This window comes from Pseudomonas sp. B14(2022) (assembly GCF_012030485.1).
In the GTDB taxonomy this organism is placed as follows: Bacteria; Pseudomonadota; Gammaproteobacteria; order Pseudomonadales; family Pseudomonadaceae; genus Aquipseudomonas.
In genome coordinates this window covers 340,961-397,132 of record NZ_JAAUVM010000001.1, presented here as the reverse complement: position 1 = coordinate 397,132, position 56,172 = coordinate 340,961, and the positions used below count along the sequence as shown (strand labels likewise).

The 56,172-nt window shown below is 61.5% G+C and carries 58 protein-coding genes (2 of these 58 only partly in view); 24 read left to right on the top strand and 34 right to left on the bottom strand.

The window, feature by feature from the left end:
* From HCF10_RS01950 to lptF, 9 genes are all read right to left on the bottom strand, one after another.
* Positions 1–155 carry the beginning of a multicopper oxidase family protein gene (locus HCF10_RS01950; RefSeq protein ID WP_145335210.1) on the bottom strand. Its footprint begins 1,222 nt before the window's first position, so only the first 155 of its 1,377 coding nucleotides appear in the window; the start codon lies at positions 153–155; its stop codon lies off the left edge, out of view.
* Between the two features lie 153 nt (positions 156–308).
* Positions 309–1,052: a pyridoxine 5'-phosphate synthase gene (gene pdxJ / locus HCF10_RS01945; protein ID WP_027604659.1), complete on the bottom strand. Its 744-nt coding sequence runs from the start codon at positions 1,050–1,052 to the stop codon at positions 309–311.
* Between the two features lie 52 nt (positions 1,053–1,104).
* A complete protein-coding gene (gene recO, locus HCF10_RS01940; protein WP_167654780.1) occupies positions 1,105–1,794 on the bottom strand; it encodes a DNA repair protein RecO in 690 nt (229 codons plus the stop codon).
* A gap of 142 nt (positions 1,795–1,936) precedes the next feature.
* The gene (gene era, locus HCF10_RS01935) at positions 1,937–2,839 is read right to left on the bottom strand and encodes a GTPase Era (protein ID WP_027604661.1); all 903 of its coding nucleotides are present in this window, start codon (positions 2,837–2,839) and stop codon (positions 1,937–1,939) included.
* Positions 2,832–3,521: a ribonuclease III gene (rnc, locus tag HCF10_RS01930; protein WP_027604662.1), complete on the bottom strand. Its 690-nt coding sequence runs from the start codon at positions 3,519–3,521 to the stop codon at positions 2,832–2,834. Before rnc ends, era begins: the two co-directional genes overlap by 8 nt.
* A gap of 147 nt (positions 3,522–3,668) precedes the next feature.
* Positions 3,669–4,523, bottom strand: a complete 855-nt coding sequence (gene lepB, locus HCF10_RS01925) for a signal peptidase I (protein WP_131698295.1) — start codon at positions 4,521–4,523, stop codon at positions 3,669–3,671.
* Between the two features lie 5 nt (positions 4,524–4,528).
* Positions 4,529–6,328 carry a translation elongation factor 4 gene (gene lepA / locus HCF10_RS01920; protein ID WP_167654779.1) on the bottom strand — a complete coding sequence of 600 codons (1,800 nt, stop codon included), beginning with the start codon at positions 6,326–6,328 and terminating at the stop codon, positions 4,529–4,531.
* Between the two features lie 151 nt (positions 6,329–6,479).
* The gene (lptG, locus tag HCF10_RS01915) at positions 6,480–7,559 is read right to left on the bottom strand and encodes an LPS export ABC transporter permease LptG (RefSeq protein WP_167654778.1); all 1,080 of its coding nucleotides are present in this window, start codon (positions 7,557–7,559) and stop codon (positions 6,480–6,482) included.
* A complete protein-coding gene (gene lptF / locus HCF10_RS01910; RefSeq protein ID WP_131698297.1) occupies positions 7,552–8,670 on the bottom strand; it encodes an LPS export ABC transporter permease LptF in 1,119 nt (372 codons plus the stop codon). Before lptF ends, lptG begins: the two co-directional genes overlap by 8 nt.
* Positions 8,671–8,954: 284 nt before the next feature.
* Between lptF and HCF10_RS01905 the strand changes: the two genes are divergently transcribed.
* The 5 genes from HCF10_RS01905 to rlmF all read left to right on the top strand — a co-directional run bounded on the left by HCF10_RS01905 (position 8,955) and on the right by rlmF (position 15,552).
* On the top strand, positions 8,955–10,445 hold the full coding sequence (locus HCF10_RS01905) for a leucyl aminopeptidase (protein WP_131698298.1): 1,491 nt from the start codon (positions 8,955–8,957) through the stop codon (positions 10,443–10,445).
* Between the two features lie 51 nt (positions 10,446–10,496).
* Positions 10,497–10,925 (top strand): DNA polymerase III subunit chi, encoded by a 429-nt coding sequence (locus HCF10_RS01900; RefSeq protein WP_131698299.1) that lies wholly within the window; start codon positions 10,497–10,499, stop codon positions 10,923–10,925.
* 7 nt (positions 10,926–10,932) lie between these two features.
* Complete coding sequence (locus HCF10_RS01895) at positions 10,933–11,325, top strand: DNA polymerase III subunit chi (protein ID WP_443200897.1); 393 nt, start codon at positions 10,933–10,935, stop codon at positions 11,323–11,325.
* A gap of 150 nt (positions 11,326–11,475) precedes the next feature.
* Entirely contained in the window at positions 11,476–14,322 is a 2,847-nt protein-coding gene (locus HCF10_RS01890) for a valine--tRNA ligase (RefSeq protein ID WP_167654776.1), read from the top strand.
* Between the two features lie 213 nt (positions 14,323–14,535).
* Positions 14,536–15,552 carry a 23S rRNA (adenine(1618)-N(6))-methyltransferase RlmF gene (gene rlmF, locus HCF10_RS01885; RefSeq protein ID WP_167654775.1) on the top strand — a complete coding sequence of 339 codons (1,017 nt, stop codon included), beginning with the start codon at positions 14,536–14,538 and terminating at the stop codon, positions 15,550–15,552.
* Between the two features lie 67 nt (positions 15,553–15,619).
* On the opposite strand, the gene HCF10_RS01880 is transcribed toward rlmF, so the two are convergent.
* Positions 15,620–15,901 (bottom strand): HU family DNA-binding protein, encoded by a 282-nt coding sequence (locus HCF10_RS01880; protein WP_003188840.1) that lies wholly within the window; start codon positions 15,899–15,901, stop codon positions 15,620–15,622.
* Between the two features lie 395 nt (positions 15,902–16,296).
* Here HCF10_RS01880 and yejK point away from each other — a divergent pair, with 395 nt between their 5' ends.
* Positions 16,297–17,301, top strand: a complete 1,005-nt coding sequence (gene yejK, locus HCF10_RS01875) for a nucleoid-associated protein YejK (RefSeq protein WP_131698303.1) — start codon at positions 16,297–16,299, stop codon at positions 17,299–17,301.
* Positions 17,301–17,651 carry a glutaredoxin family protein gene (locus HCF10_RS01870; protein ID WP_131698304.1) on the top strand — a complete coding sequence of 117 codons (351 nt, stop codon included), beginning with the start codon at positions 17,301–17,303 and terminating at the stop codon, positions 17,649–17,651. The genes yejK and HCF10_RS01870 overlap by 1 nt, the downstream gene beginning before the upstream one ends.
* On the opposite strand, the gene HCF10_RS01865 is transcribed toward HCF10_RS01870, so the two are convergent.
* Genes HCF10_RS01865 through HCF10_RS01845 form a run of 5 tightly spaced genes read right to left on the bottom strand, consistent with a single transcriptional unit; the run spans position 17,652 to position 21,414 of the window.
* Positions 17,652–18,629, bottom strand: coding sequence for a FecR family protein (locus HCF10_RS01865; RefSeq protein ID WP_145335222.1), 978 nt, complete (start codon positions 18,627–18,629; stop codon positions 17,652–17,654).
* Positions 18,626–19,204, bottom strand: coding sequence for an RNA polymerase sigma factor (locus HCF10_RS01860; RefSeq protein WP_131698306.1), 579 nt, complete (start codon positions 19,202–19,204; stop codon positions 18,626–18,628). The genes HCF10_RS01865 and HCF10_RS01860 overlap by 4 nt, the downstream gene beginning before the upstream one ends.
* Before the next feature lie 9 nt (positions 19,205–19,213).
* Positions 19,214–19,540 carry a DUF3325 domain-containing protein gene (locus tag HCF10_RS01855; protein ID WP_167654774.1) on the bottom strand — a complete coding sequence of 109 codons (327 nt, stop codon included), beginning with the start codon at positions 19,538–19,540 and terminating at the stop codon, positions 19,214–19,216.
* On the bottom strand, positions 19,541–21,115 hold the full coding sequence (locus HCF10_RS01850; protein ID WP_131698308.1) for a PepSY-associated TM helix domain-containing protein: 1,575 nt from the start codon (positions 21,113–21,115) through the stop codon (positions 19,541–19,543). It lies immediately after the preceding gene.
* On the bottom strand, positions 21,112–21,414 hold the full coding sequence (locus HCF10_RS01845) for a DUF3649 domain-containing protein (RefSeq protein WP_145335227.1): 303 nt from the start codon (positions 21,412–21,414) through the stop codon (positions 21,112–21,114). Before HCF10_RS01845 ends, HCF10_RS01850 begins: the two co-directional genes overlap by 4 nt.
* Positions 21,415–21,597: 183 nt before the next feature.
* On the opposite strand from HCF10_RS01845, the gene HCF10_RS01840 reads away from it, so the two are divergent.
* The 3 genes from HCF10_RS01840 to fecA all read left to right on the top strand — a co-directional run bounded on the left by HCF10_RS01840 (position 21,598) and on the right by fecA (position 25,454).
* A complete protein-coding gene (locus HCF10_RS01840) occupies positions 21,598–22,086 on the top strand; it encodes a sigma-70 family RNA polymerase sigma factor (RefSeq protein WP_131698310.1) in 489 nt (162 codons plus the stop codon).
* Positions 22,083–23,024, top strand: a complete 942-nt coding sequence (locus tag HCF10_RS01835) for a FecR domain-containing protein (protein ID WP_167654773.1) — start codon at positions 22,083–22,085, stop codon at positions 23,022–23,024. The genes HCF10_RS01840 and HCF10_RS01835 overlap by 4 nt, the downstream gene beginning before the upstream one ends.
* Positions 23,025–23,114: 90 nt before the next feature.
* Positions 23,115–25,454 carry a TonB-dependent Fe(3+) dicitrate receptor FecA gene (gene fecA, locus HCF10_RS01830; protein ID WP_167654772.1) on the top strand — a complete coding sequence of 780 codons (2,340 nt, stop codon included), beginning with the start codon at positions 23,115–23,117 and terminating at the stop codon, positions 25,452–25,454.
* Here fecA and HCF10_RS01825 read toward each other — a convergent pair.
* Positions 25,451–26,323, bottom strand: a complete 873-nt coding sequence (locus HCF10_RS01825; protein WP_167654771.1) for a LysR family transcriptional regulator — start codon at positions 26,321–26,323, stop codon at positions 25,451–25,453. The genes fecA and HCF10_RS01825 overlap by 4 nt on opposite strands.
* 104 nt (positions 26,324–26,427) lie before the next feature.
* Here HCF10_RS01825 and HCF10_RS01820 point away from each other — a divergent pair, with 104 nt between their 5' ends.
* Positions 26,428–27,939, top strand: coding sequence for an MFS transporter (locus HCF10_RS01820; RefSeq protein ID WP_167654770.1), 1,512 nt, complete (start codon positions 26,428–26,430; stop codon positions 27,937–27,939).
* A 49-nt stretch (positions 27,940–27,988) separates the two neighbouring features.
* Here the strand turns inward: HCF10_RS01820 and HCF10_RS01815 are convergent, their stop codons facing one another.
* Complete coding sequence (locus HCF10_RS01815) at positions 27,989–28,399, bottom strand: HPF/RaiA family ribosome-associated protein (protein WP_131698315.1); 411 nt, start codon at positions 28,397–28,399, stop codon at positions 27,989–27,991.
* A 213-nt stretch (positions 28,400–28,612) separates the two neighbouring features.
* A complete protein-coding gene (locus tag HCF10_RS01810) occupies positions 28,613–29,560 on the bottom strand; it encodes a LysR substrate-binding domain-containing protein (RefSeq protein WP_131698316.1) in 948 nt (315 codons plus the stop codon).
* A gap of 137 nt (positions 29,561–29,697) precedes the next feature.
* Between HCF10_RS01810 and HCF10_RS01805 the strand changes: the two genes are divergently transcribed.
* The gene (locus HCF10_RS01805) at positions 29,698–31,074 is read left to right on the top strand and encodes an L-serine ammonia-lyase (protein WP_167654769.1); all 1,377 of its coding nucleotides are present in this window, start codon (positions 29,698–29,700) and stop codon (positions 31,072–31,074) included.
* Positions 31,075–31,411: 337 nt separating this feature from the next.
* Positions 31,412–31,729, top strand: a complete 318-nt coding sequence (locus HCF10_RS01800; protein ID WP_131698318.1) for a DUF3509 domain-containing protein — start codon at positions 31,412–31,414, stop codon at positions 31,727–31,729.
* On the opposite strand, the gene HCF10_RS01795 is transcribed toward HCF10_RS01800, so the two are convergent.
* The 4 genes from HCF10_RS01795 to HCF10_RS01780 all read right to left on the bottom strand — a co-directional run bounded on the left by HCF10_RS01795 (position 31,726) and on the right by HCF10_RS01780 (position 33,230).
* On the bottom strand, positions 31,726–32,214 hold the full coding sequence (locus HCF10_RS01795) for a phosphate-starvation-inducible protein PsiE (RefSeq protein ID WP_027604688.1): 489 nt from the start codon (positions 32,212–32,214) through the stop codon (positions 31,726–31,728). The two genes, HCF10_RS01800 and HCF10_RS01795, sit on opposite strands and share 4 nt — an antisense overlap.
* 168 nt (positions 32,215–32,382) lie before the next feature.
* Positions 32,383–32,652 carry a type II toxin-antitoxin system RelE/ParE family toxin gene (locus HCF10_RS01790; protein ID WP_145335240.1) on the bottom strand — a complete coding sequence of 90 codons (270 nt, stop codon included), beginning with the start codon at positions 32,650–32,652 and terminating at the stop codon, positions 32,383–32,385.
* Positions 32,642–32,830, bottom strand: a complete 189-nt coding sequence (gene relB / locus HCF10_RS01785; protein ID WP_115487608.1) for a type II toxin-antitoxin system RelB family antitoxin — start codon at positions 32,828–32,830, stop codon at positions 32,642–32,644. The genes HCF10_RS01790 and relB overlap by 11 nt, the downstream gene beginning before the upstream one ends.
* Positions 32,831–32,984: 154 nt before the next feature.
* Positions 32,985–33,230: a DUF6124 family protein gene (locus tag HCF10_RS01780; RefSeq protein ID WP_065924200.1), complete on the bottom strand. Its 246-nt coding sequence runs from the start codon at positions 33,228–33,230 to the stop codon at positions 32,985–32,987.
* Positions 33,231–33,653: 423 nt separating this feature from the next.
* Here HCF10_RS01780 and HCF10_RS01775 point away from each other — a divergent pair, with 423 nt between their 5' ends.
* A complete protein-coding gene (locus HCF10_RS01775) occupies positions 33,654–33,914 on the top strand; it encodes a YebG family protein (RefSeq protein ID WP_012722374.1) in 261 nt (86 codons plus the stop codon).
* Between the two features lie 55 nt (positions 33,915–33,969).
* On the opposite strand, the gene HCF10_RS01770 is transcribed toward HCF10_RS01775, so the two are convergent.
* Positions 33,970–34,989, bottom strand: a complete 1,020-nt coding sequence (locus HCF10_RS01770; RefSeq protein WP_027604689.1) for a Leu/Phe/Val dehydrogenase — start codon at positions 34,987–34,989, stop codon at positions 33,970–33,972.
* Positions 34,990–35,173: 184 nt separating this feature from the next.
* Between HCF10_RS01770 and HCF10_RS01765 the strand changes: the two genes are divergently transcribed.
* A complete protein-coding gene (locus HCF10_RS01765; RefSeq protein WP_167654768.1) occupies positions 35,174–35,977 on the top strand; it encodes a SirB1 family protein in 804 nt (267 codons plus the stop codon).
* A gap of 161 nt (positions 35,978–36,138) precedes the next feature.
* On the opposite strand, the gene maiA is transcribed toward HCF10_RS01765, so the two are convergent.
* From maiA to hmgA, 3 genes are read right to left on the bottom strand one after another with little or no spacing between them, the layout of a single operon-like run.
* Positions 36,139–36,774 carry a maleylacetoacetate isomerase gene (gene maiA, locus HCF10_RS01760; protein WP_167654767.1) on the bottom strand — a complete coding sequence of 212 codons (636 nt, stop codon included), beginning with the start codon at positions 36,772–36,774 and terminating at the stop codon, positions 36,139–36,141.
* Positions 36,775–36,786: 12 nt separating this feature from the next.
* Positions 36,787–38,073, bottom strand: coding sequence for a fumarylacetoacetase (fahA, locus tag HCF10_RS01755; protein WP_167654766.1), 1,287 nt, complete (start codon positions 38,071–38,073; stop codon positions 36,787–36,789).
* A 3-nt stretch (positions 38,074–38,076) separates the two neighbouring features.
* Positions 38,077–39,360: a homogentisate 1,2-dioxygenase gene (gene hmgA, locus HCF10_RS01750; protein WP_167654765.1), complete on the bottom strand. Its 1,284-nt coding sequence runs from the start codon at positions 39,358–39,360 to the stop codon at positions 38,077–38,079.
* Positions 39,361–39,480: 120 nt separating this feature from the next.
* Between hmgA and HCF10_RS01745 the strand changes: the two genes are divergently transcribed.
* Complete coding sequence (locus HCF10_RS01745) at positions 39,481–40,260, top strand: IclR family transcriptional regulator (protein WP_131698323.1); 780 nt, start codon at positions 39,481–39,483, stop codon at positions 40,258–40,260.
* A 1-nt stretch (position 40,261) separates the two neighbouring features.
* Here HCF10_RS01745 and dacB read toward each other — a convergent pair whose 3' ends face one another.
* The 7 genes from dacB to HCF10_RS01710 all read right to left on the bottom strand — a co-directional run bounded on the left by dacB (position 40,262) and on the right by HCF10_RS01710 (position 47,422).
* Positions 40,262–41,707 carry a D-alanyl-D-alanine carboxypeptidase/D-alanyl-D-alanine endopeptidase gene (dacB, locus tag HCF10_RS01740; protein WP_167654764.1) on the bottom strand — a complete coding sequence of 482 codons (1,446 nt, stop codon included), beginning with the start codon at positions 41,705–41,707 and terminating at the stop codon, positions 40,262–40,264.
* Between the two features lie 206 nt (positions 41,708–41,913).
* Entirely contained in the window at positions 41,914–44,331 is a 2,418-nt protein-coding gene (locus HCF10_RS01735) for a TonB-dependent siderophore receptor (RefSeq protein ID WP_167654763.1), read from the bottom strand.
* Positions 44,332–44,440: 109 nt separating this feature from the next.
* Positions 44,441–45,376 (bottom strand): glutathione S-transferase family protein, encoded by a 936-nt coding sequence (locus HCF10_RS01730; protein ID WP_167654762.1) that lies wholly within the window; start codon positions 45,374–45,376, stop codon positions 44,441–44,443.
* Positions 45,377–45,451: 75 nt separating this feature from the next.
* Positions 45,452–45,727 (bottom strand): GIY-YIG nuclease family protein, encoded by a 276-nt coding sequence (locus tag HCF10_RS01725; protein WP_090409144.1) that lies wholly within the window; start codon positions 45,725–45,727, stop codon positions 45,452–45,454.
* A gap of 36 nt (positions 45,728–45,763) precedes the next feature.
* A complete protein-coding gene (locus tag HCF10_RS01720) occupies positions 45,764–46,234 on the bottom strand; it encodes a nuclear transport factor 2 family protein (protein WP_167654761.1) in 471 nt (156 codons plus the stop codon).
* A gap of 96 nt (positions 46,235–46,330) precedes the next feature.
* Entirely contained in the window at positions 46,331–46,966 is a 636-nt protein-coding gene (locus HCF10_RS01715; protein WP_131698327.1) for a response regulator transcription factor, read from the bottom strand.
* Positions 46,967–47,173: 207 nt separating this feature from the next.
* A complete protein-coding gene (locus HCF10_RS01710) occupies positions 47,174–47,422 on the bottom strand; it encodes a hypothetical protein (RefSeq protein ID WP_145622915.1) in 249 nt (82 codons plus the stop codon).
* Between the two features lie 629 nt (positions 47,423–48,051).
* On the opposite strand from HCF10_RS01710, the gene HCF10_RS01705 reads away from it, so the two are divergent.
* The 8 genes from HCF10_RS01705 to HCF10_RS01670 all read left to right on the top strand — a co-directional run bounded on the left by HCF10_RS01705 (position 48,052) and on the right by HCF10_RS01670 (position 55,768).
* Positions 48,052–48,678: a DUF1120 domain-containing protein gene (locus HCF10_RS01705; RefSeq protein ID WP_145335255.1), complete on the top strand. Its 627-nt coding sequence runs from the start codon at positions 48,052–48,054 to the stop codon at positions 48,676–48,678.
* A 42-nt stretch (positions 48,679–48,720) separates the two neighbouring features.
* Entirely contained in the window at positions 48,721–49,335 is a 615-nt protein-coding gene (locus HCF10_RS01700) for a DUF1120 domain-containing protein (protein WP_131698330.1), read from the top strand.
* 31 nt (positions 49,336–49,366) lie between these two features.
* Positions 49,367–49,987 carry a DUF1120 domain-containing protein gene (locus tag HCF10_RS01695; protein ID WP_131698331.1) on the top strand — a complete coding sequence of 207 codons (621 nt, stop codon included), beginning with the start codon at positions 49,367–49,369 and terminating at the stop codon, positions 49,985–49,987.
* Between the two features lie 89 nt (positions 49,988–50,076).
* The gene (locus tag HCF10_RS01690; RefSeq protein WP_145335256.1) at positions 50,077–50,703 is read left to right on the top strand and encodes a DUF1120 domain-containing protein; all 627 of its coding nucleotides are present in this window, start codon (positions 50,077–50,079) and stop codon (positions 50,701–50,703) included.
* 32 nt (positions 50,704–50,735) lie between these two features.
* Positions 50,736–51,440, top strand: coding sequence for a fimbria/pilus chaperone family protein (locus HCF10_RS01685; protein WP_145335258.1), 705 nt, complete (start codon positions 50,736–50,738; stop codon positions 51,438–51,440).
* Positions 51,441–51,519: 79 nt separating this feature from the next.
* The gene (locus tag HCF10_RS01680) at positions 51,520–53,952 is read left to right on the top strand and encodes a fimbria/pilus outer membrane usher protein (protein WP_337782107.1); all 2,433 of its coding nucleotides are present in this window, start codon (positions 51,520–51,522) and stop codon (positions 53,950–53,952) included.
* 11 nt (positions 53,953–53,963) lie between these two features.
* A complete protein-coding gene (locus HCF10_RS01675; protein ID WP_131698334.1) occupies positions 53,964–55,103 on the top strand; it encodes a DUF1120 domain-containing protein in 1,140 nt (379 codons plus the stop codon).
* A 17-nt stretch (positions 55,104–55,120) separates the two neighbouring features.
* On the top strand, positions 55,121–55,768 hold the full coding sequence (locus tag HCF10_RS01670; RefSeq protein ID WP_131698335.1) for a DUF1120 domain-containing protein: 648 nt from the start codon (positions 55,121–55,123) through the stop codon (positions 55,766–55,768).
* Here HCF10_RS01670 and HCF10_RS01665 read toward each other — a convergent pair.
* Positions 55,765–56,172 carry the final stretch of a CynX/NimT family MFS transporter gene (locus HCF10_RS01665; RefSeq protein ID WP_131698336.1) on the bottom strand. 858 nt of this gene lie beyond the right edge of the window, so 408 of the gene's 1,266 nt are visible here — the last part of the coding sequence; the start codon falls outside the window, past its right edge; its stop codon occupies positions 55,765–55,767. The two genes, HCF10_RS01670 and HCF10_RS01665, sit on opposite strands and share 4 nt — an antisense overlap.

The window sequence follows — 56,172 nt, the reverse complement described above, 5'->3', positions numbered from 1 at the left end:
TCGAGCGGCGCGGCGATCAGTTCGTAATCGTGCCCCGCTTCGGCTTCGGCGACCTTCCCCAGCCAGTAGCGGTAGGCGCCACCGGCACCGACGCCCACTACGGCCAGGCCTGCAAGACCACCCAGGATTTGTCGACGGGAAAAGGATCGGGACACAACAACCTCACGTATCTGCCGCAGGCGCAGGGCCTGCAAAGGGCAGATACGATACACCTGCATTGGCTAAACAGTAAGGCTTCGCATTGCCGCATGACACAAAGACGGCGCACACCTGTAGGAGCGAGCTTGCTCCTACAGGTGGATCTGCGGTCAGCGCTTGGCGGCCGCCAGGATCAACGCTTTCATCTCGGCCACAGCGCCTTTGAAACCGACGAACAGCGCATGAGCCACCAGCGCATGGCCGATGTTCAGCTCGTTGATGCCCTTGATCGCGGCCACCGCTTCGACGTTGTGGTAATGCAGGCCGTGGCCGGCGTTGACGATCAGGCCTTCATTAAGGCCGCAGTTCACACCGTCAATGATGCGCTGCAGTTCATCCGCCACTTCGGTCGGTGTGGTGGCGTCGGCGTAACGGCCGGTGTGCAGTTCGATGGCCGGCGCGCCGACACGGCGGGACGCTTCGATCTGGCGCTCGTCGGCGTCGATGAACAGCGACACTTCGCTGCCGATCTTCGACAGGCGCTCCACCGCAGCCTTGATCCGCGCTTCCTGGCCGGCTACGTCGAGGCCGCCTTCGGTGGTCAGTTCCTGGCGGGTTTCCGGGACCAGGCAGATGTGCGCCGGGCGGATGCGCTCGGCGAAAGCCATCATTTCTTCGGTGACGCCCATCTCAAAGTTCATGCGGGTTTGCAGCACGTCCTTGAGCAGCAGCACATCGCGCTCCTGGATGTGACGGCGGTCTTCGCGCAGGTGCACGGTGATGCCGTCGGCGCCCGCTTCTTCGGCGTCCAGCGCGGCCTTGACCGGGTCAGGGTAACGAGTGCCCCGGGCCTGGCGCAGGGTAGCGACGTGGTCGATGTTGACGCCAAGAAGAATGCGATTGCTGGTGGTCACGGAAGCGCTCCTGAAAAGGGGAAAGAAACGCTGCACAGCATACACGGGGATGTCAGGGCTTTCGAAACAACTCGCGACTGACCAGCGGCCGCCCACCCAAGTGCACGGCCAGGGCCTGGCGCATCAAGCGCTTGGCGGCGGACAACGCACCGGGTGCGCTCCAGTCGGCCTCGCTCATGGCCAGCAGCTCGGTGCCCTGGAACAGGCCCGGTTGCAGCAGGTACACACGCTCCAGGCCCGCATCCACCTGCAGGCGGTACATGCCGTCGGCGGCGATGGGATCGCCATGCAGGTCGTTGTTCAGTTCGAAGCCGTAGCCCAGGTCGTCGAGCAGGCGCCATTCGAAGGCGCGCAGCAGCGGCTCCAGGGGGCGGCCTTCCGCCAGGGCCAGCAACGTGGCGGCGTAGTGATCGAAGACAGCCGGGTGCGGGTCTTCGGCGGGCAACAGGCGGATCAGCAATTCATTGAGGTAGAGGCCGCTGAACAGCGCATCGCCATTGAGCCAGGCGGAAGTGCCGACGCTTTCCAGACGGCCGACGTTTTTCAACTCGCCCTTGCCGCGAAACTCCACGTCCAACGCCACAAAGGGCCGCGCCAGTGTCCCCGCCTTGCCCCGCGCGCTACGCAACACCGCGCGCAGGCGACCTTGGGGCGTGAGGAAATCCACCAGCGCGCTGGTCTCACGGTAGGCGCGGCTGTGCAGGACGTAGGCGAGTTGGCTGGGGGGTTGGGATTGGGACATGGGTTCTCTATCTTGAAAACAACACAAACCTAATGTGGGAGGGGGCTTGCCCCCGATGGCAGTGTGTCAGTCACTTATTGGTTAACTGACCCACCGCTATCGGGAGCAAGCCCCCTCCCACATTTTTTGCCCTGCGGTGTTCTTACAGGTCGCCGTAACCGAGGGAACGCAGAGCGCGCTCGTCATCGGACCAACCACCCTTCACCTTCACCCACAGGTTGAGCATGATCTTGGAATCGAACAGCAATTCCATGTCCTTGCGCGCTTCGGTGCCGATGCGCTTGATGCGCTCGCCCTTGTCGCCAATGATGATTTTCTTCTGGCCGTCACGTTCGACGAGGATCAGCGCATGGATATGCAGGGTCTTGCCCTGCTGCTTGAACTCTTCGATTTCGACGGTGATCTGGTACGGCAGCTCGGCGCCCATCTGGCGCATGATTTTCTCACGCACCAGTTCGGCGGCGAGGAAACGGCTGCTGCGGTCGGTGATCTGGTCTTCCGGGAAGAAGTGCTCGTTCTCCGGCAGGTAGCCGGCGATCACGCGCTCCAGGGCTTCGAGGTTGTGGCCGTGCTGGGCCGAGATCGGCATGATCTGCGCGTTCGGCAGTTGCTCCTGCAACCAGCTCAGGTGCGGCATCAGCTCGGCTTTGTCTTCGATACGGTCGGTCTTGTTCAACGCGACGATCAAAGGGCCGGTGACGTACTGCACACGCTCGAGGACCATCTGGTCTTCGTCGGTCCACTTGGTGCGGTCGACCACGAAGATCACCACGTCGACGTCTTTCAACGCCGCCGAAGCGGTCTTGTTCATGTAGCGGTTGAGGGCTTTTTCACCGCCTTTGTGCATACCCGGGGTGTCGACATACACCGCTTGCACGCTGCCTTCGGTCTTGATGCCCAGCATGTTGTGGCGGGTGGTCTGCGGCTTGCGCGAGGTGATTGCAAGCTTCTGGCCGAGGATATGGTTCAGCAGCGTGGACTTGCCCACGTTCGGGCGGCCGACGATGGCAACATAGCCACAGCGTGTTGCGGTTGAATCAGTCATGGCCATTCTCCACGCCGAGGGCAATCAGTGCTGCAGCGGCCGCTACCTGTTCGGCAATACGACGGCTCACACCCTGACCTCGGCTTTTTTCATTCAGTAAGGTGATTTCACATTCCACGAAGAACACGCGGCAATGGGGCTCACCCTGGATATCCACCACTTCGTAGCGTGGCAGGTCACAACCGCGCGATTGCAGGAATTCCTGCAGGCGGGTCTTCGGATCCTTGTTGGTGTCGACCAGCGTGAGGCTTTCGATCTCGGAGGTCAGCCACGCGGTGACGCGCTCCTTGGCCGCTTCCATGCCTGCATCGAGGTAGATCGCACCGATCAACGCCTCAAGCGCATCGGCCAGGATCGACTCACGGCGGAACCCACCGCTCTTCAACTCACCGGAGCCGAGGCGCAGGTACTCACCCAGACCAAAACCACGGGCCAGTACGGCCAGGGTCTCGCCCTTTACCAGCCGTGCGCGCAAACGCGACAGCTGACCTTCACGGGCTTGGGGAAAGCGCTCGAAGAGGGCTTCACCGGCGACGAAATTGAGGATGGCATCACCGAGAAATTCCAGGCGTTCGTTATTACGCCCTGCAAAGCTGCGGTGTGTGAGGGCAAGGACCATCAATTCCTGATCCTTGAAGGTGTAGCCGAGCTGGCGCTCGAGACGACTTAGAGAAACGGTCACGGTTTACCCATATCTGTGTGGTGGCACCGGCGGCCATCGACGATTGACGCAGTGTTCAAATTCAAATCCTGGTTGGTATTGCACGGGGACGGAAAATGTCCAAGCCCCAGAAAAGCATTCGGCGCTGTGTTCACAGCGCCGCTTGTATTACTTGATCAGCCCGACCCGCGAGAAGTTCGGCAGGTGGCTGAGCTTGGGTTCCGGCCAGCTCATCCAGACCGCAAAGGCCTTGCCGACGATATTCTGGTCGGGAACCATGCCCAGCAGATCCTTGGGAATGCTGGGGTCATCCCAATAGCGACTGTCATTGGAGTTGTCGCGGTTGTCGCCCATCATGAAATAGTGCCCGGCCGGCACTTTCCATTCGCCATCAGGCATGGCGCGGTAGCGGCTCATTTCCTTGCGGATTTCGTGCTCTACCGCCCCGAGTTTTTCCTGGTACAGCTCGGCACTGCCCAGGCTGTTCGGTTCGGAACCGATCAACTTCTCGGCCACTGACTCGCCATTGATCAACAGACGCTTCTCGCTGGTGTAGCGAATCACGTCGCCCGGCAGGCCCACCACACGCTTGATGTAGTTGACGTTCGGGTCGCTTGGGTAGCGGAACACCATCACATCGCCGCGCTGCGGGTCACCGACTTCGATGACCTTCTTGTCGATCACCGGCAGGCGAATCCCGTAGGAGAACTTGTTCACCAGGATGAAGTCACCCACGTCCAGGGTAGGTTTCATCGAGCCCGACGGGATCTGAAACGGCTCCACCAGGAACGAACGCAGCACCAGCACGATGAACAACACCGGAAAGAACGACTTGCCGTATTCAACCAGCAAGGGCTCTTTGTTCAGCTTCTCGATCACCAGGCCATCGGGCTGGCTGACGCTGCCCTGATAGGACGCGATAGCCGCCCGCCGACGCGGGGCGAAGAACACCAGATCAAGCAACGCCAGGAGACCGCAAACGGCAACGGCGATGACCAGCAACAGCGGGAAATTTAGCGACATAGGACCTAACTATCCAACCTGAGCACCGCAAGGAAGGCTTCTTGTGGAATTTCCACGTTGCCCACTTGCTTCATGCGTTTTTTACCGGCCTTTTGCTTCTCAAGCAGCTTGCGCTTACGGCTGACGTCACCACCGTAGCATTTGGCCAGTACGTTCTTTCTGAGAGCCTTGACGGAGGTTCGCGCAATGATCTGCCCGCCAATGGCGGCCTGGATCGCGACGTCGAACATCTGGCGCGGAATCAGTTCTTTCATCTTTTCAGTCAGCTGGCGACCTTTGTAGTGCGCGTTGTCCTTGTGCACGATCAGTGCCAGGGCATCGACCTTGTCGCCGTTGATCAACACATCCAGTTTCACCAGATTAGCCGATTGGTAACGGTCGAAATGGTAATCCAGCGAAGCATAGCCGCGACTGGTTGATTTGAGACGGTCAAAGAAGTCCAGGACCACTTCGTTCATCGGCAAATCGTAGGTCACTTGCACCTGGGTACCGAGGAACAACATGTCGTGCTGCACGCCACGCTTTTCGATACACAGGGTAATGACGTTGCCCAGGTGTTCCTGCGGCACAAGAATATTGGCCCGCACGATCGGTTCGCGCATGTCTTCGATGGAAGACAGGTCTGGGAGCTTGGACGGGTTGTCGACGTAAATCGTTTCACCGTTTTTGAGCAACAGCTCGAAAATAACCGTCGGCGCCGTGGTAATCAGGTCCAGGTCGTACTCGCGCTCCAGGCGCTCCTGGATGATTTCCATGTGCAGCATGCCGAGGAAGCCGCAGCGGAAGCCGAAGCCCAGGGCGTCGGAGCTTTCCGGGGTGTACTGCAACGACGAGTCGTTGAGGGTCAGCTTTTGCAGGGCTTCGCGGAAGTCTTCGAAGTCGTCGGAACTGACCGGGAACAGGCCGGCGTAGACCTGCGGCTGGATGCGTTTGAAGCCCGGCAGCACGTCGACGTCAGGGGTGGAGCTCAACGTCAGGGTGTCACCCACCGGTGCACCGTGAATGTCCTTGATACCGGCGATAATGAAGCCTACTTCGCCGGCTTTCAGATCAGTGGTCGCGGTGTGCTTGGGGTTGAATACACCGACGCTGTCCACCAGGTGGATCTTGCCGGTGGACTTGACCAGGATCTTGTCGCCCTTCTTCACACGGCCCTGACGCACGCGTACCAGGGAGACAACCCCCAGGTAGTTGTCGAACCAGGAGTCGATGATCAACGCTTGCAGCGGATCTTCGTAGTTGCCGGTGGGGGCTGGAATGGTCTTGACCAGGCGCTCGAGCACTTCGTCGACGCCCAGGCCGGTCTTGGCGCTGCACTCGACGGCGTCGGTGGCGTCAATGCCGATGATTTTTTCGATTTCTTCCTTTACCCGGTCCGGATCGGCCTGTGGCAGGTCGATCTTGTTCAGTACCGGCATGACTTCCAGGCCTTGCTCGATGGCGGTGTAGCAGTTGGCCACGGACTGGGCTTCAACGCCCTGGCCCGCGTCCACCACCAGCAGCGCACCTTCGCAGGCCGCCAGGGAGCGGCTGACTTCGTAGGTGAAGTCAACGTGGCCCGGGGTGTCAATGAAGTTCAATTGGTACTTGATACCGTCTTTGGCGGTGTAGTACAGGGTAACGCTGTGGGCCTTGATGGTGATCCCGCGCTCGCGTTCGAGGTCCATGGAGTCCAGCACCTGGGCTTCCATTTCACGCTCGGCAAGGCCGCCGCACATCTGGATGAATCGATCGGCCAGCGTCGACTTACCATGGTCAATGTGGGCGATGATGGAGAAATTGCGGATATGACTCAAATCACTCACGGATCAACACTCAAAAAGGCTGCAGGCAGATTGCCCGCTGAAAAATAGCCGGGAATTGTACCTGATGCTCAGGCCAGGCGTCATCTTTGCTGACCAGAACAAAAATGCCCCACTCATTCGAGTGGGGCATTTTTTATGCATCACTGCGGTATCAGCCGGCCCGGCGCAGCAGCCAGAACCCAGCCAGGGCGCAGATGGTCGTCGGCACCAGCACCGCAAACAGTGGCGAGAACCCGAACACCAGGCTCGACGGGCCGAGCAGGTCCTGGGCGATGCGGAAGGTGAAACCCACCAGCACCCCGGTAAACACGCGCTGGCCGAGAGTTACGGAGCGCAACGGACCGAAGATGAACGAGATCGCCATCAATACCAGTGCCGCGGTCACCACCGGTTGTAACACCTTGACCCAAAATGCCAGCCAGTAACGACCGTTATTCAAGCCTTGGTCCTTCAGGTAGTGGATATAACCCCACAGCCCGGAGATCGGCAGGCTTTCGGGGATCATCACCACCGTATTGAGCAGTTCCGGCTTGAGGGCGATGTCCCACTCTTCACTTGGTACGTTGATCACTTCGGTGCTGGCCTTGGTGCCTTGGCCGACATTGCGGAAGTAAGTCGTGGTGATGTCGGTCAATTGCCACTTTTCGTCCCTGTACTGCGCGCGTTTGGCGAAGCTGGACGACAGCATGTGACGTTCCTTATCGAACGTGTAGCGCGTCACACCGATCAGCAGTCCGCCCGGTTGCACGGCGTTGATGTGGATGAACTCATCACCCTGACGGTGCCACAGGCCATGTTTGGCGCTCTGTGCATCGCCCGAGCCCTGGGCCAGGGCGCGATTGGCCTGGGCGGTGGTTTCGGCCGGCGGCGCTACGTATTCACCGATCAGCACGCTGCACAGCATCAGCAGCAACATTGGCTTCATGACCGCCCAGACGATACGACCGATGGACACCCCGGCGGCGCGCATGATGGTCAGTTCGCTGTTGCTGGCCAGGCTGCCCAGGCCGATCAGGCAGCCGATCAGCGCGGCCATCGGCATCATGTCGTAGAGACGACGCGGCGCGGTAAGTGCAACGTAGCTGAGCACGTCCCACACGGTGTAGGTGTCGCTGACGTTGCCGACTTCATCGATGAAAGCGAACAACGAGGCCAGGCCCAGGATGATGCCCAGTACCGCCAGGATCGCGATCAGGACGCTGCTACCTATGTAGCGATCGAGCTTAGCCACGAGCCAACTCCTTCTGGCCACGACGGCTCATCATTTTCAAACGAATAGGCTCCCAATAAAGCAGCCCCAGGCCGATCAGCAGGAACATTCCATGTACCCACCACAGGCCCAGGGTCGGCGACAGCTTGCCTTTCTCCAGGGAGCCACGGGCGGAAATCAGGATAGTGAGGTAAGCCATGTACAGCAGGATCGCCGGTAACAGCTTGAGGAAACGGCCCTGGCGCGGGTTGACGCGCGACAGCGGCACGGCCATGAGGGTCACGATAAACACCAGCAGCGGCAGGGAAATCCGCCATTGCAGCTCGGCAATGGAGCGCAGTTCCTTGCTGCCGAGCAGGTCCTTCGTGGGGATGGCGTCGCGGTCGGTGACTTCGTCGCTGATGTCCGGGCGGGCCAGCATCACACCATAGGTGTCGTACTTGATCGCGCGATAGTCGGCCATGCCTGGACTGCCATCGTATCGATAGCCATTTTCCAGAATCAGGTAGCGGCTGCCGTCAGGGCGCACTTCCTGGCGACCCGAATCAGCCACCAGCACGGAAATGCCACGGTCTTTCTTGTCTTGGCCAAAACGCTTCTCGGAGATGAACACGCCGCCCAGGTTGGCGCGGTCGTCAGTCAGGGTTTCCGTGTAAGTCACACGTGAGCCGTCATTGAGCGCCTGGAAACGGCCCGGCTCGAGGGTGTCGAACTCGGTCATCGCGTCCTGTTTGTTCAGCACCAGCTGGAACTGCATGGCGCCCTGGGGAGCCAGGCTCAGGCTCAGCCAAGCCACGATCAGCGCAACGCCGGCCGCCGGAATCATGGTCATGCCCAGCAGACGCTGCTGGCTCATGCCGGTGGCCGAGAGCACGGTCATTTCACTTTCAAGGTACAAGCGGCCGTAGGCCAGCAGGATCCCAAGGAACAGGCCCAGCGGCAGGATCAGTTGCAAGAACCCCGGCAGGCGAAAGCCCATGATCAGGAACAGCGAGCCTGGGTCCAGGGCGCCGGAGGCAGCCTGGGCCAGGTATTTGACGAAACGACCACTCATGATGATGACCAGCAGAACCGCACTCACGGCACTCAGGGTCAACAGGACTTCGCGGGACAGATAACGGAAGACGATCAAACCAGACACTCCAGGGTTGTCAGGCTAAGGCGGCCAAACAAGCAAGCATACCGAGTCAGCCCGTTTACACCGGGCCGGCTAAAAAGATGGCGCATTATCCTGTGATTGACCGCGCCTGTCACTGCGCAACCTCACGCGCACCTACAAAGCGTACGCCAAGGGTTGTCAGGCTCCGTCGGCGAGGTTCAAACTGCGGCCTTTGTCGCTGGCGGTTTACACGGCTGCCAAGCTTTAAAGCCTGCGTACAGACGCAAGGCTCTCAGACCTTTATAAGGGACCCGAAAATGGAATTGGTTGTAAAAAGCGTTAGCCCCGAAACGTTGAAAACCGCCACCCTCGTGGTCGCCATCGGCGAAGGCCGCAAGCTCGGCGTGGCCGCCAAGCAACTCGACGAACTCAGCGGCGGCGCCATCAGCGCGGTCCTCAAGCGCGGCGACCTGGCCGGTAAAGTCGGCCAGAGCCTGCTGCTGCAAAGCCTGCCTAACCTGAAAGCCGAACGCGTATTGCTGGTGGGCGTGGGCAAGGACGCTGAACTGGGCGACCGCCCGTTCCGCAAGATCATCAGCGGTATCCTCAACACCCTCAAGGGCCTGGGCGGCAGCGATGCAGCGCTGGCACTCGATGAAATCGTTGTAAAAGGCCGTGACAGCTACGGCAAGACCCGCCTGCTGGCCGAAACCCTGGTGGACGGCGGCTACCTCTTCGACCAGTTCAAGAGCCAGAAAGCCGAACCCCGCGCCCTGAAGAAAATCACCCTGCTGACCATCAAGGCCGCCCAGGCTGAAGTCGAGCGCGCCGTGACCCACGCCCAGGCCATCGCCAACGGCATGTCGTTCACCCGCGATTTGGGCAACCTGCCGCCGAACATCTGCCACCCAACCTACCTGGGCGAACAAGCCAAGGCATTGGGTAAAGAGTTCAAGGGCCTGAAAGTCGAAGTGCTGGACGAGAAGAAGATCAAGGAACTGGGCATGGGCTCGTTCTATGCCGTGGGCCAGGGCAGCGACCAGCCGCCACGCCTGATCGTGATGCAATACAACGGCGGCAAGAAGTCCGAGAAACCTTACGCCCTCGTCGGTAAAGGCATCACCTTCGACACCGGCGGCATCAGCCTCAAGCCGGGCCTGGGCATGGACGAGATGAAGTACGACATGGGCGGCGCCGCCAGCGTGTTCGGTACCCTGCGTGCCGTGCTGGAGCTGAAGCTGCCGATCAACCTGGTGTGCATCCTGGCCTGCGCCGAGAACATGCCGAGCGGCGGCGCTGCCCGTCCGGGCGACATCGTCACCACCCTCAGTGGCCAGACCGTGGAAATCCTCAACACCGACGCCGAAGGCCGCCTGGTGCTGTGCGATGCCCTGACCTACGCCGAGCGCTTCAAGCCGCAAGCCGTGATCGACATCGCCACCCTGACCGGCGCCTGCATCGTTGCCCTGGGTTCCCACACCTCGGGCCTGCTGGGCAATAACGACGAGCTGATCGAGCAACTGCTCAGCGCCGGCAAGGCCGCCGACGACCGCGCCTGGCAACTGCCGCTGTTCGATGAGTACCAGGAACAGCTGGACAGCCCGTTCGCCGACATCGCCAACATCGGTGGCCCGAAAGCCGGCACCATCACCGCTGCGTGCTTCCTGTCGCGCTTTGCCAAGAACTTCAACTGGGCGCACCTGGACATCGCCGGCACTGCCTGGACCAGCGGCGGCAAGGACAAAGGTGCCACCGGCCGTCCGGTGCCACTGCTGACCCAATACCTGCTGGACCGCGCCAAAGCCTGACACTGAAGATGCCGGGGTGGTGATCTCGCCGCCCCGGCCTCAGGAACCGCAATGACCCAAGTCGACTTCTATATATTGCCCAGCGCCGATCCGCTCGCGCGCCTGGACTTCGCCTGCAAACTCACTGAAAAAGCCTGGCGCATGGGCCATCGCATCTACCTGCATTGCAGCGATGCCACCCAACGCGACGAGCTCGACGCACGCCTGTGGCGCTTCAAGGGCGAAAGTTTCGTGCCCCACGGCCCCGCAGAATCCGAACCCGAAGGCCAGGTTGTCCTGGGTTTGGGCGACAGTTGCGGCGATCACCATGACCTGCTGGTTAACCTGGACCTGAAAGTACCGCCGTTTGCCAAGGCCTTCGCCCGTGTGGCGGAAGTGGTGGTGGAGGATCCGGCTATTCGTCAGGCCGCGCGGGAGAGTTTCCGTTTCTACCGCGAACAGGGCTATCCTTTGCAAGATCACCGGCTACAACGACTTTGAGTACATGATGGACACTCCCAACCCGAGAAAAAAAGATGACCACCTGCTGGACGACCTCGAGTCGATCCGTCAGTTGCTGGGTGATGATGACTTGCAACCGCCGCTGCTGACCGAACAGGCCGATGGCGAGGTACAGATTCCGCTGTTGTTCGACATGGTCGGTAGCAAGCAGGCTGCACCGGAGCCGGTCGTCAAAGCCCCCGTCGTCGTGGACACTGGCCCTGCGCCCGCTGAAAAGGGCCCCGACGCCCTGCTGCTGCACCTGGACAACGAACTGCGTGCCGCTGCGCAATTGATCATGCAAGACGTGATCGACGACTTTGCCCCCCATATCGAAACCGAGATCAAGCGCCGGATGGATGCGCGGATGGAGCGGCTGCTCAGCCAGTACCAGTCTTAAACCGTCCATCAGATCCCCTGTGGGAGGGGGCTGGTCCCTCCCTCATTTGATTGCCTGCACCTTAAGCCCGCCTTCGCCTCGCCCTGCGCTCTATCCCCCGTTATACTTGCCGGCTTTCCTGAATAAATGCCAACTAGGGTCCCGCCGCGCATGGATAAGACCTACCAGCCGCACGCTATTGAAACTTCCTGGTACAACACCTGGGAGTCCGAGAACTATTTCGCTCCGCAAGGCGCGGGCGAGTCCTACACCATCATGATTCCGCCACCGAACGTCACTGGCAGCCTGCACATGGGCCATGGCTTCAACAACGCGATCATGGATGCCCTGATTCGCTTCCGCCGCATGCAGGGCCGCAACACCCTGTGGCAACCGGGTACCGACCACGCCGGTATCGCCACCCAGATGCTGGTGGAGCGCCAACTCGAAGCCTCCGGCCAGAACCGTCACGACCTGGGTCGCGAGAAATTCCTGGAAAAAATCTGGGAATGGAAAGACCAGTCCGGCGGCAACATCAGCCGTCAGATCCGTCGCCTCGGTTCGTCCGTCGATTGGAGCCGCGAGCGCTTCACCATGGACGACGGCCTGTCGGAGTCGGTGAAAGAAGCCTTCGTGCGCCTGCATGAAGACGGCCTGATCTACCGCGGCAAGCGCCTGGTCAACTGGGACACCAAGTTGCACACGGCGATTTCCGACCTTGAAGTGGAAAACCACGACGAGAAAGGTTTCCTGTGGAACCTCAAGTACCCGCTGGCCGACGGCGCCAAGACCGCTGAAGGCAACGACTACCTGATCGTCGCGACCACCCGTCCGGAAACCATGCTCGGCGACGCCGCCGTAGCGGTTAACCCGAACGACGAGCGCTACCAGGCACTGATCGGCAAGTTCGTCGAGCTGCCGTTGGTAGGCCGCCGCATCCCGATCATTGCGGACGACTACTGCGACCCTGAATTCGGCACCGGCTGCGTGAAAATCACCCCGGCCCACGATTTCAACGACTACGAAGTCGGCAAGCGCCACAACCTGCCGCTGCTCAACATCTTCGACAAGAACGCCGCCGTATTGCCGGCCTGCCAGGTGTTCAACCTGGACGGTACGCTGAACGACAGCATCGACGGCAAGATCCCGGCCGAATACGCCGGCCTTGACCGTTTCGAAGCGCGTAAGCAGATCGTTGCTGCCTTCGACGCCGCCGGCCTGCTGGTCAGCGTTGACGACCACGGCCTGAAAGTGCCGAAGGGCGACCGTTCCGGCACCATCATCGAGCCGTGGCTGACCGACCAATGGTACGTGTCCACCAAGCCGCTGGCCGAGCCGGCAATCGCGGCTGTCGAAGACGGCCGTATCCAGTTCGTGCCTAAACAGTACGAAAACATGTACTTCTCGTGGATGCGTGACATCCAGGATTGGTGCATCAGCCGTCAGCTGTGGTGGGGCCATCGCATTCCGGCCTGGTACGACGAGTCGGGCAAGGTCTATGTAGGCCGCGACGAAGCCGAAGTACGCGCCAAGAACAATCTGGGTCCGGACGTCGCGCTGCAGCAGGACAACGACGTACTCGACACCTGGTTCAGCTCGGGCCTGTGGACGTTCTCCACCCTGGGTTGGCCGCAACAGACCGAGTTCCTGAAAAAATTCCACTCCACCGACGTGCTGGTCACCGGCTTCGACATCATTTTCTTCTGGGTTGCCCGGATGATCATGCTCACCATGCACTTGGTGAAGAATGAAGACGGCACCCCGCAGGTACCGTTCAAGACCGTGTACGTGCACGGCCTGGTGCGTGATGGCCAAGGCCAGAAGATGTCCAAGTCCAAGGGCAACGTCCTGGACCCGCTGGACATCATCGACGGCATCGACCTGGAAACCCTGGTGCAGAAACGCACCTCGGGCCTGATGCAGCCGAAACTGGCGAAGAAGATCGAGAAGCAGACCCGCGACGAATTCGCCGACGGCATTGCCAGCTATGGCACCGACGCGCTGCGCTTCACCTTCTGCTCGCTGGCGTCCACCGGTCGCGACATCAAGTTCGACATGGGCCGCGTCGAAGGCTATCGCAACTTCTGCAACAAGATCTGGAACGCCGCGCGCTACGTGCTGGATAAAGGCGAAGACTGCGGCCAGAACGGCGAAGCCGTTGAACTGAGCCTGGCCGATCGCTGGATCATCTCGCAGTTGCAGCGCACCGAAGCCGAAGTGACCCGCCAACTCGACCAGTTCCGTTTCGACCTGGCCGCACAAGCCTTGTACGAGTTCATCTGGAACCAGTATTGCGACTGGTACCTGGAACTGTCCAAGCCCGTGCTGTGGGACGAAAACGCGCCGATCGAACGCCAGCGCGGTACCCGTCGCACCCTGGTGCGCGTGCTCGAAGTGGCGCTGCGCCTGGCGCATCCGTTCATGCCGTTCATCACCGAAGAAATCTGGCAGCGCCTGGCGCCGCTGGCCGGTATCGAAGGCAAGACCATCATGCTGCAACCTTGGCCGGTGGCCAACGAAGCACGCATCGATGAGGCGGCCGAAAGCGATATCGAATGGCTCAAGACCCTGATGCTCGGCACGCGCAACATCCGCGCCGAAATGAACATCGGCCCGGGCAAGCCTCTGGCGGTGTTCGTGAAGAACGCCAGCGCCGAAGACCAGCGTCGTCTCACCGAGAACGATGCGCTGCTCAAGAAGCTGGCGAAGCTGGAATCGATCACCGTATTGGCTGATGGCGCCGAAGCACCACTGTCGGCGACCGCATTGGTCGGCGACATGGAAGTGCTGGTGCCGATGGCCGGCTTGATCGACAAGGGCGCGGAACTGGCCCGTCTCGACAAGGAAATCCTGCGCCTGCAAGGTGAAGTGGCGCGGGTGGGCGGCAAGCTGTCCAACGCGGCATTCGTCGACAAGGCACCGGCTGAAGTGATCGACAAAGAACGCGCCAAACTGGCCGAGGCCGAACAGGCCCTGGGCAAGCTGGCCGAGCAACATGCGCGGATTTCCAGCCTGTAAGGGGCAATCCGTGTGAAAAAAGAGACCTTCGGGTCTCTTTTTTTGTGCTTGCGGCCAATGTGGGAGGGGGCTTGCTCCCGATAGCGGTGTATCAGTCCCAGCATTTTTGACTGCCACACCGCTATCGGGAGCAAGCCCCCTCCCACATTTGACCGAGGACACCTCAAGAATGTGTGACAATGGCCGCCACTTTGAGCCAACACCAGAATCATCATGACCGCCCCCACTACGCCCAAACCTCCACGCAAGAAGCCTAAAACCGCAGCCACGGCCAAACCCGTCGCGCCGCGCAAAGAGGCTACCCTGCACCCGCGCAACCGCCACACAGGCCGTTACGACTTCCCGGCGCTGATCAAGACCACGCCGGAACTGGCGCAATTCGTGATCATCAACCCCTATGGCAAAGAGAGCATCGACTTCGCCAGCCCTGACGCCGTGCGGGTATTCAACCGGGCGTTGCTCAAGTCGTTCTATGGCATCCAGCATTGGGATATCCCGCAGGATTACCTGTGCCCGCCGGTACCAGGGCGTGCCGACTATGTGCACTTCCTCGCCGACCTGCTGGCCAGTACCAACGACGGCAAGATTCCCCGTGGTTCAATCGTCAAGGTGTTGGATATCGGCATGGGCGCCAACTGCGTCTACCCGCTGATTGGCTATATGGAGTACCGCTGGAACTTCCTCGGCTCGGAGGTCGATCCTATCGCCGTGGCCGCCGCCAAGGCCATCGTGCAATCCAACGACCTGAGCAAGGCCATCCAGTTGCGCCAGCAGGAAAACCCCAAGCACATCCTGCTGGGCCTGCTGGAGCCGGGTGAGCGTTTTGACCTGACCATGTGCAACCCGCCGTTCCATGCGTCCATGGACGAAGCCACCAAGGGCAGCGAGCGCAAGTGGCGCGCCTTGGGCAGGGCCGATCCCAAGCGCAAATTGCCGGTGCTGAACTTCGGTGGTCAATCGGCCGAGTTGTGGTGTGAAGGCGGTGAAGCACGCTTCGTGACGCAGTTGATCGCCGAGAGCGCGCACTTTGCCCACAAGGTGTTGTGGTTCAGCACCCTGGTGTCAAAAGCGTCAAACTTGCCCGCGATCGAGACCGCCCTGAAAAAAGCCGGCGTGCTGGAAAGCCAGGTGGTGGAAATGTCCCAGGGCCAGAAGCAGAGCCGTTTCGTGGCCTGGACTTTCCAGACCAAGAACGAGCAGCAGATCTGGCGCCAGCGCTGGGTGCGATAGAGACAAATCGCAGGCAACAAAAAACCGTGCCCGGATCGCTCCGAAGCACGGTTTTTTTTGCTGCGTCTTACTTGTTAACAGCGTCGGTCAGGCCTTTGGCCACAACCAGCTTGATAACTTTCTTGGCAGCGATTTCGATGGCAGCGCCAGTCGAAGGGTTACGGCCAGTACGGGCAGGACGCTCGGTCACTTTCAGTTTGCCAACGCCTGGCAGAGTGATTTCGCCGCCGTTTTCCAGCTGATCAGCAACAACTTGGCTCAGTTGGTCCAGCAGAGCGCGCACGGTGGTTTTCGGTGCGTCTACTGCTTCAGCCAGGTCAGCGATCAGTTGGTCTTTAGTAATAGCCATTGTGGTGTTCCTTCCCTATCAAATTCATATGGATTGCAGAGTGCAGTGTCAGCCGTCGAGCCCGACCGTCACGGCCTGGCACCCCCGGCTATAACCACGGAGATCGGGGTTATAGATGCTTGAAACGGGGATTGGTTCGACCTGACAGATGCTGAATGCACGCTTATCGCCGAGACTTGGCGTAAGACGGGGCAAAACTAGCACAGAGACGGGGAAATATCCGCCTCTACCTACCCATTTGGTCAGCTTTATCGCTCTAAACCGTGAAAAAAAGGCATATGCCCCGTCGGAAGGCACCCAAAACGCCTTCGAAGCACGTCTTGGCCAATGGGTGCGGTACACTGGGCGACTTTTCGGGGAGGCCAACCGCTCCCCTTCAACCAGCCGAGAAGCCTATGCCGATCCGTCATTGCATCGTCCACCTGATCGACAAAAAACCCGACGGCACACCTGCAGTTCTCCACGCCCGCGACTCCGAGCTTGCCGAGTCGGCCGCCATCGAGAACATGCTTGCCGACCTCAACGAGAGCTACAACGCCAAACAAGGCAAGGCCTGGGGTTTCTTCCACGCCGAATCCGGCGCGCACCCGTTCAGCGGCTGGTTGAAGGACTATTTCGAGGGTGGCCAGGATTTCACCACGTTCAGCCGCACCGCCGTCGAGCACCTGCAGAAGCTGATGGAAGAGTCCAACCTCTCCACCGGCGGCCACGTGCTGTTTGCCCACTACCAGCAAGGCATGACCGACTACCTGGCCATCGCCTTGCTGCACCACAGCGAAGGCGTGGCAGTGACCGATGAGCTGGACGTGACCCCGTCCCGTCACCTGGACCTGGGCCAACTGCACCTGGCAGCGCGTATCAACGTGTCCGAGTGGCAGAACAACAAGCAATCCAAGCAGTACATCTCGTTTATCAAAGGCAAGAACGGCAAGAAGGTCTCGGAGTACTTCCGCGACTTCATCGGCTGCCAGGAAGGCGTCGACGGCCCGGGCGAGACGCGCACCCTGCTCAAGGCCTTCAGCGACTTCGTCGAAAGCGAAGACTTGCCGGACGAATCCGCCCGCGAAAAAACCAAGACCCTGGTCGATTACGCCAGCAGCCAGGCCAAGCTCGGCGAACCCATGGGCCTTGAAGAATTGTCGGGGTTGATCGATGAAGATCGGCCCAAGGCGTTCTACGACCATATCCGCAACAAGGACTACGGCCTGTCGCCGGAAATCCCGGCCGATAAACGCACCCTCAACCAGTTCCGCCGCTTCACCGGCCGCGCTGAGGGCTTGTCGATCAGTTTTGAAGCGCACTTGCTGGGCGACAAGATCGAGTACGACGAAGCCGCCGGTACCCTGATCATCAAGGGCCTGCCGACCCAACTGACCGACCAGCTCAAGCGCCGTAACTGATGCTCGGCGGGGTCCTCAAGAAAGTCCTGCTGGTGTTGCTGGTGGTGGTGGTTATCCAGAACTGGGGCAAGATCGAGCGGCTGTTCAACCCCTCCCAGGTGGTGCCGGAGCAGACGCGAGCCTCGGCGCGGGTGGCGCTGTACGCCACCGAGTGGTGTGGCTACTGCAAGCAGATCCGCCGCTTCCTCGACCAGAAGGGCATTCCGTACCAGGCCTTCGATATCGAGAAGGACGCCCAGGCGCGCAAGGCGTATGAGGCGCTGGGCGGTGGCGGGATTCCGTTTGTGGATGTGAACGGCACGCTGATTCGCGACTACAACCCTGACGCGATCATGGCCGCGCTGAAGTAATCAGCGCACCACGATCACCCGCCCCAACAGACTGTGCTGCTCGAACCCCAACACCGCTTGCAAGGCGTTGAGTACCGCCTGGGGGTCCTTGCTCGGAAAGCTGCCGCTGACGCGCCTGGCACCCATCGCTTCGTTGAGCAGCAGGATGCGGCCAGGGTAGTAACGCGACAGGTCCTTGACCACGTCGGCCAGCGGCGCCTTGTAGTAGTTGAGCCAGCCATCCCGCCAGGCCAGGCGGGATTCGCTGTCGACCGCGTGCAGGGGATCGGCGCTGCCATCGGCGTAGGCCACTTGCTGGCCCGCCGTCAGAATGTGCTGCTGGCCCTGTTTCGACGCGGTCACGCCGACCCGCCCCGACAACACCGTCACCTCGGCCCCTGCCGGTTGCAGGCGCACTTCGAACTGCGTACCCAGCACCCGCGCTTCGCCGCTGCCCGCCTCGACCACAAAGGACTCGCCGGTGTGGGTGACGTTGAAAAACCCTGCACCGCGACGCAATTGGATATGCCGCTCACCGTGGCTGAAGTCCACGGCAATTGCACTGTCCGCATCCAGCGTGACCTGGGACTGATCGGCCAGGGTGAAGGTCTTCACTTCACCCGGTGCGGTCACGTAATCGGCGCCGAAGTCATCGATCCAACGCGAAGGCTGCCAACCGGCGCCCATGGACACCATCAACACCAGGCACGCCGCCACGGCCAAAGCGCCGGACCAGCGCACCACCCGCGAGCGCTTCGGTGTGTTCATCGCATTGAGGTAGCCCTGCAATGCCAGCGCGTCCTCATCCGCCAGTTGGCGTGCCGCCACTTCGCTCAACTCCCAGAGCACCTGGGCCTGGGCATACGCTTCGACGTGCGCAGGATCAGCCCTCAGCCAGCGGCTGAAAGTGGCCTGGTCGCCACTGCTGGGCTGGTCGTGCAACAGGCTCAGCCAGGCCAGCGCGGCTTGTTCCTGGTCAGGCGTGGGGGTCAGATTCACGGTGCTTTCCCTGGCGTGCGCGATGGCGATGGTTCGCGAAGGCTGGCTTTGCAGGCTTCAAGGGCACGCATCATATGTTTTTCCACGGCGCTTTGGGACAGGCCCATGGCCTTGGCGATTTGCGCGTACTTACGCCCGTGAATGCGGTTGAGCAGGAAGATCTGCCGGGTGCGCTCCGGCAGGCTGCGCAGGGCGGCTTCGACATGCCGCAGGTCGTTGCCCGCCTCGAGCGCCGCCTGGGGTTCGGAACCCTGGTTATCCTGCTGCTCCGGCAGCCAGCCTTCACTGCTGCGTACCCGCGCGCCTTCGCTGCGCAGGTGGTCGATGGCGATATTGCCGGCGCAACGCAGCAGGTAGGTGCTGAGTTCTTCGACCTGCACCAATGGCCGACGCCAAAAACGCAGGAACAGGTCCTGCACCAGGTCGGCCGCCGTGGCGCGGCACCCTACACGTCGGCTCACCAACGCTTCCATCTGCGAACGCTGGGACAAGAACACTTGCAGAAAATGCGCGCGCCCACCCGCCGCGTCAGTCTGCGGGCTGTCCTGGGAATCGGGTGGCGTGCTGATCATCATGGCAGGGGCTCAGAAAACAGCGAAGGCCGCAACGGGGCTGGCCAGCAGGCCGACGCCTGCCAGGATCAAGGCCAGCCTTGGCCGATACGGCAACAACAGCACCAGCAACAGGGCGCTGAGCATCAACACCGCGCACCACTCCACCAGGCCCTGGCCCCAACCGGCGATAGCCACTGCGGGCCAGATCGCGACGGTCAGCAGCAGCCAACCGATGACGCGCAAAGCAAGCCGCCGCCGAGGCGATGGCTTGCTGTGCAGCAGTTCGCCGTGGTGGCGGTCGGTGGACAGGCATAAGGCGGTGAACCCGGCGTAACACATCAGCAGCGCAAGGAGCATTCAGTTCGCCTCCTGCTTGAGGTGGAGCGGCCGCGCCCGCTCGGCCTTGGGCTGCGAGGCCTTGCGGTGTTGCATCTTCCAGGCCGCCCAGGCGAGGAACACGCCGCTGGCCAGGCAGGTCAGGTCGAAGCCGGCCATGGCCCAGTCGCCCGTTGCCAGTGACGTGCCCAGGTGCTGCGAGGTGGTCAGGGCATTGAGCAACGGGATTGCGACAAACAGCAGTGCTGCGAAGCTCAATTGTTCAACCCAACCCTGGCGGCCCCGGCGCAGGATCGCATGCAGCAGGCTCAGGCCCCAGGCGATAAAGAAGGCCTGCACTTCCCAATCGGAGCGCTCGGCGAAGCTCACCGGCAATAAACGGTTGGCCCAGAAGAACGCTGCAATGGCGATCAACAACCCGGACATGCTGGCGATGTTCAGCACTTCCACCAGCCGCAGTTCAAACGGCATCACCGCGGATTTTGCATGCTTGAGTTGACGCTTGCCGAGCCAGATCACCAGCCCCGTACCGATCATCGCCGTGCCCGCCAGGCCGCAGATAAAGTACAACCAGCGCAGCACCGGGCCGGCGAAATGGCCCATGTGCAGGCCATAGAAGCTGCCGCCGATCGCCGCCGGCAGCGATTGTTCGCCACTGACCCGCAGCAGCTCGCCGGTGTTGCCGTTGAACGACACGGTACTGCCGAAATCATGCACCACGCGGTCGGAGCCGGCACGGAACACGTTGACCGAGGCGTTAACATCACTCGGGTTGTTCACCGCCAGCCGCCCGACATGTCCACCCGCCCACTGCGCCCTCGCCTGCTCGTACATCGGCACCAATGACAGCAATTGGCCTGGCTGACCCAGCGCCGGTGCGTTGTTGGTGGCGGGGAACACGTCATTGAAGAAGGCCCGGGTGTCGTTGCCATAGGAGGCCACGATCGGCGCCGGCATCACCATGCTCATGAAAATCACCAGGCTGCTGTAGGTGATCATCAAGTGAAACGGCAGCACCAGCACACCCACCGCGTTATGCCCGTCGAGCCAGGAGCGCTGGCCCTTGCGGGGGCGGAAGGTGAAGAAGTCCTTGAAGATTTTCTTGTGGGTGATGATGCCGGTGATCAACGCCACGAACATCACCATCGCTGCAATGGTCGACAGCCAGCGGCCCCAGGGATACGGCATTTGCAGCTGGAAGTGGAAGCGGTAGAAGAAATCCCCGCCCATGCTTTCCCGGGCCTCTACGGCTTGCCCGCTCACGGGATCGAGGGTTTTCTGAATGAAATTGCCGCGTTTGCCGGGGTCGACTTTGTCTTGCCACATTACTGACAGGCCAGGGTCGCGGCTATCCGGCAGGGTGATGAACCAGCGTGCGGCCGTGGGTGCGACCTTCTGCAGGTAGTCCTGGGCGACACTCAGACTGCGCGCGTCATCCAGGGGATGGGCCTGTACCTCGGGTTGCATCCAGTGAGTGATCTCATCCTTGAAATAGGCCAGGGTGCCCGTCAGGAAAATCGCAAACAGCAGCCAGCCAAAGATCAGCCCGGCCCAGGTGTGCAACCAGGCCATGGCCTGGCGAAAGCCCTCTTTCATGTGCGTGCCATCCACAAGCCCGCGCCCGCCAGGGTCGCAAACACCGCACTCGGCAGCATCACGCCACACCAGGCGCGCCATGCCGTACGACAGGCAAAGCACCACAGCACCGCCAACAGGTAGAACACAAACGAACTCATCATCCCGGTGATCACCGCATCGGCGCGGGAGGTCGGCATCCACAGCGCCAGGCAGATGCTGGCCAGGGACGCCATCAAGTAACCGCCGACCACAGCGGCGAGCACCCGCGATGTGACAGCGAGGCGGTAGGAGGCGGGCAGTGAGGTTTTGCTTTTCATGCGGGAGGCGCCAGGTTCATCAGCGCGCAATATTAATGATAAATATTCTCATAAGCAAAACAGAACGGATGAAACACCTGCCTTCACGCATTGCCGAACGGTTTCCGGCCCCCTACAATGCGAACAATTCTTGTTCTCTAAAGCATGCCGATGTTTGCCGGCCTGTAAAAAAGGGAGATCGCGTTGCAGCCGTCCAACACTGTCGAAGTGCTTTACAACGACCATCACCACTGGCTCACCGGCTGGTTGCGACGCAAGCTCGGCTGCCCGGAAAGCGCTGCGGACCTGGCGCAGGACACCTTCATCCGGGTCCTGACCGCACGGGAAGCGCCGACGCTGATCGAGCCCCGCGCCTTCCTCACCACGGTCGCCAAGCGCGTGCTGTTCAACTTCTACCGCCGCCAGGACCTGGAGCGCGCCTACCTCGACGCATTGGCGCAGATGCCTGAACAGGTAGCGCCATCGGAAGAAGAACGCGCGATCATCCTGCAAACCCTGGTCGAGCTGGACCAATTGCTTGACGGCTTGCCCACCCTGGTCAAACGCGCGTTCCTGCTGGCCCAACTCGACGGGCTGACGTATGCGCAGATCGGCGCCGAACTGGGCATCTCCATCGCCACCGTCAAACGCCACCTGCAGAAAGCCGCCCTGCGCTGCTACTTCGCCCTATGAATGTCTCGACCCAGGTTGCCGAACAGGCCGTGCACTGGCTGATGGAAATGCAGCAAGGCGCGCTCACCCCACGCCAGCAAGCGGCCTGGCAGCAATGGCTGAATGCCCACAGCGAACACCAGCGCGCCTGGGACCATATCCAGCGCGTCAACCAACGCCTGCGCGGCATGCCCTCGCCCCTCGCCCACGCGGCGTTGAACGCACCTAAGTCCAGCAGCCGGCGCCAGGCGCTGAAGTTGTTGCTGATCCTCGGCGCTGGTTCGGCCGCCGCCTGGAGCCTGCGCCAGCAACATATCCTGCCGCCGCTGAGCGCCGACTACCGCAGCCCGGTCGGGCAACGGCGCAAGGTGCAATTGGCCGACGGCAGCCAGTTGCAGCTCAATACCGGCAGCGCCGTGGATGTGCATTTCGACGGCCGGCAACGGCTGATCCGCCTGCTCGAAGGCGAGATCCTGCTCACCGGCATTGCCGGCAACGCGCCGCTGCAGGTGCTGACCGGCCAGGGCCTGCTCAGCAGCCAGGCGGCGCGCCTGAATGTGCGCCAGTTCAACGACCACACCCAACTGGCGGTCTTCGACGGCCGCGTCGACGTGATGCCCAACAGCTACAGCGGCCTGCCCCTGACGGTCGAAGCGGCGCGCCAGGTCAATTTCACCCGCAAGGGCTGGGACACCCCGCGCCCTACCGAAGCCAACAGCGGCGCCTGGGCAGACGGCATGCTGGTGGCCGCGCATATGCGCCTGGAAGATTTCCTCGCCGAACTGGGCCGCTATCGCCGGGGCCAGGTCAATTGCGACCCGCAAGTCGCCAACCTGCTGCTGTCCGGCAGCTACCCGCTGGACGACAGCGAACGCATTCTCGACCTGCTGGAAGTCAGCCTGCCGGTCAAGGTGCGGCGTTTTACCCGCTATTGGGTGAGCGTCCAGGCACGCGCGTAAATTATTTTCAGCCACCGTGAGCCGTTTTCCGCACCTCGCGTGACAGAGAAGGAAAGCCACCTTGATCCTTCCTTCTCAGGACCGCCCTTCATGCCCCAGCAACCCACCCTCCTCGCCCGCACCTTGCGCCAACTGCTACTGGGCGCCAGCCTCAGCTTCACCGTACTGCCTGGCGTGATGGCGGCCGATGCCAAGCCGTATCACATCGCGCCAAGCTCGCTGGAAGCAGCCCTGAACCAGTTTGGCCGCGAAGCCGGCGTGTTGATTTCCTTCGGTTCCGAGGTCACCGCGGGCATGCAGAGTCGTGGTTTGTCCGGCAACTACAGCGCTGCCGAGGGCCTGCAAAAGTTGCTGGAAGGCACCGGCCTGCAAGCCCGCGCCGAGGGCGACAATGCCTACAGCCTGCAACCGGCAACAGCGCCGGCGACTGTCGAGTTGGCGACCTCCAGCGTGGTCGGCGACTGGCTCGGCGATGCGGCACAAACCAATGTATTCGAACACCCCGGCGCCCGTGACGTGATCCGCCGCGAAGAGTTCGAACGCCAGGGCGCTACCCAGGCCAAGGACGTGCTCAATCGCATCCCCGGCGTCAACGCTCCGGACAATAACGGCACCGGCAGTCATGATATGGCGCTGAACTTCGGCATTCGCGGTCTCAACCCGCGCCTGGCATCGCGTTCAACGGTGCTGATGGACGGCATCCCGGTGCCCTTTGCACCGTACGGCCAGCCGCAGCTGTCGTTCGCGCCGATCAGCATGGGCAACATGGACGCCGTGGACGTGGTACGTGGCGGCGGCGCGGTGCGCTATGGCCCGCAGAACGTTGGCGGCGTGGTCAACTTCGTGACCCGTGCGATCCCGGATGCGCCTACCGTCAAAGGTGGCTTGCAGACCGAAACCAGCCCGTCTTCCAGCCATGACGGCTTCAAGACCACCGGCAACCTGCTGGCCGGCGGCACTGCCGAGAATGGCCTGGGCGGCGCGATTTTGTATTCCGGCACCCGTGGCGGTGACTGGCGCGAAAACAGCAACACGCGCATCGACGACCTGATCCTCAAAGGCAAATACCAGCTCGACGACGCCAACAGCTTCAACGCCATGGCGCAGTACTACGAAGGCCAGGCCGATATGCCTGGGGGCTTGAACGTCGCGGACTACAAGGCCGATCCGTATCAGTCCACCCGCCCCTACGACAAATTCTGGGGCCGCCGTACGATGTTCAACGTCGGCTATAGCTACGAGCAGGACCGCCGCGAATTCACCGTCAACAGCTTCTTCACCAAGACCCTGCGCAGTGGCTACCTGGACCAGGGCACCTTCCTGTCGCTGTCCCCGCGTGAATACTGGGTGCGCGGCGTGGAAACCCGTTTCGCCCAAGGCTTCGACCTCGGTCCGACCAGCCATGAAGTGGGCGTCGGCTACCGCTACATCAACGAAGCCGGCCACGAGTTGCGCTACCGCACGCCGATTTCCGCCAATAACCAGCAAATCCCCAGCACCGACAGCCGCAATGACCGCGACACCCGCGGCGGTACCGAAGCCAATGCGTTCTTCGTCGATGACCGGATTGATATCGGCAAATGGACCATCACCCCGGGCATCCGCTACGAGATGATCGAGTCCCAGCAGAGCAACAACCTGACCAACGTCAAATACAAAGGCGACTACAACACCGCGCTGCCGGCGTTGAACGTGCTCTATCACCTGACCGACGACTGGAACCTGTACGCCAACACCGAAGGTTCATTCGGCAGCGTGCAGTACAGCCAGATGCCCAACCGTGTGACCAGCGGTGAAGTGAAACCGGAAAAAGCCCGCACCTGGGAACTGGGTACCCGCTATGACGACGGCACCTTGCGCGCAGAGATCGGCGCGTTCCTGATCAACTTCGACAACCAGTATGAAAGCAACCAGACCAACGATTCGGTGATCGCCCGCGGCGAGACGCGCCACCAGGGTATTGAAACCAGCGTCAACTACGCCCTCGATGGTTTGAGCCCGGCGTTGGCCGGTTTCGATGTGTACGCCACCTACGCCTATGTCGACGCCACCATCCGAGAAGACGGCCCGAACAAAGGCAACCGCGTGCCCTTCTCGTCCAAGCACAAGGGCACCCTTGGCGTGGGTTACACCGAAGGGCGCTGGAAACTCAATGTGGACAGCAGCTATCAGAGCAGCCAGTTCGCCGACAACGCCAACACTCAGGCAGAAAGTGCTGACGGCGCCAACGGTCGAATCCCCGGCTACATGCTGTTCAGCAGCCGCGCGGCCTATGATTTCGGCCCGCAACTGTCGGATCTGAACGTGGCGGTCGGTGTGAAGAACATCTTCAACAAGCAGTACTTCACGCGCTCATTCGACGATAACAACAAGGGCAAATACGTTGGTGAACCGCGTACGGTGTACGTGCAGACCTCCATCGCGTTCTAACTGCCCGCCAGGCAACTGGGGGTGGCCGCGACCAACGCATCGATTGCACAGCGTGTCTTGGCCGGCATATGCGTAGCCGTGGGCCAGATCACATGGATGGGCGCAGGTTGGTCGCGATAGTCGGGCAACACCGCGACCAACTGCCCACGCAGCACGTAATGCGCAATCAACCAACTCGGTAACCAGGCCAGGCCGACGCCCGCGATGGCGGCATCGGCCACGGCCTGGAGGTCGTCCATCATTAACGGCGAAGCCACGCGATTGCGCTGCAGGGTGGTACTGCGATAGGCGATGCCGCGGTGGTCAGCAAGGTCTTCAATGCATTCAATTGGCCCAACGCGCTGCAAGTACGCCGGTGACGCCGCCAGTCCCATGGCCTGCTCGCCCAGGCGACGAGCACTGAGGCGGTCGGTGTCGGGCAGCGGGCCGATTCGCACGGCGACGTCGAAGCCTTCCTGTGCCAGGTCCACCAGCCGATCGGCGAAGCTGATCTCGATCTCCAGTTCCGGATAACGCGCCATCAATCCCCACAATGCCGGGGCCGCGTAGTGGTGCCCGAACGCCAGTGGCAGGCTGGCCCGCAAACGTCCGCGTGGCTGTTGCCGGCCGCTTTCCAGCACTGACTCGGCAGCCTCAAGTTCCGCCAACGCCCGCAGGCAATGCTCGTAGTACGCCTGGCCGTCCTCGGTCAGGCGCTGGCGGCGGGTGGAGCGCTGCAGCAGGCACGTGCCCAGCCGTGCTTCCAATCGCGCCAGGCCCTTGCCAACCGCAGAGCGTGTGAGGTTCAGCCGTTCGGCGGCCTCAGTCAGGTTGCCGCTTTCGACGATGTGCAGAAACAGCTCAACGCCATCAAAACGCGGTGTGGCCATGGCTCTATTGTCGCCCTTGATTCCCCTATGGACAGAAAACTTATCACGAATAACGAACCCTATTCCCCTGAAAATACCCCGACACCCATCCACAGGAGAATCCCATGCCACCCGCCGCCACGTTAACCGCCGCCAGCCGCCCGCGTACTGCCAGGAATGGCCTGGCCCTCACTGCCGTGTGCCTCGTCGCCCTGATGTTCGGCCTGGAGATTTCCAGCGTCCCGGTGATCCTGCCGACGCTCGAGCGAGAATTGGGCACGGGCTTCCAGGACGCCCAATGGATCATGAACGCCTACACCCTCGCCTGCACCTGCGTGCTGATGGCAGCGGGCACATTGGCGGATCGCTTTGGTCGTCGCCGCATGCTGGTGTTGTGCCTGTGGGTGTTTGGCCTGGCCTCCCTGGCCTGCGGGCTGGCCGAGGATGCCTCGCTGCTGATCACGGCGCGGTTTGTCCAGGGCATCGGTGCCGGAGCGATGATGATTTGCCAGTTCGCCATCCTGTCGCACCTGTTCAGCGAACCGGTAGCGCGGGCACGGGCGTTTGCAATATGGGGGGTGATTGCCGGCGTGGGCCTGGGCTTCGGACCGATGATCGGCGCATTGATCCTGACGGTGACGGATTGGCGCTGGGTGTTCCTCGTGCACGTGCCGCTCACCCTGTTCACTCTGGTGCTGCTGCGCATCAGCGTGCAGGAGTCCCGTGACCCGGCCGCCCGTCGCCTAGACATCGCCGGCATGCTCACCTTGACCGTGTCGGTGTTTGCCCTGGTGTACTTCATCACCCAAGGCAGCGAGCACGGCTTCGGCACACCGGCCATGCTCGGTTGGGCGGCGTTGTCGGTGCTCGGCTTGCTGCTGTTCATCACGGTCGAGCTTCGCAGTGCGCACCCGATGTTCGACTTCTCGGTGTTCCGCATCCAGCGTTTCAACGGCGCGTTGATGGGTTCGATCGGCATGAACTTCAGCTTCTGGCCGTTCATGATCTACCTGCCGTTGTACTTTCAGGCGGGCCTGGGTTACGACACCTTGACCACCGGCGCCGCGTTGCTCGCCTACACCCTGCCGACCTTGCTGGTGCCGCCGCTGGCAGAGCGCCTGGCCCTGCGCTATGGCGCCGAACGCATCATCCCCCTCGGCCTGGGCCTGATGGGCGCGGGCTTTCTGGCCATGGCCGCCGTCAACGGCGCCGAGCACCCACGTATCGAGCTGGTGCTGCTCATTTGCGTGATCGCCGGCGTAGGCCTGGCGCTGACCAACTCGCCCACCACCAACACCACCACCGGTTCGGTGTCGGCGGACCGCGCGGGCATGGCCTCGGGCATCGACCTCAGTGCGCGGCTGATCACCCTGGCGCTCAACATTGCCCTGATGGGGTGGGTGCTGTTGCTGGGGATCAGCCATCAACTGGCCGAGGTGCTGCCCGCCACCACGGCAATGGATTGGCCGGTTATCAGTCAAAACATTGCCGCAGGAAAACTCGAGTCGATGGGGCTGACAGTCAACGACGCCCAGGCGGCACTGCGCCACGGCGCCGGTTGGGCGATGCTGTTTGCCGGGTTGGGTGCTGGCGGGTTGGCGCTGTTGAGCCGGTATTTTTTCCGACGCGGCCGCTAAACGAAAACGGGCCTGCAGATGCAGGCCCGTTTGCAGGGGGTGAAAAAAGTTAGCCGTTGATGACAGCGTTTTCGTTTTCCAGGAATTCCTGTTCCAGCGCGTCTTCGTTCACTTTGTTGATTGGCTGGTTTTTCGCGGCAGCGCGGGGCTTGCCTTGCAGTCTGCCAAACAGATGTTCCAACGCGTGATCGAGCTTGGTGGCCGCACTGTCAATCGCCTGTTCGAGGGTATCGCCCTTGGCGGACACCGAAAGCGCTTGATGGCCTTTAGGCCGCGCTTCCAGGCGGCAACTTAAATCGTGGGGACCGGGCTTGTCGCCGTTCTCATCCCGCAGGTAGACCTCCACTCGGGTCAGGTCTTCTTCATAACGTTCGAGCGTGCTCTCAATGGTAGTACGTACCCACTCCTCCAGTCGGATGCTGCTTTCAATATGGTTATCGCTATTGACTTGGATTTGCATAGTTCTTCCCTTATTTCAGCTAGCTCGCGGGAGGTCACAAACTGCAACACCGGGGTGGTGAAACCATGACCTCTTGATTACACAATTGAGCAGCCAGAGAAACATTTCAACCCCTTTGCAAAGATAAATCCTACATTACAAATTAACCCTGACGACAAGCAAAAACGCTGTTAGGGTGGGGAGTTAGTTAAATCTCCTTACGCCCTGCGATCCTCACAATTGCCCCTCTCCCAGCGGGTGCAAAGCGCGAAAAATCCCTGCTTCCTCTACCAGCCAGTCATGCACCGCGCGCACGCCCGGATGGCTCAGCGCGCCCGGCGCATACAGCAGCACATAGCGTTTGTGGTTGGGCACCGCAAGGCCAAACGGCACGATCAAGGTGCCGCGTTCCAGCTCATCGTTCAGCAACGTCCGCCGCGCGATGGCGACGCCCATACCGGCAATCGCGGCCTCGATGGTCAGGTGGTTGCGGTTGAAGGTGTGGCCACGGCGTACGTCTGCGTCGTGGTAGCCGATGGCATTCAGATAGAACTCCCACTCCGCATACTCATAACTCCCACGCCAGGCGGTAATGTCGTGCAGCAGCGGGAAATGCACGAGGTCGGCTGGGCCGTGCAACGGCGGCCGCCCTCGCAACAGGCTCGGCGCGCACACCGGGAAAATCTGCTCATCCAACAGGGCTGTGGATAACAACCCGGGGTAGCTGCCGTCATTGAGGTCGATGGCCAGGTCGAAGTCACCTTCGTGCAGGGCGATGCTGCTGTCCTCGGCAACCATACGCAGTTGGATATCCGGGAAGCGCTGCTGCAAGCGCGGTAAACGCGGAGTCAGCCACTTGCCCAGGAACGACGGGATCGAGCGCAGGCGCAAGGTGCCGCTGATCATCCCCGCGTCCAGGCGCTGCAACTCGGCGTCGATGCTGCCATAAGCCTCCCCCACCGTTGCCGCCAGGCGCTGGCCCTCGGCACTCAGCTCCACCCCCCGCGCTCGTCGATGAAACAGCCGAAACCCAAGACGCTCCTCCAACTGGCGGATTTGTTGGCTCACCGCCCCCGGTGTGATGTGCAGTTCTTCGGCGCAGCGGGTGAACGACAAATGCCGTGCAGCGCAGGAAAACACGTGCAGCCAGACATAAGTCTGGCCATTGAGAGGGCGAGCCATAGGGTTTAGTCCTGCTAAAGGGTGTCTTAGGATAATTCGTTGGTCAGTGCTGATCCAGAGGCTCAGTATCAAGCCAACTGCGCTCGTCCTACAAAACATGGCAGCGATTCCTACTCCATTGCTTGTAAGGCTTTAGCATGGCTATCAGTGTTTTCGATCTATTCAAGGTGGGCATCGGCCCTTCCAGCTCCCATACCGTCGGCCCCATGCGCGCGGCGGCGACCTTCGTCCAAGCCCTGAGCGACCAGCAATGGCTGGGTGAAACGCGCCGCGTCGAAGTGCGCCTGTATGGCTCGCTGTCCGCCACCGGTGTCGGCCACGCCACCGACCGCGCCTGTGTCATGGGCCTGATGGGCGAATGGCCGGATCAGGTCGATCCCACCTCGATCAACCCGCGTATCCAGCAACTGCGCGAGTCCGGTCGCTTGTTACTGGCCGGCAAGCATGAAATTGCCTTCAACTGGCAAAGCGACCTCCTACTGCTGGACGAAAGCCTGCCCTACCACCCCAACGCCATGTCCCTGCTGGCCTACGGCGACAACGGCCTGCTGAGTGAGCAAACCTATTATTCGGTGGGTGGCGGTTTCATCATCGACGCCGCTGAAGCCGCTTCGGGCATTGCACCGACCAGCGATGTGCAATTGCCTTACGAGTTTTCCAGCGCCGTCGAACTGCTGGCCCTGTGCAACAAGCATGGCCTGCGGGTTTCCGAATTGATGATGGCCAACGAGCGCGCATGGCGCAGCGATGAACAGATCCGCAGCGGCCTGCTGCATATCTGGTCGGTGATGCGCGAATGCGTGGAACAAGGCCTGCGTGACGAAGGCATCCTCCCAGGTGGCCTGGACGTGCCCCGCCGCGCAGCAAAACTGCACCGCAGCCTGCTGGAAATCGGCAAACCCAATGTGATCACCTCGACCTTGTCGGCCATGGAATGGGTCAACCTGTTTGCCCTCGCCGTCAACGAAGAAAATGCCGCGGGCGGTCGCATGGTCACCGCGCCGACCAATGGCGCGGCGGGGATCATCCCGGCGGTGCTGCATTACTACATGAAGTTCAACGCCGCCGCGTCCGACGACGATGTGGTCAATTTCTTCCTGGCCGCCGCAGCCGTCGGCATTCTGTGTAAGAAAAACGCCTCAATCTCCGGTGCCGAAGTCGGCTGCCAGGGCGAAGTCGGGTCAGCCTGCGCCATGGCCGCCGCCGGCTTGGCCGACATCCTCGGCGCCAGCCCCGAACAACTGGAAAACGCCGCCGAAATCGGCCTGGAACACAACCTCGGCCTGACCTGCGACCCAGTCGGCGGCCTGGTGCAAGTGCCGTGCATCGAGCGCAATGCCATCGCCGCGGTCAAGGCCATCAACGCCACGCAAATGGCTCTGCGCGGCGACGGCAAGCACTTCATTTCCCTCGACCGGGTGATCCGCACCATGCGCGATACCGGCGCCGACATGCATGACAAATACAAAGAAACGTCACGGGGCGGCCTGGCGGTCAGCTGGGTGGAGTGCTGATTGCGCTGTCAGCGATCGTTTTTTCCGTGTTGCCCTGAAACGGATCACCGATCTCAATAACAACATAGAACCCATGTGGGAGGGGGCTTGCTCCCGATAGCGGTGAATCAGCCAAGTATTCATTGACTGATGCACCGCTATCGGGAGCAAGCCCCCTCCCACATAAGGCGCTCATTGTTTGACAGATCGCTGTACGGCACGCCCTTTGCTGTACAGCTCATGAGGTAAACGGAATTTGTACAACCTCAGCGACGGAGTGGCCGGTGGTCAGGCAACGCGAACTAATCACGACACCGGTCGTCAATGACTGCATGTTCTTATCAGGCGGTAACGCACCATGGACAATCCTTTTCAGATCATCACCGACACCTTCACCCCAAAATACCGCGTCAACCTGAGCATCCAACGGCTCGACGGAAGCATCATGCTCACCCTCTCGGATGAGACGGGTGTAGTGGCCAAACGCATGATCAGCGCCGAACAGCGCAACGATCCGCAACGGCTTAAACGCCTGGTGCAGAGCATTCAATTCGGCATTGCCATTGAGCAGGGCCACAGCGCCATGGAGATCCTGACGGTGATGACGGACGGCGACAGCCACAAATTGTTGCAGCGGCCACCGGCCCGCGCCCTTCCCTTCAGCGTCGGGCTTTAAAGCTCACCCTTCTCGGTTTCCAGGCTCGCCTCGCCCTTGCGACGCGGGCCTTCGACCTTCACCGACGGGAACGCCGACGACGCGTAACGCACCACCAGAATCGCAAACGCCAACAGCAGAATCCCGCCGCACAGGTAGATGATGCCGAGGTCGGGCGGGTTGTGGTGAGACACGTTGGAGATCAACAGACGCGTCAGCGCGGTGATCGCCACGTAGATCAGGAAGCGCACCGGCATGTGGTTGGTCTTGAAATAAATCCCGACCATCGCGCCCAATTCCAGGTAGATGAACAACAGCAAGATGTCATCGATCTTGATGTGTCCATTCTCCAGCATCCCCAGAAATTCCATCACCGCTGCCCAGGCGGTCACCGCACCGATGGCGAACAACGCCAGGTAGTGGAACGACTCGACAAACAGGTTACCCAGGGACTCGGCCAGCCCATGGACTTGATGGCGCAGCTTTTCGGCCCAATTAAATTTCACGATGGTGCTTCCTTAGGTCGGTTCGACCGGATAATGCGGGTTGGACGTGACGGTTGTTCTGCATGCAGAAAAAAGGCCAGAGGCGGGTATAAGATGATGGCGGGGTGACATGAGACACGTGGGAGGATGAGCAGAGTAGATACTTTGCCAATCCGAGAAGCGGATTTTTCAAGGATATCGCTGGCGGGCGTGTAAAACCGAGATGACCCGAATGTTGTCTGTCACCTTATAAACGACCAGATAATTCGGGTGTACCACCATCTCTCGCGTGCCGATGACACGCCCAGGGCGGTAAAGATGGGGCCTACGAGAAAGAGCCAGCACGGAGGCTTCTATTGCTTGGTTTAGCTCAAGCGCAGCAACTGGATTGCGGTCGCTGATGTAATCAGTAATTTGCCGGAGTTGCACCCGCGCTGCGGGAGCCCACTCAATCAGCATCGCCTTTCTTGCGTTTGGATTCGATTAACGCGCGCATCTCTGCCATCACTTCATCATGAGGAATGCCAGGGCTTGGATCATCAAGAGCGGCCTGTACCTTGGCGCGAAACCAGCGGTCATAGCTGTCGGCCTGCTCTTCGGTATCTGCGGGGATACCTGAGGAAAAGGAAGTGTCCATAAAAGCCTCCGTTGTCGATGAAGAAGGAGTCTAGTCGCTGGAGTTTTTACTGTCGTGCTCCGAGCGATGAAGTGAGTAACAGGAAAAATCGAAGCCATTTGTGACTATTTTTTGACCGTTCCCATAAACGTAGGAACGGTCAGAGGGCTTGGCATCAAACTGGTGCGACTTTCTCTAGCGCTTGGTCGACTAACAGACCGCCAATCTCAACCAATTGGTGAATGGCCAATACCAGACTTCGCTGCGGACCTTCAAGGTCGAATGCCAGCATATTAGCCATTTCACGGGCGCTGTTCAGGGTTTCGCTGGCGTTAGCCAGTAAGGTTTCTGTGTCAGCTTCAGGCGTGACGCTGAATAGCGTCGAATCGGTGGACGGGGGGTTGGGAGTGATTTTTTTCATAGATTAGTTCCTTAGTTAAGAAACCATCACCGCCTGCCGCCAAGCAGGTTGGGTGACGGATTGCACAAGGTTGGCGGACCGGTAAGGAACAACCCGGCACCCCGAAGGGTCCATGCGCAACCCGCCATGACACAAGAATGCAAATGCAAAAAACGCCTGCAGTCTTATAGGGGTGTTGTTGCGCTTCCTTGTTGGGCCGCCAAGCCCGCTAGCTGCATTTGCAGCGCCCGGTGAAAGTAAGCCACCGGACAATTCCAGCGCAACCCCGGCAAGTTGTCAGAAATTTCCGGTGTAGCAAACCCCTATTTCCCGGCTACATTAAAAAACTGCTACCCAAACCCCACAGTTTGGCTTAACCTTTTAGCTGTATATAAGTACAGTAGTCGCAAAAGACAACTATCGTGAAGGCATGTGAGGTGGTGAATGGCCGTCGAAGTGGTATACCGCAGCAGCCGAGATCTGGAGCGTTTGTTCATGGATAAAGCCGAAGCTGACCGTCATGACAAGATGCTTGAACTCGCTGAGTTGCTCGCAGAAGTGTTGCAAAAAGCCGTGCCGTCCCTGAGCGAGCAGCAGGTGGAAGAAGCGGGGATCTACATGGCGAAGAATCGCGATGTGTTTGCCAAGGCGTTCAAGAGTCAACCGGACGCGTTGTCCGAGCTGCTGAACGCACCGGCGGAATAAAGTCCGAATTGAACAGGCCCTGAGTCCATGATTCAGGGCCTTTTTAATGCCTGGCCTATTTGTAGAGCAAACGCTCGGCCAGTTCGTCCGCGACCCGTGCCGGGGAGCGTTTTTCGGCCTGGGCGTGGGCGAAGATTTCGGTCAGGCGCGTGCCGATGTTGGACAGGTGCGCGGTGATGGTCGGCAGTTCTGCGCCGCTGTGCTTGAGGGCGACGTAGATCAGGCCACCGGAGTTGATCACGTAGTCCGGGGCGTAGAGGATGCCGCGGCCTTCGAGTTGGTCGGCCACTTGCAGGTTGGTCAGTTGCGCACTGGCGGAACCGGCCACGGCGGCGCAGCGTAGCTGGCCGACGCTCTGGCGGTTGAACACGGCGCCCAGGCCGCAGGGTGCGAGGATGTCGCACGGGGTGCTGAGCAAGGCGTCGTTGGCGATCGGGTGCGCGCCGAGCTGTTCCATGGCCAGTTGCACCTTGCCGTGATCGATGTCGCTGACCAGCAGTTCGGCGCCGGCGGCGTGCAGTTGTTCGGCCAGGGCGAAGCCCACGTTGCCCAGGCCCTGGATGGCCACGCGCAAGCCTTCGAGGTTGTCGCTGCCCAGACGGGCCATGGCGGTGGTGCGGATCCCGGCGAACACGCCCATGGCGGCATGGGGCGAAGGGTCCCCGGCGGCGGTGGTGCTGGTAACGAAACGGGTGTGTTGAGCGATGCAGTCCATGTCGGCGACCGAGGTGCCGCTGTCGGTGGCGGTGATGTAGCGACCGTCGAGTTGCTCGATGCAACGACCGAAGGCTTCAAACAGTGCCGCACGGTTTTCCACATGGGCGGGGCGCAGGATCACCGCCGTACCGCCACCCACCGGCAACCCGGCCAGGGCGGCCTTGTAGCTCATGCCTTGGGCCAGGCGCGCGGCGTCCGCCACGGCGCTTTCATCGTCGGGGTAAGCAAGGTAGCGACAACCACCCAGGGCTGGGCCCAGGCGGCTGTTGTGGATGGCTATGACCGCCTTCAACCCCGTCACCGGGTCGATGCTCAGGTGCAGCGATTCAAGGCGGGTGCTGTGCATGAGAGCAAACATCGTCGAGCTCCCGAATCACTTCTTGTGTCGCCAAGTATAGGCTTGCGGCAGAAAACTGCCGAAGTGCGCTGGAATAAGCCGCTCGGTTTTGCAGGCCCTGCGACATAAGCACGTAGGATATCTCTCAAGACACTGGACGAAATTTCCCAGCAAGGCTAAAACGGGGCATCTGCCGGAGAAAGCAATGAATCCCCGCCAAGCCTTTTTCGCCTGCCTGGAACGTTCGCCCCCCGCGCTGTTTGAAGCCGCGCTGTGGATTGCCGCCGAGCATGACCCGGCGGTGCTACCGGCGTTGATCATGCAGGACCTGAAATTGCTCGAGCAACAGGCCAACCAGGGCATGCCCATGCTGCCGGCGGACGAACTGGGGCAGCCCTTGCTGCGACGCATGAATGACCTCGGCTTCGCCCAGGATGACTTCACCCCGCTGCGCCCCGCCGCCGCCCTGCTGGACAAGGTGTTGCAACGCAAACGCGGGCAGCCCCTGGCCCTGGGGTTGATTGCCATGGAGCTGGCTCGACGCCTGGGGATCCCCATGGTCGGCGTCAACTTCCCCGGCCACTTCCTGTTGCGGGTGCCCGGTGCCGATCACCTGCTGGACCCCTGCGGCGGGCGACGCCTGTACCCCAACGATTGCCGCGAGCTGCTGCAACGCCAGTACGGCCCCAACCTCAAGTTGCAGGTCGACCACCTGCACACCGCCGAACCCCGTTCGATCCTGCAACGGCTGTCCCGCAACCTGCGCCAGTTGCACCTGGCCAATGACAACCCTTTGGCCGCGTTGATCGACGCCGAGCGCGTGCTGGAACTGGGCAATGCCAGCGCTGCCGATTACCTCGCGCGGGCCAGCCTGTATCAGCGCCTGGACTGCCCCAACGCCGAGCGCTTCGACCTCGAACACGCGCTCATGCTCAGCGAAGACCCGATCCAACGCCTACGCCTGACTGAGCGGCTGGGGCACCTGCCGCCCAACTTCGTGGTGCATTGAACCCACGACTTTTCAGCAGCAAATTGTCCTGTGGCGAGCGGACTTGCCACAGGACAATTTGCTCTTCAATCGATCGGTAAAACCAGGCCATGCCGATGGCGAAGGTGCCGGCAAACAGGAACATCAAGGTTTTTATTGTTCCCGCGCGAGGGAACGATCATTCAAGGCGTATCGGGTTGGCTGGCAGGATGGGCCTGGATGAATGCCGGATGCTGCGCCGCCAACGCCGCCACCCTGCCGATGCGCGGGTAAGCCGCCAATGGCACCTTGAAGCGCTCCGCCGCATACAACTGGGGAATCAGGAATGCGTCCGCCATCCCCGGCTGCTCGCCAAAGCAATAACCCTTATCGCCAATCAACTGCTCCACCGCACCCAGCCCCAGGCTGATCCAATGCCCGATCCACTCCAGCACCTGCACGTCATCATGCCCCCACTGACGCAGCAGGTTCTGGGTGCTGGAATTGTGCAACGGGTGAATATCGCAGCCGATGATCGACGCCACCGCGCGTTCATGGGCACGGGTGACCATGTCCTTGGAAAGCAGCGGCGCCTGTGGATAACGTTCGTCCAGATATTCAATGATCGTCGCGGACTGAATCAGCAACTCGCCCTCATCGGTGCGCAAGGCCGGAACGCGACCTTGGGGGTTGATGGCCAGGTATTCGGGCTGGCGATTGGCGCCACCCGCCGGCACCAGCAGGTTGACGGGCACCGCAGTGAAATCCAGGCCCTTGAGCGCGAGGGCGATGCGCACCCGGTATGACGCCGTTGAACGGTAGTAGGTATAGAGTTCCATCGCCCTGCCCTCCTAGCGCGCCGCGACCACGGTGCCACGGCATTCGCCGAAGCCGATGGAGGCAAAGCCTTCACGGTTGCAACGGGCGCGCAGAATGACTTCATCACCGTCTTCAAGGAACCTGCGCACTTCGCCGGAAGGCAGTTCGATGACCTTCTTACCGCCCTCGGTCATCTCCAGCAGGCTGCCGAACTGCCCTGCCTCAGGGCCGGACAAGGTGCCCGAACCGAACAGGTCGCCGGCCTGCAATTGGCAGCCGTTGACGCTGTGGTGCGCCACCAACTGCGCGACGGTCCAGTACATATGCAGGCTGTTGCTCAGGGCCAGACGATGGGCCGGCAGGTTTTGCTCGCGCATCGACGCCGTGGTGAGCAGTACTTCCAGTTCTATATCGAAGGCGCCGGCCGCCTGATCGCGTTTATCCAGCAGGTACGGCAGCGGTTGCGGATCGCCTTCGGGCCGCGCTGGTTGTGCTTTGCGGAACGGTTCCAGGGCTTCGGCCGTGACCACCCACGGTGAAATGGTGGTGATGAAGCTCTTCGACAGGAACGGCCCCAGCGGCTGGTATTCCCAGGCCTGGATGTCCCGCGCCGACCAGTCATTGAGCAGGCAGAAACCGGCGATATGCTCGGCCGCATCGCCAATGGCAATCGAGTCGCCCATGGCATTGCCCTGGCCGATCCAGATGCCCAGTTCCAGCTCATAGTCCAGGCGTGCGCAGGGGCCGAAGCTCGGCTCAGTCTGGCCGGCCGGCAAGGTCTGGCCTTTGGGGCGACGTACCTCGGCACCCGAGGTGCGAATGGTCGAGGCGCGGCCGTGATAACCGATCGGGACGTACTTGTAGTTCGGCAGCAGCGGGTTATCCGGGCGGAACAGTTTGCCGACGTTCTGCGCGTGCTCGATGCCGACGTAGAAGTCGGTGTAGTCGTTGATCTTCGCCGGCAGGTGCATCTGGCAATCGGCGGCGCGGTGCAGCACCTGCGCTTCACGGGTTTGCAGTTTGCTGCCCTCCGCCAGCAGTTCCAGCAGGCGCTCGCGCAACGCCACGCGCGGGCCACGGCCCAGCTCGAAAAAGGCGTTCAACTGGCCGCCCACGGTGGATTCAACGGCTTGGCGGGCCTCGCCTTCAAACTCATCCAGGGCGGCGTGCAGGTCGAGGATCGCGTCGCCAATCGCGACGCCGCTGCGCGGGGCCGAGCCATTGATGCTGAACACCCCCAGCGGCAGGTTTTGCAGGGGGAAATCGCGGTGACCGTTGGCGGAGGCTACCCAGCTGCGGGTAAGGGTTGGCTGCGTCATGGGTTATCTCCGGTTCGGGTTGAAGGTGGCGGGCAGCGAGGCCCAGCACGCGTCATAAGAAGGTTGCAGTTGCGGGCACTCCAGGGCGAACTGGGTCGGACGCAGCACCTGGCTGGTCTCGAACATGAAGGCCATGGTGTTGTCGATCTTGTGCGGCGCCAGGTCCACGTTGATGGCTTTGGTGCAGGTCTCGCCGTCCGGGCCGTGGGCGCTCATGCAGCTGTGCAGCGACGCGCCGCCGGGCAGGAAGCCTTCGGCCTTGGCGTCGTAGGCGCCCTGGATCAAGCCCATGTATTCGTTCATCAGGTTGCGGTGGAACCACGGCGGACGGAAGGTGTTCTCGGCCACCATCCAGCGCGGCGGGAATATCACGAAGTCGAGGTTGGCCAGGCCATGAGTGCTGGTGGGCGAGGTCAATACAGTGAAGATCGACGGGTCGGGGTGATCGAAACTTACCGTGCCAATGGTGTTGAAACGGCGCAGGTCGTATTTGTACGGCACGTTGTTGCCGTGCCAGGCCACCACGTTCAGCGGTGAATGGTCCAGCTCGCAGGCCCACAGTTCACCGAGGAATTTCTGCACCAGCGTGGTCGGTTGCTTGAGGTCTTCGTAGTGGGCCACCGGGGTGAGGAAGTCACGCGGATTGGCCAGGCCGTTGCTGCCGATAGGCCCCAGGTCCGGCAGGCGCAGCGGTGCGCCATGGTTTTCGGCGACGTAACCGCGCGCTTGTGCATCCAGCAGTTCAACGCGAAATTTGAGGCCACGGGGCAACACCGCAATGTCCAGCGGCTCGACGTCCAGCACGCCCAATTCGGTGGCGATGCGCAGGCGGCCCTGCTCGGGCACGATCAACAGTTCGCCGTCGGCATTGAAGAACACACGGTCCATGGAGCGATTAGCGCAGTAGTTATAGATGCTGATGCCCGAGGGTTTTTCCGACACGGCGTTGGCCACCATGCCGACCAGGCCGTCGATAAAGTCCGTCGGCTCAGTCGGAATATCCAACGGGTTCCAGCGCAGGCGATTGGGCGTCACTGCGCCCAAAGGGCCACCGGCCAACTGCCGCTCCAGCTTGATAAACGCCGGGTGATTGGCCGACGGTTGGATGCGGTACAGCCAGGTGCGGCGGGCTTCGCTGCGCACCATGGTGAAGGCGGTGCCGGAAAACAGTTCGGTATACAGCCCGTAGGGCGCTTTTTGCGGGGAGTTCTGCCCGACCGGCAAGGCGCCGAGCAAGGCTTCGCTGGCGAATTCATTGCCGAAGCCCGACAGGTATTCGAGGTTCATGGATCATCCTCTATGCGGAAGTTGTTTTTATCGTAATCCAGTTACGCATAACGTAATTTGATCACTGTCGACCGTCAAGCTATAAAGACGCCCATTCATCTCTCGGATTCTCGCCTCTCCATGGAAAAGCCCCGCGACACCGGTAAACAGAAAGTCCGCTCGGCCGAAGTGGGCACCGACATCCTCAAGGCCCTGGCCGAACTGTCGCCCTCCACGTCGTTGTCGCGGCTGGCCGACCATGTGCAGATGCCGGCGAGCAAGGTGCACCGTTATTTACAGGCGCTGATCGCCTCAGGTTTTGCCGAACAGAACACCGCCACCAACCATTACGGCCTGGGGCGCGAAGCATTGCGTGTTGGCCTGGCCGCGCTGGGTAGCATGGACGTGCTGAAAGTCGGCGCGATGCCCCTGGCAGAGCTGCGCGACGATTTGAATGAAACCTGCTTTCTGGCGGTATGGGGCAACCAGGGCGCAACCGTGGTACAGATCGAACCGGCCGTGCGCGCCGTGACGGTGGTGACGCAATTGGGTTCGGTGTTACCGCTGCTCAGTTCATCCACCGGCCTGGTGTTCAGTGCCTTCCTGCCGTCGCGGGAAACCGTCGAGTTGCGTGAGCGTGAAATCCAGGCCGGTACCGCCCATGCCCTCGCCAACGACCAGGCCTACGCCACGGCCTGTGAACAGATCCGCCAGCGCGGCCTGCACTTTGTGCATGGCCTGCTGATGCCGGGGGTGGATGCGTTGTCGGCGCCGGTGTTCAACGCGGTCGGGCAAGTGGCGGCGGTGATGACCGTGGTCGGTCCCACCTCGCTGTTCCACGCCGACGAAGATGGCCCGGCGGCGCAGCGCTTGCTGGCGGCGACCCGGGCCGTGAGTTGGCGGATGGGCTACCAGCCCTGAGCTAGTCGTGCCACTGGGACAGCGCCAGCGCCAGGCGGTTTTCGAGGGCGCGGATAGGGGCTGCGTCGCTGACGTAGTTATTGCTGATCATCGAAAATACCAGGCGCCGTCCGTCGGCATCGGTGATATAGCCGCTCAACGATGATACGCCGGCCATGGAGCCGGTCTTGGCGTGCAGGTTGTTTTGGGCAGCCGTCCCGCGCAGGCGATATCGCAGGCTGCCGCCGGTCATACGGTCGGCATTGCCGGCAATCGGCAAGGCGTTGTACCAGGCGTCGAACCAGGGTTGCTTGGCGGTGACCAGCAGCAGATCCGTCAGGTTCTGCGCCGACACCAGGTTGCGTCGCGACAAACCTGAGCCATCCACCTGGCTCAGCGTCGCCGGGTCCAGGCCCTGGCGCTGCATGAACGCCGCTACCGCCGCCACGCCCGCCGCCGCCGTACCCGCGTTGGCCGTTTTGCGGCCCATGGCCTTGAGCAACGCTTCGGACATGTTGTTGTTCGAGAGCTTGAGCAGCGGCGTGATCAGCGCCTGCAGCGGTGCCGACTGATGCTCCGCCAACAGCGTGGCCGTGTTGGGACTGACGCCCCCGGTCACCCGCCGCCCCAGTACCCGGATGCCCTGCTGCGCCAAGGCCTGCTCAAACAGATTGGCCACCAGTTGCGTCGGTTCCCACACACTCACCCATTGCCGGCTTTGCTTGCCCGGTGCGAGCGCGCCGGTGAGTTGCAGCAGGTTGGTGCCGTGCTGGCGGGTGATGCCGTAGCTGTTGCCGGGGCCACTGACAGCGCGGTTGCTCAGTTGCACGTAGTCGGTGGACGGGCTCACCACCACGCTCACTGGCTGGCCGAGTGCGACGGGAGCCTTCGCCGTAACGAGCAAGGTGCCCGCGTCAAAATCCGCATTCGGCGACACCGTCAGCGCCGAAATCTGCGCGCCGTAGTAGGTACTTTCGTCGTCCTGGGCCCAATCCAAGCCCAGGCGCTCGGCGTCGAACCACGTGTCATCGAACACCAGGTCGCCTTGCACCTGGCGCACGCCCTGGCTGGCCAGCTGGACGGCCAATGCCTGGTAGTCGGCGAACTGCGTGGTCGGGTCGCCGAGGCCGCGCAGGTACAGGTTGCCGGCAAGACGTTCACCTTGCCGGGTGCCGTCGCTCAACAGTTGGGTGGAGAAGCGGTATTGCGGCCCCAGCACATCCATCGCCGCAGCGGTGGTGAGCAACTTGAGGTTGGAGGCCGGGATCAGGCGTGTGCGCGGATTGTGTTGATAGAGGGTGCTGCCGCTGCGGGCGTCGCGCACCATGACGGAAACCGTGGCGCCATCGAGGGCCGGATCGGCCAGCAGGTGATCCAGTGTTGAAGGCGTGGAAGGCTGCGAAACACTCGCGCAGCCGCCCAGTAAAACGCTCAGGCACAGCAGGTGTAGCCATCGTCCAAAGTGCATCGGTACTGTGTTCCGCAAAGCCATTAATGGCCGCAACGCTAACAGCTCCGTACCTTTGTGGCGAGCGGGCTCGCCCCGCGCTGGGTGGCGAAGCCGCCCTTACTAATGCCGCCGTGTTTTTTCAGGAACACCGCAGAACCTGTTTTGGGGCCGCTTCGCAGCCCAACGCGGGGCAAGCCCGCTCACCACAGGGAACCCGCCGGGGTTTAGAACTCCAGGGTGCTGGACACCGACACCTGCCGCGCATCGCCCATGGACACAAACAAGCGGCTGGCCGCCGAGGTGTAGTAGACGCGGTCGAACAGGTTCTTCACGTTGACCTGGAATTTGACCTTCTGCCCGTCGATCCTGGTGTCGTAGGTGGCGAAGGCATCCGCCACGGTGTAGCCCGGCAGGTTGAAGTCGTTTGCGGCGTCGCCTGCGCGCTCGCCGACATACCGCGCACCGGTGCCGACACGCAACTGATCGCCGCCGAAAATGTTGCCGAAGTCGTACGCGACCGACAGCGAACCGGTGTGCCTGGCCACGTTTTGCAGGCGGTTGCCTTCAAGCGCCGGGTTGTTGTCCTTGATGTCTTCGGCATCGGTAAAGGCGTAGCTGCCGATCAGGCTCCACTTGTCGGTCAATTGGCCGGTGGCGTCCAGTTCCAGGCCACGAGAACGTACTTGCCCCGCGATGCTGTAGACGGTGTTCGCACCGGAGCCCACCGACACCAGCACATTGCGCTTGTCGATAGTGAACAACGCGGCACTGGCGGTGATGCGCCCCGGGATATCGAGCTTGGCGCCCAGTTCCCACGACTTGGATTCCTCAGGCGTGAGGTCACCGGTCAACGTGCTGCCATCGAGCAAAGGGGCGATGGTGGAGTTGGGTTTGAACGACTCGGTGTAGCTGCCGTAGAACGACAGCTCATCGGTGTAGCGATACACCAGGCCGGCACGCGGCACCCAGGCCTGGCCGTTGCCGTCGGTGTTGGCCTTGAACGGCACGCCCTTGCCGGCGTACTGGTCATACATCTGATAGCGCGCACCGGCCACGAAGATCCACTGGTCGGTCAGGTGAATCGCGTCCTGGAAGAACAGCGAGTCGCTGCGCAACAGGTCGGTCTGGGCGCTGTCGGCGGCACTGACGCTGGTGCCCGCGACTTCGTTGCCGTACACCGGGTTGTTGTAGTTGAAGGTGCCGCGCGAGTTCTGGCGAATCAGGTCGGCGCGGTAGATCTTGCGGTACTCGTCGTCCAGGCCGAACACCAGGTCATGCTGCATGCCCAGTACATTGACCTTGCCTTCCAGGCTCGCCGTGGTGAAGCGGTCAGTGGTGATCGCGCCCTGGGTGCCGTCCATCTTGCGGGTCAGGGTGCCGTTGGTGCTCACCGCGCTGACGCGCACCTGGCTGGCGTCGTAGGTCTCACGGTTCCAGCTGTAGCCGAAATGGGCTTTCCAGTCGTCGTTCAAGTCGTGGTCGGCTTCAAAGCGGTACAGGTCGGAACGGCCTTCCATGTTGTTGAACGGCTCATCCAGACGGCGAGTGGCCGGGATGTCCAATGGGTGGTTGGACTTGTCGATGGCCGTGCCGCGGTCGAACGGCGAGAGAAATTCGCGGTGTTCGTAGGCGAACAACAACTTGGTTGAATCGCCATACCAGGCCAGGGACGGCGCCACCAGTGACTCGCGGTGAGTGCCGAAGTTGCGCCAGTAGTCTTCGTCTTCATGGTCGACGATCAGGCGATACGCCAGGCCCGAATCCCCGATGGGGCCGGTGGTGTCGAGGTTGCCGCCGCTGCCGTTCTTGCCGTCGCCGAAGGTCGAGCCGCGCACGGTCAGGGACGTGGCCTGGGTCAGTTGCGGCTTTTTGCTGACGATATTGACTACGCCGCCCGGGTCCTGGATGCCATACAGCAGCGACGACGGGCCCTTGAGCACTTCGACCCGTTCTGCGGTTGAATTCAACGCCCGGCCCTGCACCACCGGCATGCCATCGCGCATGATCGAACCGTTACGGTTGTCGCCAAAACCGCGCAGCATCACCGCGTCCTGGGTGCTGGCCAGGGTATTGGCCTGGGTGATGCCGCTGATGTTGGCCAGGGCATCATCCAGGTTGCGCGGGGTCTGGTCGCGCAGCACTTGGGCGGGGACCACGTTGACGGTTTGCGGGGTTTCCAGCAGCAAAGCACGGGAGCGCATCACCGAGCTGGTGGGCGGGGGCTGGTAGCTGGTGCTGTCCTCGGTTTGGCCGACGCCGCTGATGGTGGTCGCGCCGAGGTTGAGCGCGCCATCGGTGGGCACCGGTTCCAGGGCCAAGGTGCGGGCGTCGATCTGGCGGAACGTGAAGCCGGAGTTGCCCAGCAGACGTTGCAGGGCCTGGTTGGCACTCATTTGCCCGCTGACCGCCGGGGCACTGAGGCCGTAAGGCGCTTCATCGGTGTAGATCACGCTGATCCCGGTGACCCGGCTGAAATCGCTCAGGGCCTGGGGCAGCGGCTTGGCTGCCAGGGCAAAGGTGAACTGGGCGCTTTGCTGCTCCTGCGCCTGCGCCACGCCGAGGGGCAGCAACGCCAGCCCCGACACCGCCAATACCGAGGCTCCCAGCCACTGTTTAACCAAACCGCCCGCCGTCGACTTCATGCTGTGAGAACCCGTGTAGAAAACGCCATTAATGCGAATAGATCGCAGTTTCAAGCACTACACGGATGGGCGGGCGATTTACCTCACCTTTGTTGGCAAATATTTTTATTTATTGCGCCTGAATGCGGAACCCCCAGCGTGGGAAATGCACATGCACGGTGCCGGCGCGTTCATCGGTGCGGCGCAGGATCAGTTCTTCGCGCCCGGCAAACAACAGCTCACCCACGACCGGGTCGGTGCCGTAGTCAGTGGCCGAGATGCTCACCTGCTGGCCGGGCTTGAAGCCGTTCAAGTCCTCGAAAAGCGCTTCGGGCAGCGCCGCCGGTGTGGCATTGCGCGCCACGTCCAGGGCTTGCTCGGCGCTCATCTGGGTAGCAGTGCCATGGCCGAAGCTCAGCACGCGCTCAAGCCAGGCGACCACAGCGGGATAGGCGTCCACCAATGGCGCCGTCACCGAAGAGCCGTTGAGGAACCACAGCGGGTGCGCCAGGGCAAAGTCGGCAATCGAAGGTTCGCCGAACAGGAAATCCCCAGGCGCGTGCTGCAATTGCTGATCAATGCGGCCGATGATGACCGGCCATTGGTGTTTGGCCTGGTCGAGTTGCACACGGGCTGCCGTGCCACCGCTGAACAGTTTGCTGCGGTCAGCCACCAGCACTTGAAGCAGCTCCGGCGGCACCTTGGCAAATTTGACCGCCAGGGATTCGGGTTGGAACACCAGCGCTACGGCGTGGGAAAACACCACCGAATCCGCCCAGGCCGCGAAGCCTTGGGTGACCAGTTCCAGGCCTTGGGGAAACAGCGCCGGTGCCGCTTTATCCTGCTCCAGGCGCCGGGCGATCAACGCGGTGTCGCAGTAGATATCGGCGCCGACTTGCAACACCGGGGTCTTGCGATAGCCGCCGGTGAGGGCGGTCAGGTCAGGCTTGGGCATCACCGGCGAGATATGCACCGAGTGCCAGGACAAGCCCTTGAAGCCCAGCAACAGGCGGGCTTTTTCAGCGAATGGGGACTGCGGGTAGTGGTGCAGGATCAGCTCGGACATGCCCGGCTCCGTTGGCGAAGTGAGCCACTAGCTTAGCCTGCAACACCGCGCGTGGGGACGATGGCAACCCATCAATCAAATCAATGAGCCACTCGCCGCCAGGCACTCCTTGGCGCTTTTCTTCAACTTCTTGATCAAGCGTTCCTGACGCAACGCCTCGCCTTTGCTCGCGCATTGCTCCGTGTACACCAGCGCGACCGCCGGGCTGGACAGGAAAAACCGTGCGCCCTTGCCGCTCTGATGAGAGGCAAAACGACGCACCGGGTCATTGCTGATGCCGCAATACAACGCGCCATTGGCGGCGCGTACCAGGTACACAAACCAGGGTTTGGGTTCAGAAGGATCAGTCACGGGTCGATTCGGCAAACCAGAAGAGCGCCAAGCTTATCAACGACCGGCCTGAAATGCCCTGAGGCCTTTGAGTGCCTGGGCACGCACGGCGTTTTTCAGCGCCGGCGACCAGCCCAGCAACAGGCCCTTGAGGCCCAGGGCCTGACGCGACCAGCGCCACAGGTCGAAGTGGTCGTGGTGTTCGCAGATCTTGCCATCGCGAAACACGAACCGCGCGCCGATATCGTTGACCACCGTATTGCCGGTGGCGCTGAACAGGTAAGTCGCGACCCAGTGCGCGCTGCCGGTCGTTTCATCGCTGCGTACATGGTCGAACGTCAGGGAAAAATCCTTGGCCCGGGTAGTGAGCATGCGCCACATATCGCCGGCGTCACGCCCGCGCAATTCACCGAAAGCCGGGTCGCTGAACAGCACATCCTCGGTGTAGAAGGCCGCCATGGCCTCGGCATCCAGCCGCTGGAAGGCGCTGTAGAACTCGGTGATCAGGGCGTTGTGTGCGTCGCTCATGGGCAGGTTCCAAACCAGGGGTTTTAAGCCGTCCAAGATAGTCCGGGCGCCGGTAAAACTCTATCGCCATTTACACCGGGAATGACCCACCCGGCGCTACGGCACCATGCCGCAGCTGCGGGCATAGGCAAACAGATCCACGTCGGTGGAAATGCACAGCCGACTCATGGCGGTGCTTTTCTGCTTGCTGATCGTGGAAATACTGCGATTGACCCGGGCCGCAATCTGGCTGACGGTCATGCCGCTGGCCAGCATCCTGACCACTTCGCGTTCCTTGCTGGATAACTGCGGCTGTTGCAGTTGATCTCCGGTGCCCGCCTCCACCAACTGGGCCCGCAGGCATTCACTGACAAATGTCTCGCCCTTGATCACTGTACCGATGGCGGTGGGCAGCTCCCTGGCCGAGGCGCTCTTGGCGACAATCGCCCGTGCCCCATGGGCAAAGGAAGCACGCAACGTCGCCACATTGGCAAACATGGTGACCAGAATCACCGGCAAATTCGGGTACTGGCGTCGCAACAATCCCAGCAACCCGTAGCCGTCCGCCTGCTGACCACCCGGCATGGCGAAGTCAGTCACCAGCACGTCACACGCCACCGTACTCAACAACCGGAGTAACTCATCGGGACCGTCGGCCTCACCGACGACTTTGCATCTACCGCCCGCCTCAATCACCACCCGTTGCCCGATGCGCACAATGGGGTGATCGTCGGCAATAATTACACGCAGCATAAATACCCACGAATGATGGCAACTGGAATTGGCGCAAAAATACCTGTGTCCTCGCGCGTCAACAACCACTCGGTGCGACACGTTCCGGACCGCGACCCGTGTTTGATAGCTGACAAACTTATACCTACAAAACAAAAAGAAACTACCTACATACAAAGCCTCCAACACAAAGGGGAAACATCCTACAAGACTCTCTATTCCAAGGATTCATAACCGGCTTAGATAAGCAATGTATACGCGCAAGTTACGCTGAAAGACTTGCAACTGCGGCATGTTCGCCACCACACCACGGGCCTGGACTCGAGCGATCAACTGCTCGGCGCGGCGCTCCAGGTCAACGCCCCCGACGAACGCCAGGCTGCCCACCAGTCGGTGCAATCGCTCCACCACCAATGACGCATCGGCGCGGGCCTGCGCCAGGTCCAACAACGCGTTGTCTTCACGTGCTTCATCCATCAGGCTGGCCAGCGCCCGGTTCACCATCTCATCACTGCCGAAAATGTCGATCAGGCGGGCACGCGTCGGCCACGCGATCGCACCTGCACAACACGCCGGCGCCTCCACTAGCGGTGGTGGGGGCGAGGGTGCCAACTTCAGGACAGGTACTTGATTGGAAAATACCCTTGTCACCATGGTCACCTCACTGCGCTTACATTGATTGTTCAGCCCATGAGTTCATCAATACCCATCTGAGTGGGGTTGGAAGATGCAACAGCCAGATCAACGAACAGCGTGCAAAATTCCCGTGGCGCTCATATGACTGTCATAAGCAACAATGAATATCCCTAAGGATGTAAAAAAGACGATACAACAACTACGAAAAATCTAGTTTTCCTACGACTAAGAACATAAATTCCCACGAACTAACGCCCAAATACCTGTTACTTCGATTGTCGTAATAGTTGTATTTCCCCCATCCCGCCCCCCGGCTAAATTGCCGCCACCCCGCAAAGAGGGAATGGTCTCGCTGACTTAAGCGGCCCTGACCAAATACAACCCGCCGCCTTGCTCGCCGCCTTCGCCGAAAGACCGGACGATGCCGTGCGCGCGCTTTATCAGCCAGCCCTGTAGTGGAACGTATAGAAATGAGCAAGTCCCTAATCCTGTTGAGCGCCGCCCTGTTGCTCACCAGTGCTACATCCACCTTTGCCGCCAGCAGCGTGGACCTGACCGTCAAGGGCCTGATCACTCCAAGCGCCTGCACCCTCACACTGCCGGGTACGGTCGACTTCGGGAAGATCTCGGCCAAAGACTTGAATCAGGACGGAACGACACGACTTGAAGACAAAACCCTTCAGTTGACGGTGAACTGCGAGGCCCAGACTCTGTTTGCGATCAATCCAGTCGATAACCGGGCCGGGACATCGTCCAACAGCAACATCGCAGGCTACGGGCTGGGACTGATCAACGGCACGGAAAAACTCGGCTTGTATGTCGTGATCGTGCGTAACCCGGTCGCCGATATCCCGTCCGATATGCTGCAATTTCGCGACGGCGCATGGCGGATGCAATGGGACGATGACTACGTCGAGCCGAACCGATTGATTGCATTCGGCAGCTTCGTTCCGGATGTCGGTTACTTGCCCCACCCCCTCGAAAATGCCTCCGTGGAAGTCTTGTTCAACACCTGGATCGCCCCGGCAAACACCCTGACCCTGACCGACGAAGTCGCTCTGGACGGCTCGGCGACCCTGGAAGTGAAGTACCTGTAACCCGACGATCCGTTGAACCCTCCTGACAAGGAAACCATGCCTATGAACGCTCTAGCCTCACGGCTCATGCTGATGCTGCTGTTCACTCCGCCAGCGTTTGCCGCCAGCACCACCGACCTGACTGTCAAAGGCAGCATCACCCCCAGTGCCTGTGCCCCCCTGGTCTCCGGTGGCGGTGTGATCGAATTCGGGAAGATGTCGGCCAAGTCGCTCAATGCAGAGCAACACACCGTGCTGCCCAACCAAAGCATGCAATTGAGTGTGCGCTGCGAAGGGCCGACATTTTTCACCCTCAATACCATTGATAACCGCACTGGCTCGTCGGCCAACCACGATCATTGGCATGGCCTGGGTATGACGCCAAACGATGAAAAGCTCGGCGGCACCGCCTTTCACCTGTACACACCGGTGGCGGATGGCATTGCCGCAACCATCATTACTTCAAGCGATGGCGGTGTGACTTGGGAGCCGACCAATCAGCTCAATCACATGAAACTGACGGCCGTGGCAATCGGCGATCAGCGGCTGCCTATCGCCGTTCGGGACTTTGACGCCGAGATCCGCCTGTATACCCATGTCGCCCCTGCCGACACCTTGACCCTGCTGGACGAAGTCCCCATCGACGGGCACGCCACGGTCCAGCTCAAGTACTTGTAACCACCCTCTTAGCGAAAGGAGTTCGATCACCATGAAGATACTGCTCAGTACCGTCGCCACCAGCCTGATGCTGCTGACCTGCGCTTCCACCTATGCGGCCTCCACCGTAGACCTGACGGTCAAGGGCCTGATCGTGCCCAGTGCCTGCACACCCAACCTGACCAGCGGCGGGGTCATCGACCACGGCAAGATTTCCGCCAAAGACCTGCGCCCGGATAACGCCACGCACATCGGGACTCACGTCATGACCATGGCGGTAACCTGCGATGCACCGATTCAATTTGCCCTGCACTCCGTCGACAACCGTGCCGGGTCATCGATATCCACCTCCGACTACGGCCTGGGCCTGATCAACGGCACCCAGAAACTCGGCTGGTTTCAACTGACGCTGCGCAATGCCGTCGCCGACGGTACGCCGATGCAAACCATTGCCTCCGGGGACGGTGGCAATACCTGGTACAGCGAAAAACTCTGGGACGCAGGCTTGTATATGTCGGTCGCCACGATGGATGACGCCACACAGCCAGCCTCGGTCAAGGAACTGGTGACGGAGCTGGTGGTGGATACCTCTATTGCCCGCACCGATGGCCTGGATCTGAGCAACGAGGTCACCCTCGACGGTTCGGCCACCCTTGAAGTGAAGTACCTGTAAGCCCACGGGCGCCCATGCCTGGCGTGATTCGCAGGCCTGGGCGTGTTTTTCGTATCGCCCGCATTCACCTCGACACGTGGCGCCTTCCCATGAACACGCTCCCTCGCCTGCCGGCGGTTTTGCTCTTGCTGGCAACCACTCATCCGGTCTTCGCTGCATCCGCTGTCGACCTCACCGTAACCGGCCGCCTGACCCCGGATGCCTGTCACGTCACGCTGTCAGACGAGGGTACGGTCGACCACGGGAAAATCCCCTCCCATACGCTCAACGCCAGCGAGTTCACAGCCCTGCCCAGCCGCGTGCTGGAGCTGAATGTGCAGTGCAGCCGACCAATGCTGTTCACCTTGGTGGGGCTTGATAACCGAGTGGAGTCTTCACTGGCGCCCGGATCGTTCTACGGCCTGGGCAAAAACCCCCACGCCCCGCAGGAGCGCCTGGGATCCGTGGCAGTGTCTTATCAAAACCCGGTAGGCGACGCGCAGTCCCTACAGGTGCTGGCCTCCAACGATAGTGGTGAAACCTGGGCCCCGGAGCCCAATGCCTACCCCAAAGCCTACATGGGCTTTGCGCCGCTCGGTGATCGCCAGCCCGACTTTATCGGCCAACTGCGCGCTCAGTTGCGCATCGACACCGCTATCAACTTTGCCCAGTACCTGACCCTGAATCAGGAAGTCCCCCTCGATGGCTCCATCGTGCTGGATCTTCGTTACCTCTGATTTTTCACACAGCCCCAATGGAAAACCCCGTCATGACGACGACATTGTTCAACACCGCCACCTGCCTCTTGGCCCTGACGCTGCTGCTTGCCACGGGTGCACAGGCTGACGGCATGGTCCCGGACACCTCCGTCGTGATCGTTCACGAAGCCGAGGGTGAAGCCGCTGTGTCGGTCACTAACACCGATAGCCAACTGGCCCTGCTCCACGTCACGCTGGAAGACATTCCCGAAGACCCCGAGCCGCTGCTGGTGGTGACTCCGCCGCTGTCGCGGGTGGAGCCGTCCAAATCGCAACTGGTGCGTTTCATTTTGCAAAGCCCCCAACCGCTGCACACCCAACGGCTCAAGCGCGTGATTTTCGAAGGCATGCCCCAAGGCCGATCGGCGACCGAAGCCGGACACGCGCGGGTCGGCGTGACGGTACGTCAGAACCTGCCCGTCATCATTCACCCCAAAGGGCTCGCCCCCAACCGCACGCCCTGGACCGGCCTGACCTGGTCACTCAACGGCGGCACGTTGCAGGTGCGTAACGACACCCCTTATGTGGTGCGACTGGCCCAGGAACTACGCCTGTTGCCTGGCAATGGTCGAGCGATGTTGCCGCGCACCTATGTGTTGCCCGGGGAACACCTGAGCATTGCAGCCACCGGCGGTGCGGCCAGTACAGTCCGGTTGCAGCCGGCAACGGTCTATGGCTTTGCCGTAGGCGCTTATGAAGCGCCCCTCACCTTCTGACGAAAACTCCGGGCGTCCAGGCGCCTGTATCACGAAGTGACGGCTCACTGACCGTCACCACACCCTTCGAGTGCCTTTCGTGAAAACAGTATTGAGTTACCGTGACGGCGAAGCCCTGCCCGACAGGCCACCCCGTTTTGCACTGCCGACGATACTGTTGGCGTGCGCACTGCTGCCCACCAAGGCCTGGGCGGATGAACGACCGAGCTTTGATGCCACCACCTTGCACCAACGTGGAATTGATCCGACGCTCGCCAACCTGCTGCTGGACGCCCCGCGTTTTGCCGCAGGACGGCATGCCGTGAGCCTGCTGGTCAATGGCCAGCGCCGCGGGCGACTGGAGGTCGGCTTTGATCAAGACGGTGCCTTGTGTTTCGACCGTGCGTTGCTGGATCTCGCCAACCTGATCATTCCCGACGACAGCGAGCGCTGCCACGCCTTTCTCGACCAGTACCCGCAAACCCTGGTGGAACCGGACCCCGCCACGCTCACGGTGTCGCTGGTGGTACCGACTGAAGCGCTACGACCGCTGCAGCAGGACGTCTCAGGGTACGAAACCGGTGGTTTTGCCGGCCTGCTCAATTACGACCTCACCGGTTTTTATAACCGCTTCGGTGACGACAACAGCCGGTTCGGTTCGGCCAATACCGAGGTAGGGTTCAACGCCGGCGACTGGGTCGTACGCAGCCGCCAGGTACAGACCTGGCAGGATGGCCTCTCGCGCAGTACGCACCTGGAGGCCTATGCCCAGCGTACCTTCGCCAGCCATCAGGCGGTGCTGCAAGCGGGGCAAATCAACCTCTACAACCCGGTGTTGTCAGGGGCGCAGATCACCGGGGTCCAGGTCCTCACCGAACAGGCCCTTCAAGAGCAAGGCCAGGGCGCGACCATCGACGGTATCGCCAACAGCCCGGCGCAAGTCGAGGTGCGACAGAACGGTGCGTTGATTCATTCCACGGTGGTTCCGGCCGGGCCGTTTTCGCTGACCGATGTACGGCGCCTGAACTCACGCTCTGACGTCGAAGTCACGGTCAAGGAAAGCAGCGGTGGCGAGCGCCGCTTTACCGTACCGGCGGCCATGCTCGGCGTTGGGATGGCGGCGCCCGGGTACTCGATGGCGGCGGGACGGGTGCGCAATATCGGCGACGGCCAAGGCGACGAGCCTTGGGTGGTCAGCGCGGGCTGGACCGGTGCCGTGCACCCGCAGCTGTCCTTGGGCAGCGGTGTGCTGGCGTCCAGCGAATACCGGGCTGCGGGTGTGAGCCTGGGCTGGCTGCCATGGTTGGACAGCCAGGTCCAACTGTCCACCCAGGTTGCCGATACCCAGGCACCGCACGCCGTACGTGGCGTGCAAACCGACCTGTCATGGTCCCAGCGCTTGAATGATCAATGGTCGTTCAGCGCCGCCAACTCCTGGCGTTCACCGGGTTATCGCGAGCTGGAGGAAGCGACCTACGAGCCTGAATCTACCCAGCAACGACGCTCCCGTTATCGCGACCAACAAAGCGCCACGCTGGGCTGGTCCCACCCATGGCTGGGCGCATTCAGTGCCGGGGTTTCGCGCTCCAGCAATTTTGACGGCAACACCAGCAGCCGCGGCCTGGCGTCGTGGGGCACGAACGTCGGCGGTGTATCGCTGTCGGCGAGTGCCGAATGGCAGATGGGCGGACGCCAGCAGCAGGACAATGCCGTCTACCTGAATGTCAGCCTGCCCCTGGGCGAGAGCCGTCGAGTGCGAGCCTGGGTACGCAACTCGGGCGGCGAACATCGCACCGGTGTGGGGTTGAATGAACAGATCGACGATCAACTGAGCTACCGCGTCAGCGCCGAACATGACACCCGTGACCAACAGGTGGAGACCACCCTCGGTCTTTCGGCACTGCCCCGCTACAGCCAACTCGACTTCAGCTACAGCCGCGCCGATGCCGAACGCTCAAGCTATCAAGGCAGTGCCCGAGGCGGCGTGGTGCTGCATGGCGCTGGGGTGACGTTGTCGCCGTATCCGGTGCGTGACACCTTCGCCCTGGTCTCGGTGGGCGAGATGAGCGGCGTAAAACTGAGTACCCCCAGCGGCCCGGTCTGGACCGATTGGCAAGGCCAGGCCGTGGTTCCCCACGTGAGCGCCTATGGCCGCAGCCCGGTTGAAGTACAGCCCCGTTCACTGCCGCGCAATGCCGATATCAACAACGGCCTGGCGATGATCTCGGCCGGGCGTGGTGCAGTGGATCGGGTTGATTTTGCCGTGACATTGACTCGCCGGGTGTTGCTCACCGTACGCACCGAACACGGTGCACTGCTGCCCCGTGGTGCCTCCGTCAGTACCGATGCGGGCGAGTTCGTGACCCTGGTCCAGGACAGTGGCCAAGTGTTTCTACCCAACGTCCTGGAGCAATCAGGGTTGTGGGTCAGCGCGCCGGGATTGACGCGCTGCCGACTGCAGTTCGAGTTACCGCCCAAGGGCGACCCCCTGGTGTATTTCGAAACCGCGCCCGCACGCTGCACCCCTTCATGAGGAAGATCGCCATGCCCTTTATCCGCGCCCCATGGCTGACGGCCGTCTTGATGACCGTCAGTCTCGTCGGCACCGCCTTGGCCGACGACGAGTGCCAGTTGAACATCAGCGAACCTTTGCTGGACTTCGGCCTGATGAAGCGCCTCGCACAAAACGACAGCGCCCCCCAACGCCTGCTCGGCGAGCGCCGCTTGAGCCTGAACCTCAACTGCCCGGAAACGACGGACATGAGTGTGTTCTATCGGGCCCTGGCGGCAGACGCACAACGCCTGCAATTTACCGAGCACGGCAGTTATGCAATTGAAGTCAGCGATGGCGTGCTGGATGGCCGGGCGGTTGAGCTGGGGTTGCTGCAGGCCGCCGCGCAGCCGCCCGCCGCCATCGGTAGCGCAGTGAATTGGCGCCCGGGCTATGGCGTGGCGCCGGTGCAAGGCGGGGCCGTGCTACGGGGTAAACACCTGTCCTTGCAACTGAGCCTCAGCGCCTGGGCGGACATGGCGGCCACCCATGTCCGCGAGGCCACCACGTGGGAAGTGTCCGGAACATTCGACGCCCACCAGAGCGGTCGCTATCGGGAGTTGACCCTGCGCGCCCACTTTGCGCCCGCCGCCTGCACACCGCAGCTGTCCAACGGCGGCCTGGTGGATTACGGCACGCTGCTGGCCAAGGACCTGAGCGCCACCCACGAAAACCCGCTGCCCACCCGCCCGCTGCAATTTTCCGTCGGCTGTGATGGGCCGGCACGCTTCGCCTTGCGCATGCACGACAACCGCGACGGCTCGGCCACGGGCGGCACCGATGAAACCGCTTATGGATTGGACCGGGATAACAGCCAGAACAAGATCGGCCGCTTCTACGTGAACATTGACCCGGCAGACTTTGTCGCCGATGCCTACGGCACGCTCTATCGCACCGACTCCACCAGCAATGGCACGGCCTGGAGCAGCGCAAGTGCCAGACAGATCCCTATCGCCGCCAACAGCTATATGGGCTTTACCGACAAGTCCGGCAGCACCCAGGGGCCCGTTGCGATCCAACACCTCACCGGCACCCTGCGCATCAAGGCTTACCTGGCCCCCCTGCAATCGCTGGACCTGCGCCAAGTGGTGCAGATCAATGGTTCCGGCACTCTCGAAATCATCTACCTCTAGCCTGTGGAGCTTCCCTCGTGAACACGTACTGCCTGAGTTTTTCTGCCCTGCTGCTGTGCTCAGCCCAGCCAGCGCTGGCCGCTTCCTCCGTGGACCTTAACGTCAAAGGCCGGATCACGCCGACCGCCTGCACACCGCTGCTGTCCAGTGGCGGGGTGATCGACTACGGCAAGCTGTCCCAACAAGACCTCAACGTCGACAAGGGCACACGCCTGCCGGTCAAGCAGCTGCAAGTCAGTATCGGTTGCAACGCGCCGAGTCGCTTCGCCCTGCGCATGCGCGACAATCGCGACGGCACGGCCACGGTCAACAGCGAGATTTACTATGGGCTGGGGCTGGACAAAAGCGGCAACCGCATCGGTCTCTATTCCTTGAGTTTCGACCCTCGCCAGACCCAGGTCGACACCACCGCGCCGGTCTACGGGACCGAATCCACCACCGGTGGCATAGCCTGGCGCACGGCCGACCTCAACACGATCGACATAGGTGCCAACAGTTACCTGGGCTTCACCGACACGGCCGGCAGCACAACCGGCCCGTCAGCGATCCGGGAGCTGATCAGCACGGTCAAGGTCGAAACCGTGATCAACGCCACGAAGAACCTGGACCTGAGCAGCGACACCTTGCTCGACGGCTCGGCGACGCTGGAGGTGGTGTATCTCTAGCGTTTCTCGCTGCTGACCTGCACATACAGCGCCCGCCCTGCGCCCAGCCCGGCGATGATCGCACCCACGCCGATCACCGCGAAGATCCAGCCAATGGCCGACCAACCGCCGGTCCAGTCGTGCACCAGGCCCACCGCGAATGGACCGACGGACGCGAGGGTGTAACCGAAGCCCTGGGCCATGCTCGACAGGTTGGCGGCCACATGGGAATCACGCGAGCGCAGCACGATCAAGGTCAGCGCCAGGCTGAACGTGCCGCCCTGCCCCAGGCCGAGCAGAATGGCCCAGCCCCACAGACCGTCCAGCGGTGCATACAGGCAACCGAACAATCCAACCAGGGTGAACAGCATCACCACCACAATCGCCAGGCGCTGGTCCTTGCCGCGCGTGGCAAGCCACGGTGC

What these genes read in the sequence shown, in the direction of transcription:
- recO (WP_167654780.1), bottom strand. Translation starts at nt 1,794, where the DNA reads ATGTCCCAATCCCAACCCCCCAGCCAACTCGCCTACGTCCTGCACAGC.
- era (WP_027604661.1), bottom strand. Translation starts at nt 2,839, where the DNA reads ATGACTGATTCAACCGCAACACGCTGTGGCTATGTTGCCATCGTCGGC.
- lepB (WP_131698295.1), bottom strand. Translation starts at nt 4,523, where the DNA reads ATGTCGCTAAATTTCCCGCTGTTGCTGGTCATCGCCGTTGCCGTTTGC.
- HCF10_RS01905 (WP_131698298.1), top strand. Translation starts at nt 8,955, where the DNA reads ATGGAATTGGTTGTAAAAAGCGTTAGCCCCGAAACGTTGAAAACCGCC.
- HCF10_RS01900 (WP_131698299.1), top strand. Translation starts at nt 10,497, where the DNA reads ATGACCCAAGTCGACTTCTATATATTGCCCAGCGCCGATCCGCTCGCG.
- HCF10_RS01895 (WP_443200897.1), top strand. Translation starts at nt 10,933, where the DNA reads ATGGACACTCCCAACCCGAGAAAAAAAGATGACCACCTGCTGGACGAC.
- HCF10_RS01890 (WP_167654776.1), top strand. Translation starts at nt 11,476, where the DNA reads ATGGATAAGACCTACCAGCCGCACGCTATTGAAACTTCCTGGTACAAC.
- rlmF (WP_167654775.1), top strand. Translation starts at nt 14,536, where the DNA reads ATGACCGCCCCCACTACGCCCAAACCTCCACGCAAGAAGCCTAAAACC.
- HCF10_RS01880 (WP_003188840.1), bottom strand. Translation starts at nt 15,901, where the DNA reads ATGGCTATTACTAAAGACCAACTGATCGCTGACCTGGCTGAAGCAGTA.
- yejK (WP_131698303.1), top strand. Translation starts at nt 16,297, where the DNA reads ATGCCGATCCGTCATTGCATCGTCCACCTGATCGACAAAAAACCCGAC.
- HCF10_RS01870 (WP_131698304.1), top strand. Translation starts at nt 17,301, where the DNA reads ATGCTCGGCGGGGTCCTCAAGAAAGTCCTGCTGGTGTTGCTGGTGGTG.
- HCF10_RS01860 (WP_131698306.1), bottom strand. Translation starts at nt 19,204, where the DNA reads ATGATGATCAGCACGCCACCCGATTCCCAGGACAGCCCGCAGACTGAC.
- HCF10_RS01855 (WP_167654774.1), bottom strand. Translation starts at nt 19,540, where the DNA reads ATGCTCCTTGCGCTGCTGATGTGTTACGCCGGGTTCACCGCCTTATGC.
- HCF10_RS01850 (WP_131698308.1), bottom strand. Translation starts at nt 21,115, where the DNA reads ATGAAAGAGGGCTTTCGCCAGGCCATGGCCTGGTTGCACACCTGGGCC.
- HCF10_RS01845 (WP_145335227.1), bottom strand. Translation starts at nt 21,414, where the DNA reads ATGAAAAGCAAAACCTCACTGCCCGCCTCCTACCGCCTCGCTGTCACA.
- HCF10_RS01835 (WP_167654773.1), top strand. Translation starts at nt 22,083, where the DNA reads ATGAATGTCTCGACCCAGGTTGCCGAACAGGCCGTGCACTGGCTGATG.
- fecA (WP_167654772.1), top strand. Translation starts at nt 23,115, where the DNA reads ATGCCCCAGCAACCCACCCTCCTCGCCCGCACCTTGCGCCAACTGCTA.
- HCF10_RS01825 (WP_167654771.1), bottom strand. Translation starts at nt 26,323, where the DNA reads ATGGCCACACCGCGTTTTGATGGCGTTGAGCTGTTTCTGCACATCGTC.
- HCF10_RS01820 (WP_167654770.1), top strand. Translation starts at nt 26,428, where the DNA reads ATGCCACCCGCCGCCACGTTAACCGCCGCCAGCCGCCCGCGTACTGCC.
- HCF10_RS01815 (WP_131698315.1), bottom strand. Translation starts at nt 28,399, where the DNA reads ATGCAAATCCAAGTCAATAGCGATAACCATATTGAAAGCAGCATCCGA.
- HCF10_RS01810 (WP_131698316.1), bottom strand. Translation starts at nt 29,560, where the DNA reads ATGGCTCGCCCTCTCAATGGCCAGACTTATGTCTGGCTGCACGTGTTT.
- HCF10_RS01805 (WP_167654769.1), top strand. Translation starts at nt 29,698, where the DNA reads ATGGCTATCAGTGTTTTCGATCTATTCAAGGTGGGCATCGGCCCTTCC.
- HCF10_RS01800 (WP_131698318.1), top strand. Translation starts at nt 31,412, where the DNA reads ATGGACAATCCTTTTCAGATCATCACCGACACCTTCACCCCAAAATAC.
- HCF10_RS01790 (WP_145335240.1), bottom strand. Translation starts at nt 32,652, where the DNA reads ATGCTGATTGAGTGGGCTCCCGCAGCGCGGGTGCAACTCCGGCAAATT.
- relB (WP_115487608.1), bottom strand. Translation starts at nt 32,830, where the DNA reads ATGGACACTTCCTTTTCCTCAGGTATCCCCGCAGATACCGAAGAGCAG.
- HCF10_RS01780 (WP_065924200.1), bottom strand. Translation starts at nt 33,230, where the DNA reads ATGAAAAAAATCACTCCCAACCCCCCGTCCACCGATTCGACGCTATTC.
- HCF10_RS01775 (WP_012722374.1), top strand. Translation starts at nt 33,654, where the DNA reads ATGGCCGTCGAAGTGGTATACCGCAGCAGCCGAGATCTGGAGCGTTTG.
- HCF10_RS01770 (WP_027604689.1), bottom strand. Translation starts at nt 34,989, where the DNA reads ATGTTTGCTCTCATGCACAGCACCCGCCTTGAATCGCTGCACCTGAGC.
- HCF10_RS01765 (WP_167654768.1), top strand. Translation starts at nt 35,174, where the DNA reads ATGAATCCCCGCCAAGCCTTTTTCGCCTGCCTGGAACGTTCGCCCCCC.
- maiA (WP_167654767.1), bottom strand. Translation starts at nt 36,774, where the DNA reads ATGGAACTCTATACCTACTACCGTTCAACGGCGTCATACCGGGTGCGC.
- fahA (WP_167654766.1), bottom strand. Translation starts at nt 38,073, where the DNA reads ATGACGCAGCCAACCCTTACCCGCAGCTGGGTAGCCTCCGCCAACGGT.
- hmgA (WP_167654765.1), bottom strand. Translation starts at nt 39,360, where the DNA reads ATGAACCTCGAATACCTGTCGGGCTTCGGCAATGAATTCGCCAGCGAA.
- HCF10_RS01745 (WP_131698323.1), top strand. Translation starts at nt 39,481, where the DNA reads ATGGAAAAGCCCCGCGACACCGGTAAACAGAAAGTCCGCTCGGCCGAA.
- dacB (WP_167654764.1), bottom strand. Translation starts at nt 41,707, where the DNA reads ATGCACTTTGGACGATGGCTACACCTGCTGTGCCTGAGCGTTTTACTG.
- HCF10_RS01735 (WP_167654763.1), bottom strand. Translation starts at nt 44,331, where the DNA reads ATGAAGTCGACGGCGGGCGGTTTGGTTAAACAGTGGCTGGGAGCCTCG.
- HCF10_RS01730 (WP_167654762.1), bottom strand. Translation starts at nt 45,376, where the DNA reads ATGTCCGAGCTGATCCTGCACCACTACCCGCAGTCCCCATTCGCTGAA.
- HCF10_RS01720 (WP_167654761.1), bottom strand. Translation starts at nt 46,234, where the DNA reads ATGAGCGACGCACACAACGCCCTGATCACCGAGTTCTACAGCGCCTTC.
- HCF10_RS01715 (WP_131698327.1), bottom strand. Translation starts at nt 46,966, where the DNA reads ATGCTGCGTGTAATTATTGCCGACGATCACCCCATTGTGCGCATCGGG.
- HCF10_RS01710 (WP_145622915.1), bottom strand. Translation starts at nt 47,422, where the DNA reads ATGGATGAAGCACGTGAAGACAACGCGTTGTTGGACCTGGCGCAGGCC.
- HCF10_RS01705 (WP_145335255.1), top strand. Translation starts at nt 48,052, where the DNA reads ATGAGCAAGTCCCTAATCCTGTTGAGCGCCGCCCTGTTGCTCACCAGT.
- HCF10_RS01700 (WP_131698330.1), top strand. Translation starts at nt 48,721, where the DNA reads ATGAACGCTCTAGCCTCACGGCTCATGCTGATGCTGCTGTTCACTCCG.
- HCF10_RS01695 (WP_131698331.1), top strand. Translation starts at nt 49,367, where the DNA reads ATGAAGATACTGCTCAGTACCGTCGCCACCAGCCTGATGCTGCTGACC.
- HCF10_RS01690 (WP_145335256.1), top strand. Translation starts at nt 50,077, where the DNA reads ATGAACACGCTCCCTCGCCTGCCGGCGGTTTTGCTCTTGCTGGCAACC.
- HCF10_RS01685 (WP_145335258.1), top strand. Translation starts at nt 50,736, where the DNA reads ATGACGACGACATTGTTCAACACCGCCACCTGCCTCTTGGCCCTGACG.
- HCF10_RS01675 (WP_131698334.1), top strand. Translation starts at nt 53,964, where the DNA reads ATGCCCTTTATCCGCGCCCCATGGCTGACGGCCGTCTTGATGACCGTC.